This window comes from Chitinophaga sp. MM2321, from assembly GCF_964033635.1.
GTDB lineage: Bacteria > Bacteroidota > Bacteroidia > Chitinophagales > Chitinophagaceae > Chitinophaga.
In genome coordinates this window covers 1-57,671 of the sequence record NZ_OZ035533.1, presented here as the reverse complement: position 1 = coordinate 57,671, position 57,671 = coordinate 1, and the positions used below count along the sequence as shown (strand labels likewise).

Here is a 57,671-nt window from a genome sequence, read left to right as displayed (position 1 = left end):
CCTAAAGCATGGTAGCCAAATTGTGTTCCAAGCGCCTTACCGGTTACTCTCCTGTTTGGATTATTGTAGGTGGTAGCCGTTTCAAATACTTTCAGCAGCGTATTTTTCGCATAGGTAAAGTTTCCACTGAGTGAAACCTGCAGATCCTTGGAGACATTGTAAGAAGAGCTGAGGGAGAGATCAATACCCTGGTTCTGCATCACCCCTGCGTTTACCTGGCTGAGTCCTATTCCATACTCGGCAGGAACAATGACGTCAGGGTTAACCAGCATGTTGGATCTCTTCTCGTGAAAATAATCCGCTTCTATCGTTAACCATCCACCCCACAAAGTAGCTTCTATACCCACGTCACTTTTCTTGGCCCTTTCCCAGGTGATGTTTGGATTATTCTCATTTCTTTCCAATGTTGCCTGTACTGCCTGTCCGCCAATAACATAGGCCGGACCGTAAACGCCGAATGTACTCAGGTACTGGAAGGCAGATCCCGCAAGGGCGCCCACTTCACCATAAGATCCCCTGATCTTCAGGTTGTTGACCCAGCTGATACCCTTCATGAAATTTTCTTCTGACAAACGCCAGCCAACAGAAAATGCCGGGAAAAAGCCAAACCGGTGTCCCGGAGCGAAATAATAACTACCATCGTATCTTCCGCTGGCTTCGAATAAATATTTATTGGAATAATCATAAGTAACACGATATACCAATCCCAGCTGTCTTGCTTTGGAAGAGGTGCCGGAAGTAGTCATATCAGCCGCACTTGAACTACCCATACTGATTTCGTCAATACTCAGGTTATAATTCCTTCTGGACGCAGCGAGACTAAGCGCAGAATTATCTTTCGCTTCAAACAGCGCCAGGGCGCTTACATTGCTTTTCCCAAATACCCTGGCATAGCTCAAAGACCCTTGATAGGTAAGTTGATGCGCCAGCGAAGTACTCTCATTCAGGGATGCTTTGGTTTGTTCAAAGATGCCATCTGTAATCACATAAGGATGCTTCGTGGTATCTACGCTTCCTTTATGAATAGGAATCCGCCAGAGTTTATTCAGCACAATCGTAGGATCATAAGCTACTGTTACCCTCGCTTTTAATCCGGGGATAAAAGATAAATCCTGGTCGATAGATAATTGTGAATACAGTGCGGTTGTATTTATTTTATTATATCCACTGTTTAAAAGACTGGAAGTGATGTAGGTACCTGGTACGCCATTACTGAAATACAAAGGCCCGTTCGATGTATGGGTATATCCTATTAATTCAAAAAGACGCCCGGTGGTTATTGACGGGTAATTGGCATTCTGTACCCTACCATTTACGCCAAAGGTTATTTTCGTTGTATTGGTTACCTGGGCGCTTAAATTAAGGTTGAGATTATATTTTTTGTTATTCGTTGCCGGCCACATTCCTTGCTGTATCTGATGGCTGAAACTACCATAATACTTCACCTTGTCGGTACCGCCGGAAACTTCGATATTATGATTGGTTAAGATGGCATTTTTCTTAATGATATCCTTGTACACATCCGGGTTGGGATAAGCGTCAGGATCAGATCCATCCTTCAGCTTCTGCAGGGCAAAATCAGAATATGGCAGCGGCAGACCGGCATTCTTGGCCGCAGCATTTTGTAATACACCATATTGGTAACCGCTGACATAATCAGGAAATACCGTTGGGTTCTGAAAGCCTACATAACCATTATAGGTTACAGAAGGTGCGCCTGATTTTCCGCTTTTAGTGGTTACCAGGATTACGCCGTTAGCAGCAGCCACGCCATAGGGCGCTACCGCAGCAGCATCCTTTAAAACCGTAAATGACTCAATGGTATTGGGGTCCAGTTGCTTAAAATCTCTTGGTATACCATCCACAATGAGCAATGGCTGATTGGCACCGGTAGAAGAGATCCCTCTTATATAAATGTCCGATCCGTCATTTCCCGGCTCACCGTTGTTTTGTCTGAGGATGACGCCCGGTACCCGGCCTCCCAGGCTATTACCCAGGTTAGAAACCGGGGTGGAAGCGATGTCTTTTCCTTTTAAGGTAGAAACAGCAGCAGTTACCGAGGACTTTTTCTGTGTGCCATAGGCCACTACCACCACATCATTTAACTTGGAAACAAGTTCCACCATCGTAATATTAAACTCTGTCTGGTTGGCTGTTTTAACTGTTTTTAACTGATACCCGATAATAGAAAATTCCAGTTCGGCATCGCGGTCACTATCAATGGACAGTTGAAATTTTCCTTCCCCATCGGTGGTAGTGCCCCGGTTCGTTCCTTTAACGGCTACGGTTACACCTACCAGGGGTTCTCCTTTTTCATTCGTTACCTTCCCTTTGATCTTAATATTAATGAACGCCAGGTTGGGTACCGGTATCAACGGGCTTGCCTCCACGGAAGATTCTCCTTCCTTTCTTTTGATAAAAATCGTATTTACCTCAATAGTAAATTCGAGTGCCTGATCCTTGAGTACCCGTTGCAGGAAGATTTCGAGGGGTACTTCTTTTGCATTAATTGTTACCGGCTTTGTCCCCCGTATCTGGTTGACCTTATAGCTGACGAGGTAGCCGGTTTGCTGTTTAACGGCAGTAAACACTTTCTCCAGTGGCACGTCTTTGCCGGAAAAAGTCATGGTTTGTGCCAGGCCATTTGCGGCCACATTTAAACAAAGCCCTAGTAAAAAAACAGGGGTGAGTTGCATAACCTGCAAAATTTTGGTTAAGAGCCCGCTTGCCCTAAAGCATCTGCGGATAGAAGCAGTTAATTGCATACTTTTGTATGGTTTTTGGTTGATGAATGAAGAGACTCCTTTATGCCTGAGTTTTTATTAAGTCGACCGGGAACTTTTCACCGGATTCCGTCGCAAGCGGAATCCGGTTCTTATTCCAGATAACTTGAAAAAGACCGATTTATTTATTTAGATATTTGGTTAATTATTGAATTACAGTAAGTGTTCTTCCTTTTAAGTTAAAATGTACGTCTTTGTCTTGCAGGCCCGATAGTACCTGGTTAAGCGTCAGCTTCCTGCTGATTTCCCCGCCAAATTCAACATCCGTATGTTTTCCTTCATACCGGACATCCACATCATACCAGCGTGAAAGCTGCCGCATGGCATCCGTTAATTTGACATGATGGAAATTGAATACGCCATTTTTCCATGCCAGGTCCTGATCCAGATCGGTTGTCGTTATTTTCCCGCTCCTACAGGCTTCTCCTGGTTTAAGTACTATATTATTAACATGTACGGACCCTTCCAGTAGGGATGTTTTTACATCTGGTTCATCGGTATAGCTATTCACATTGAAGGAAGTCCCCAATACAACAATTTCGTCCTTATAGGTTTTAACTGTAAAAGGTTTCGAAGGGTCCCTCGTTACTTCAAAGTAGGCTTCCCCGGTAATACTTACCGCCCGGGCATTGCCCTGAAACGACGTAGGATAGGTGATACTGCTGGCCGCATTGAGCAGCACGTTGGTACCATCAGGAAGTGTGAGTTTATATTGACCGCCTTTGGGCGTACTCAGGGTGTTATAGGAAACAACAGCCGATTTGCCATAGGTCAGCGTACCATTCTTATTGTTGATACCCAGATCTCCATCATTAATCGTTTCGCTGGTACTTGAGTCCAACGCGATTTTTTTACCACTGCTGAGTGTAAGCATAGCTTTCTCCGAGCCGGGAAGCACATCATTTGGCAACTGTACCGGATGTATGATACTGGCTATTTCCTGTTTGGGTGTATGGTTGTAATAAAGATAACCGCCTGCAAAAACAAGCATTAATACGGCGGCGGCATAACGGAACCAGGTGGTTTTCAACAAATGGATGCGGCGCGTAGCGGGTGGTGCTACTGCAGTGTGGCTATCGGCAGGTATTTCGCCAGCTGCAGCCAGGAGATCATCGGGAGCAACGGCGTTTTCGTTATCCTGATGAGAATGATGTAAGATAAAGTGTATCAGTTTTACCACCTCTTCCGCCTGGAAACCGGCTTCATCACCAGCATTTTTCTGATATAATTCACCTATCAGTTCATTCCAGATCTTTAGTTGCCCGGGGTCATCCAGCAATTGCATCAGCTGCAATTTTTCCTGATCGGAAAGATTAGCTGCAATGTGCTTTTGTAAAAAGTAATCTAGTCGGACGTTGTTCTCCATACATCATTGACACCACAGCTTCATTGGATGTACTACCGGGAGGAAAAAATTTATTGTAGCCAGCTTTGCAGGATAATCACAGGTGGGATAAGAAACACACCCTTTCGTTTCAGGTGTTCCTGGATAAATTGCAGGGCATCGGTCAGCTGGTTGCGTACTGTATTCTCTGAAATGTTCAACCGGGAGGCAATTTCTTTGCGGGAAAGCCCTTCCCGCCGGCTCAACAGAAACACCGTTTTTCTTTTAGTGGGAAGTTCAGCAATCGCGTCATCAATGAGGGATTTGGTAAACCTTGCATCCAGATCTGTCCATATTTCTTCTGCTTCAGGTGTTTGAGCTGCCGAGTGTTTTACCCTTAACTCATACCGGAGTTGCGCCCGCATATAATTGGAGGTAGTATTAGATACCACCACATTCAACCATGCAGCGGGGTTCTCAATCGTTGTCATTAAAGCCCTGTTTAACCATAGCTTCAAAAACACATCCTGCATAATATCCCGTGCTACCGTTTCTGATTTAACCAGAGAAATAGCAATGGGGAGCATCTTCTTATAGAAAAAATGAACGATCTGTGTAAAGGCCTCTTCATCGTCTTGCGCGAGACGAGCAAATAGATCACTGTCAATATGTTGAATATCCTTCATCAAGTGGAATCCTTGAATAATATGAAGTGTAATATAACAAAAACTATCAGTTCATTTTATAAAGGTTGGCAGCCTTTTTATATGATTGTGGTATACTGACAGGCATAATACAAGAATAGCGAAAAAAAAAGGACAAGATGGAAATAATTCCAGCTTGTCCTGTTCAGTCGTCTTCTCTATACAATTTCTGACCTTTTCCTAATAGATTTAAGAAAGGATCAGGCATCTGGTATCTCCGGTTCTACCAGCTTAGCCAATTTCTCCAGCGATTCCTGCCAGCCTAAATAGCACATTTCTGCTGGTATAACAGCGGGAATTCCTTCCTGCGTAATTTTTATTTCTGTCCCCACTAAAGTTTTCCGAAGCCAAACAGAAGTGATCATCTCACCCGGAAGATTAGGATCATCAAATTTATCGGTATACTTCAGAAACTCATTGGGTTTGAGTTCAATGTATTTTCCACCGAATGAATGGCCATTACCGGTGGAAAAATTATGAAACGACATTTTAAAGGAACCTCCTATCTCTACTGTCATTTCATGGACGGTACAAAGAAAGCCATATGGAGGAAGCCATGAAGCAATTGCCAGGGCTTCCGTGAATGCGCGGTATACCTTTTCCGGAGACGCTTTAAGAACTCTGTGTAATGAAATGCTATTATCTGACATAAAATCATTTTTTTGTTTCCTACTCATCTGGCTTTTCGGTTCCGCCCGTTTTTACAGTGGTAGCTGCTCCACTTACGTTGTTATTTATTTTGTCTGTTAACTTCAGCATTACAAAGATGGTAGGAAAATTTGATTCTGACGGGGGCTAAACAAGACAATCTAACGGGGTATTTGCGACCAAGCCTGCAAAATATTCTGGAGGTCATGAAAAAACAAGCCCGCTACCAGAGGGGGTTTTAAATTATTATCGTCTTGCCCATACAAAATCCGAGCTTATGCTATGCCTATTTGCTTTCTTCACTTTCCAATGCTTTGTCCAACGCATTTACGCCATCGGCTGCCAGTTGGTATAGTCCCGGCGCGTTATTGTTAACGATTTTGCCATTTTTGTCGATTAACACATAATGTGGAATACCATTGATGCCATAGTCTTTACAAACTTGATTATTGACCCAACCCTTCGCAACAAGATTTACTCCTTCAAGTTTTAATTCCTTTATCTTATTGGTCCAGATACTACCCTCTTCATCCACGCAAATATTTAAAAATGCGACATCTTTGTCTTTATATTTCTCATGCACTTTTCCTCCGCTGTCCCTGATATCGCCAATGCAAGGACCACAATACACGCCCCAGAAGTCGATGTAAACTAATTTACCTTTGAAATCACTTAATAAAACGGATTTGCCTTCCGGATCTTTCAGTGTAAATGCAGGTGCAGGTTGCCCCGGCGCTAACTTACTGATTTTGCTATAAAATGCCTTTATCGTATCAAGATAAGCTGGCGTACTACCTTGCACCAAATAATCGTCGTAGACTGCCTTGACATCTTTAAAATCATAGTGTTCAAAACCGGACATTATTGTTTTGGCTGAAAACCAGTCTCTGATAGGAATGACCGTTAAAAATGCCTGTCCGGAAAGGTAATCGCTTTTTGTAGGATTAAATGGAACACTATTACCTTTTAATGCCCTGCTGGATTTAAAAGGTTTGTAAAATCGTATATAGTCAAAAAGAAATCTGCGATAGCTGTCCGATTGCATAAAAATATCTTCCGCTAGAAAGGTATGGTCAAATTTAGCATACTCAGGAATGGAGTAGCGGTCGTCTGATTTTAGTTTATAAACACTCAGCAGATTTTTATGTGACCTTAATAGTTCAGCATGTTTAAAATAAGCATCGTAAAAAATCTTAGTGGAACTATAAGGGGTATGTGGAACACTAAATATGATGTTCAATTCCGCATTATAAGAATCGTTGATTAACCTGTATTTAGATGAATCTGCCAGCTCTTTTGATTCATTAAGCTTCTTGTAAAGATCAAGAAAAGGTTGCCTCCTGTTGTTGTAGATCGCCATCACGATGGCCAGGTCCTGGGCCCGTTCCGCTGAAGGACTATTGATTTTGAAGGTATTCTTAAAATGCTGTTGATCCCAACTAACTTCTATAGTATCGCCAGGGACCGCAAAAAAGGGGATAGCATCATTATTCAAATACAAATAAATATCCTGAATACCGTCTATATAGATGTTGCTGGAAAAATTACCTTTTTTATCCACCGATACCGGGTTCACGGTATGGTTAAAATAGCCGGTAGTGGTCAGTTCAAAAAAAGTGTTTCCAAAATTCTTCACATTGCCTTTAAGCAGAAAGCTACTGTTTTTCTGAGCAAAGCAACTAACCGTGATCAGGATAGCACACAGGAAGGGTATTAGTTTCATAAAGAGCGACAATTAATAGTTAAAGCTTTGTGCTTAGTTATTGAGGAATGCATTGATCTTGCAGCGTTTTAGAGAGGCTGGTGCTGTCTTCTAAAAAAGCAATAGCAATTAGAAAGTTCAATTAGCCCTTTATAGTTACTTAGTGTCTTCGATAAGTTCCTCGATGATTTTAGTAAAGAAGTTGGTTTTGTCATCAATATCTATTAGGATTGAATTCTCTCTTATGGGATAATTCCCCTGTATATATTTTAGCACTCCATCCTTATCAAGGAAAAGGTTTTTTGGCAATGCTCCAATTTTAAGCTCTCTTTTATATGCTTCCCCGTTTTCCAGCACCTGGAAATTAAAATTTTTATCCTTTAAGAAGTCTTTTAAATTATCGTCTGTTGCACTATTTTCTGTAATAGAAATAAAGTTCATTCTATCCTTATATTTCTCTTTGAGCTTACTCAATTGGGGCATTTCCGCAATACACGGCCCACAATAGATAGCCCAGAAGTTTATGAGTGTAGGCTTTCCTAAAAGTTGAACAGATGAAACTTCATTTCCAGCCAATTCCTTTAATTTGAAATCAGGGAGCTTCTTATTTAAGAGTAAAAAAGTGGAATCCTGTTTGTATACAAAATTGAAACCGGGTGTTTCCTGCCCTGCAATTTTCTGATTTATTGCAAAGGTAACATAATTGATAATCGTATCATTTTTAACCGCTTTATGATAGATTACGGGTGTCAATACATAGGATAATGGCAAGTTTTTTTTTGTTGATTCGAAGCCCAGCTTTATTTCAGATTCACTTAAAAGGTTATCATTATTGAAAGTGTATACATTCTGTTGAGAGAAGCTTTTCTGAGATAAAAGCACCAAAAGTACAAGGACTATTGTTTTCATTTTATTGGGTTAGATTTGACAGCTAAGTACAATTATTTCATAATATAACAAACTTTTCGTCCAGGTCAAAAACAAAAAACCCTTTGAATTTATGATTCAAAGGTTTTTTGTCGGGGCAACTGGATACATTTCGAACCAGTTTATGGAGGATTTGACGGCTATTGAAAAATTTCAGTTGTAAACGAAAATAGCGGTACTTCGTTGTCAAATGGTTTTATATTTATATTAACTATCATGATAGATTTATCTCATGCTGAGAAACATATTCACTGTGTCACGAATTTTCAAGACCTTGTTTCTACGCCATTTAATGGAGAAATTAATGCGATTTGCTGGACTCGTAAACTAACAGGTGATTTTTCTGAGATTGTTAAAAAGGTAGAGCTAAGCGGAAATATAACGGTAATTGAACAGGAGGACCTTTGTGAACTTCAGTTGAGTGAACAAGGGCAACTTGCCCGTGAAATTCTGTTAAATGACCTGAAGATATTGAAAGCCCATGGCGCATCGCCAGTCCTTAATGTGATCAAATACTATGATCGGGATGATACCTACCCGTTTTTTCCAACCGATGTTTATTCTTTTCATGTAGATCGCTCTCCCATACCAACCGATACCTTTTTATGTACCTACGATGGCGAGTCGAGTGAAATACTACCAAATTCACAAGGCAAAAAGAAAGTACTTATTCCAGAAATACGTGATGCACTCAAAAAAATATATCATGGAGCAGATGAAGGTTTTGAATCATTCTTAAGTGACCATTTCTTTGATCTACATTATCAGGCTAAACCTGATGCACGTCCGATAAGCTTAGGTCTTGGTAACCTATGGAGGTTGGCGGTTGATCATCCTGAAAGTCAAGTTCCTCCTTGCCTTCATCGTGCACCAAAGGAAAAATCCGGACAGAATAGATTGTTGTTGATCTGTTGAAGACAAATCCTTCATACCAAGACGATAAACCTAAACGCAAAATGTCTGTACCGTACTCATGAAGATACGTGGCATAGCTATGGCGCAAAGCATGCATACCGATAGCCTTGTTAATCTTTGCTTTCCCAATATTTTCAAAAAAACGCTAAATATTTATTGTTTATCAATAAATATTTATTATTTTTACGGCACAATCCAAAATTCATAAAATCATTATGAAAAGAATTTCAATAATATTTCTTCAGGCAGTCATCGTGCTTATAGGCATTGTGGCGCTTACCATTTTGATTCGATTTCCCTTAACTGAAGGAAGAGCCGCAAATTTAGACTTGTTTAGCATTTACTTTGACCCGTTCATTTTGTATGGATATGCAACATCAATCGCTTTTTTTGTTGCGCTATACAAGGCGTTCAAATTACTTGGATATATCGGACAAAACAAAGTATTCTCATCAAATGCTGTTAAGACCTTAAGGAGCATAAAGTATTGTGCAATCGTACTAGGTGTTTTAATTGTGGCAGCAGGACTATACATAAGGATAGCCCATAATAAAGATGACGACCCTGCAGGTTTTCTTGCCATTTGTATCGTGACTACTTTTGTTTCTATCGTAATTGCAACTGCAGCGGCAATATTTGAAAAAATATTGCAAAATGCCATAGATATGAAATCTGAAAATGACTTAACAATTTAAGCTATGCCAATTATTGTAAACTTAGACGTGATGATGGCAAAGCGAAAAATCTCTCTAAATGAACTTTCGGAAAGAGTTGATTTGACATTATCTAACCTTTCAATTTTAAAGACAGGGAAGGCGAAAGCAATTCGTTTTAGCACATTAGACGCAATTTGTAAAGCATTAGGTTGCCAACCGGGCGACATTTTGGAATATGTAAATGACGAAACGAATCGCTAACAAACGGTTTGGCAGCAGTCGACTGATAACGTAGCATAGAAGTGTGCAAGTAGTTAAGATAAGGCTCCTTTTTGTTATATTTAACATGCAATCAGGTGAGTGCTGTTGAAGCACACATGGTGACAATCAAGAAAGCAAAAAATGAAAGTAACTTATCCAACGCCACCGGAAAGGGTTTCAGAATTTGTACAGGGCATTCTTGTCATTGAAAATCATCAAAGTACAAATTTATTTGAACTGCCGTTATTTGCCAACGGGACACCCACACTTCTCTTTCAAACTAAAAAGGGACAATTGAGTACAGGCTCAAACTATTTGACGCTCTTTGGGCAGACTGTATGCCCAGATAAGCTGTTTATCAAAAACGAATTTACACTTATTGCATACTTCCTGAAACCCTACTTATTGCCTTCACTATTTGCTACGGCAGCAAATGAACTAACAGATAATCCTATTGATTTTAATTTACTTTCAATGGGCGCTGGCTTACAAGACCGATTACTCAATGCAGGAACAATAAATGAAATGCTCTCTTTAATTGATGATTTCTTATCGGGTTTGATAGCAAAGGTCAGGGTGGACCAATCCATAATCAAATACGCTGTAGATAAAATTGGTTACAACACTGATAAAAATATTTTAGTTCATATTCAGAACGAACTATGTTTGACGGAAAGGACTTTTCAGCGGATGTTTGAGAGATATATTGGTGTTTCGCCAAATCAGTTCCGGAGAATTATTCAGTTCAATAAATCATTTCAACAACTCAACAACCGGAGCTTTAAAAAATTGTCAGATATTTCATTGGATAATGGTTATGCAGATCAAAATCACTATATCAGGTCATTTAAAGAATTCACCAACATTACACCAACGAATTATTTAAATTCTATCCAGACAGTATCGTAGTATTCATTTTGTCGGGTTTGTTCTATTTTGATATTATTATTATAGAGAACTTAGTCTCAAAAAAGACATGCGAAAACTAATAGTTACACAATGGGTTTCGTTGGACGGTATTTTCGATGGAAATTCCATGAATAAATGGTGGATGCCATTTGACAGCCCGAGTCGTCAACACTACATTCAGGACACGATCAATAATTGCGAAATTATGCTCTATGGAAGAAAGACCTATGAAATGCTTTATCCTTACTGGTCTTCTTTCAAACATGACGAGCAGGGCGTTGCAGACAAATTGAACAGGGGGAAAAAATATGTCGTGTCGTCAAATCTTAAGAAGGCGCCTTGGGAAAATACAACTATTCTCAACAACGATTTTATCCGGGAAGTTGAAAAACTAAAAAGAGAGGATGGGGGATATATCCTGGTGCAGGGAAGCTCTTCTCTTTTAAAACCTTTGCTGGAAGGCGGTCTGGTTGATGAGTTGCGATTATTGGTCAATCCGGCCATTATAGGAACTGGTGAGCGGCTTTTTTTAGAATATATAAATATCAATTTAGCATTTATCAGGTTTCAACAGTTAGACAAGAATGTAGTTCTCCTGATCTATCATCCAACAAAAAATGCCGGAACATGAGATCTCAGGATCCGAACCTCAATCTCCTTGGTAAACAATGGAGTAACGAATCATTTAATACTTGTTGGACAATTCCTGAAACGAAAAAACCTGCTACCAGAGCAGGTTTTTAAAAAAGTGTAGAATATGGTCGGGGCGGCAGGATTCGAACCTGCGACCTCCTGCTCCCAAAGCAGGCGCGATACCGGGCTACGCTACGCCCCGTCATCACATATTGCATTGTGCTGTGAATCGGGATGCAAATGTAGGGATTAAATTCACAAATCCAAATTCTGTTAGCATAAAATATAGCGTCACTTTTATATATTCTACTTCAAACCCGGACATATGGACACCCAACTTCCAACTTTTATCAAAGGATTGCAATGGGTAAGTGAAGAGAAGTAAGGAGTTTGGAATAATTCTCCGCTTTTTCGTTTTCTCCCAATCCTGCATGGCCAAGCTTTATCAAATACAAACAATGTATTTGATTCCGTTTATTCAGATCGTCATCAAAAATTTGAAAATCGGGTAATGAAACAGCAAAATAATCGAGCTTTATATCATCATTCAAATGTGCTTCTCCATATTGGATCAGCTTACTAAAACGTTGACGGGCTTCCTCTTTTTTGCCTAACTCCAGCAAAGCCAGGCCCTGAAAATAAATAGTATCCGGCTTCTGATCATTGTAGAAAAACACCTGGGCTGGCTCGCTTAATCCTTTTGTAGCTTTTTCAAACCAGGCTGTTGCTTTTTCGTTTTCCCCTAATCCTTTGTAGCCACATCCTTTGTAGTAATGGATCTCATTTTCCATTATCCCAGGCAATTTACCTTCCCCTAAATTATGCGGGTAGTTGTCTGTGCATGCCAAAAAAGAAAGTGCCTGTTTATAATCTTTAACTTTCAAAGCATCCTTCGCCAAAGCAATATGGCAAAACAAAAACTGTCCCGTTACTTTCCCTTCACCACCTTCCCAGGGATGAAACTTCCTGTCAGCAATTAATTGCCTGGCCTGTTCATATCCGCCTAAAGAATTATAGAGGGTTATTCTTTCCAGATACAGATCATCCCTGCTCATCACCAGATCAAGGTACTGTTCCAGCAATGCCAATCTTTTTGCAAACGGACGGTTTATTTTTTTGTACAATTGGTCGAGCTCCATCAATACACGTGCATCAGTAGTATCTAATTGAAACGCTTTTTCCAATGCGTGCAATGCTTTATCCGGTTGCAGCGATTTATTGTAATAGGCCAATGCCAGATTACGGTGTGCGGTAGGAAACTCACCATCCAGTTCAACAGAACGTTCCCAGCTGGCAATGGCATCGGTATACTCTTTCCGGGCATACAGAAAATTGCCCAGGTAATAATGGGCTTTAGCATCGCCCGCATTATATTCAATAGCTGTTTGTAAAGCCAGCAGCGCATCTACCTGGTTGGGGAAACAGCCGGCAGGATTAGCCCTGGCTGCCCTGTCAAAGTATGCTTTCGCTTCAGTGCAGTTACCCATCTTTACATTAAACCATCCTAAAAAATAAACGGCCATCGGGTATACTTGTTCCGCCTGCGCTGTTTCATCCACCCCTATCTGTAAAAAGGAAACAGCTTCACTGTATAGTCCACACCAAAAATAATCCAGTGAGTATTCAATATAGTTGTGTATGTTTTTTCGTTGAATAGTTTTTATTTCCTGTAACCATCTTTCCGCTTCACCAGGATTAATATCTTTATTCAATAAATATTTTTCATAGTAGCACCCGATGTTGAAGCCGTCTATTTGCAAAGAAGCTTCAGCAACAGCCATCGCTTCCTTGCCGCGATTCAATTTACGGAGAAGTGCAACTTTTAAATGTCTTGCCTTATGGTGATGCCAATTACGGATAAGTGAGCGATCCACCAATTCCAATGCTTCTTCAAAATTATTTTTAGCACAAGCTATCTGGGCCAATGCAAAATATCCATTATCCTGCCATGCCGCATTCCATACCGCTTTATACAACACATCAAATGACTCATCCAATCTGCCCTGGAATTGCAGGCACCTGCCTAAATTGTACAAGGCTTCACCATCATAAGGATTAGGATTTCTTTGTGTAATGGTATCAATCGCCTTTCTAAAATAATTTTCAGCTGCTTCAAACTTACCACGACGAAGCAGTAATAATCCCATGGCATTGTTGCACCGCACATCACCGGGTTCTCTCTTCAGTGCTTCTCTATAATAATCATCGGCACAATAGGTGGCATGACGGTATTGCTCTATGTGCAATCCGGTTAAATACAATTGCTCAATACTTGTAGTATCCTGGGGGGAAGTAGCTGCTACGGCTGCATCCGGAATGGCTTTCTCTTTATATAACTCCGGCTGATAGGTGACCAGTATTTTACCATGCTCCGTTTTTAATATAACACTCAATTCATGTTCCGGAATACTATGTATGTCTATACTTGTTGAAAAGGTGCATTCCGGCGAAATGATGATCCGTGCTTCAAACAAGGTAACTTCTCCATGTTTTAATTGCACCAATGCATGCTCATACAAAGCAGTGGTATAACAGATGATAGTGGCCATTCCATCTTTCACCGTTAAATTCACCAATGCATCTTTAGTCGCATTTTTCACCATACCTACTTCACTATAGGGCATAAAATATTGCACAAAAGATTTCTCCTCATGGGGCATCAGCCAGGAGAAGTCGGGCTGGTTATCGCAATACATCCCCGTCATTAATTCAATATACGGGCCGTCTTCGTCGGTTAAATTCCTGTCCCAGGCCTTTCCGAAATCGCCATTTCCCCAGGTCCATTGTTTTTTTCCGGTTGATACATGATGATTAGCCACATGCAATAATCCACCTTTGCTATCATGTTCATAACCTCCTACAAAGTCGTACTTGCTTTTAACCGCCATGTAAGAAGTGGGTACAGGAATATTTTTATAGAAAGAAATATCGGTACCGGGTGAATAATCAACTTTATAATAAGTACCCGTTGCGATGGGGAAATCTGAAACATCCCGCTTGCCATGATCGAACACTGCATTTACATCCGGTGGAAAAACAGACTGATAGTCATCGTTTACATTTACAGCAGGATTAGCCCACCATAAAAACGTTTGAGGAAAAGGTGTACGGTTATAGAGTTGCGCCTTTACTTCGAGATAGGCTTTATCAGGATAAAGCGTAAACCCCGCCATTCCCTTGGTGCCGAACATACGTTCCACTTCGTTTACCCAAACCGTACAACTACCATCTTCATTTTTTTTCAAACGGAAATCAACAGGCTCATAAGTACTGGGGCGATGATGTTGCGGCCAGTTAAACTCAATACCACCACTGATCCACGGACCCGTTAAACCCACCAGCGCCGGTTTTATTACCTGGTTGTAATAAACAAAGTGGCGTTGTTTTACTTTATCAAAAGCCATTTGCACACGACCTCCCAGTTCGGGCAAAATCATGATCTTTAAATACTTGTTCTCTAAAAAAACAGCCCTGTATTTTTGCTCAATTTTCTCATCATATATCTTTTCAATAACCGGGTTCGGATATACGGTACCACTACTTCCCTGATACACCCTCTTTTCCAGGAACAAAGGGTTCTTTTCCGGCTTACCAACAGGGTAGGTTGGTATAATCACTTCCTCTTCCCAGATTTCTACAATTGACACTTCCTTCATTTTTTCTTTTAAAACACCAATAAAAAATTCGCCTTCATCATTTCTTAACTATTTCGTTCATCAAATCCGCTTCAATTTCCTCCAATGACTTACCCTTTGTTTCGTGTACTTTAAAATAAATAAGGATAAATCCGGCTAAGCAAATTGCGGCATACACATAAAATGTATTTTGGACTCCGCCCACCAATTTGGTAAGGATGGGGAAAGTGAAGGTGAGTACGAAATAAGCCGCCCATAAGCTCATGATGGCGATTGATGAGGCAGCATCACGGACTTTGTTTGGAAATATTTCGGAAATAAGCACCCATGTTATAGGTGCAAGTGTTGTGGCATACAAACCAATAGCTGCGAGCAGAAAAATCGCAGCAGCAGTAGCTGACCTGGCACCAAGTACGATTGCAATAATGATATATAAAACACAAAGCCCGCCTGCCCCCAAAAGCATCAGTGGCTTCCGGCCCAGTTTATCAACTAATAGTATCGCCAATAAAGTGAACACCAAATTCACGCCACCGATAAAAACAGTTTGCAGCAATTGATCATCCTGACTGGCACCAATGCTCGCAAAAATATTTGAGGTATAATTAAACACCACATTTATTCCGCAAAATTGTTGAAATACGGCCAGGCCAATCCCTAACAATACTGCGGTGACAAACGGTTTTTTTAATGCTGCAGCATAGTTCATTTTGACAACTCCTGTTAAAGATTGCTTAATAGAAACTGTGCAGGCATCAACGTAATTTTGATCGCCGATCGCAGATAAAATTTTTCTGGCCTTATCATCTTTGTTATTCTTAAATAACCATTGTGGACTTTCGGGTAAAAAACATACGCCGATAAAGAATATAACAGAGGGCAATACACCTGAGCCAAACATCCAGCGCCATGCATCTACGCCATGGTTACGTAAAGAATAATTTACAAGGGAGGTAAACAGAATACCTAATACAATGGTGAGTTGATAAATGGAAACCATACGGCCCCGGACCTGTGGTGGCGATACTTCGGCTATAAACATAGGCGCCAGCATAGATGCCATACCCACGCCAAGCCCTGCACAAAAACGGAAAAATATAAATGAGGAAAGTCCCGGTGCTAATGCCATGCCCGCAGAGGACCATGCAAAAATAAAGGCAGACAGCAGCAAAGCAGGTCTTCGCCCGTATTTCTCCGAGGTTCTGGCAGCAATAAAACAACCGGAGATACACCCTAATGCCAGGCAGCCAGTGGTAAACCCTTCCCAATATTCATTTAATCCAAACTGATCTCTTAAAAAAGGTAAGGCGCCGGAAATGACGGCAAAATCAAACCCAAATAAATAACCACCCATAGCAGCTATCAGCGAAAGCCTGAACAGATAAAAATTATTTATTTTACCAGAAGGCGTATTGTCAGAAACATTTTCGTTGAAAGTGGAAGCTGCCATACTAAAATTTCAATTTGTAATTAACCTGGGATAAAATTAGCGCAACTACCAACAGTATGAAATAGACAAAAATCGGAAAACATAGACTATATTACGATTCCTGTTATTTTTGAATATCTTCTGTGAACAAGATAAATTTAAAAACACCTGCTTTATTAATTCGCATATGGCAGGGCATATACCTTCCTGTGCTACGTCAAAAGATATCCAGTCTCCTGGTGAAAGTATGCCAGTGAATGATAACAGATTGTCTGTTTCTAAACCAATAGTGCTTTTGTATGATGAAGGAAATACATAAAAAAAGAGATGGGTTCGTAGGGCAAAAAGCCATCGTACTACCTGCACTCATAAATAAAAATGAAACTGATCCCATCCTTCAAAATTTGATGATCACAGATATTGGCTATTACCCGAATGCACATGACCATTACAGAAGCAGGGCCAAAGGAATTGATGAGCATATTTTCATTTATTGTGTTAATGGCAATGGCAGGTGTAAAATGGGAGGTAAGGAATATCAAATCAAGAATGACGAATATTTAATTATACCTGCTAACAAACAACATGTATATGCCGCTGACAAAAACAACCCATGGACTATATACTGGCTACATTTTAAAGGCAGTTTTTCCGGGGCAATTGCTCAGGAACTATTTGACAGATTAGAAAAGAAAAGTAACAATATTCATTATAGCGAAAAGAGGATTAAAGTTTTTGATGAGCTATTCGACAATCTGGAAAGAGGTACAGCAAAACAAAATCTCGCTTTCATAAGCCTGAGCCTTAGCTATTTTCTATCTTCATTCTTATACCAGGAATGTTTCAATCTTAACGAAACTACGCAAGTTAAAGACAACCCTATCGAGCTATCCATTTCGCATATGAAACAAAAGATAGAGATACTTTTAAGTTTAAATGCTTTAGCCGAAATCGCCAACCTTTCCCCATCACACTACTCCTATCTTTTCAAACAACACACCGGTTATTCCCCCATAGAGTATTTTAATCGCCTCAAGATCCAGAAGGCCTGTCAATGGCTTCAATTTACAGAACTACATATCAATGAGGTCAGCTATAAGCTGGGTATAAATGATGTCTTTTATTTTTCCAGGCTGTTTAAGAAAATAATGGGCACTTCTCCTAAACATTACCGGCTGAAATGGAAGCCACAAGGGGCATAAGTTCTCTTTACTGTAAAGCATATTGCAAAATCTGATCTGGTCATAATAAACAAAACTGCATCTGTTTTAATCCAGGATATTATCTGAATTTTACCCTTTCTAAATTCATCCTTATCATGAAGATTATAAACGGCACAGCAGCAGACATCGACATTATATTCAGTCTGTATGATGCAGGAACCAGTTATCAGAAGCAGATAGCCCAAAAGCATTGGCTGGGTTTCGACCGGGCATTGATAGAAAATGAAATCAGTGAAAACCGGTTATGGAAAATTATGGTAGATAACCAGGTAACAGGTGTTTTCTCTATCGCCTTTACGGATCCGTGTATCTGGAAAGAAAAGGATAAAGATCCCGCGATATATATTCATCGCATTGCTACGCATCCCGATTTCCGCGGAAACAGTTATGTGAAACATATTATAAACTGGGTAAAAGAATATGCTGCCAGTCACGACAAATATTTTATCAGAATGGATACCGGTAGTGGCAACGAAAAATTGAATAATTACTATGTCAGTTGCGGCTTTACTTACCTGGGAATTATCGAAACGGATGATTCGGATGAATTGCCGGCACATTACCGGGGAGGTACTTCCAGCTTGTTTGAAATACAGCTATAGGGGATCACTTACATTCCCACGCACAAAAAAACCGCATCATTGCTGATGCGGTCTTTTTATTACTAAGTCGGGGCGGCAGGATTCGAACCTGCGACCTCCTGCTCCCAAAGCAGGCGCGATACCGGGCTACGCTACGCCCCGAAAACCCTTCTTAGTCCACGTTTTCCGTTTTTTGGGAAGCTCTTGTAGCCATCCCTTTCTTCAATTGTGGAGTGCAAATGTAGGGATAAGTTTGAGATAAAAACAAATTTTCAGTGTTTTTTTTCTGCCAAATATTATAAATAACAATAAAACACAATACCATACTGCATTTCATGGGGTTTGGCTATTATAATAAAAATATCCGTGGAGCTGAATCCACGGACATTTTTATGCTTTTCACCTTAACAGCGGCCAGCAAAAGATACTTGCTAACGAAGGATATGTTTAGTCCAGCCATTATAACGATTCTATAGAATATCTGGTAGACCGCTCCTTTCTATCGTATTCAGACACCATTACATGTCCATCTTTTGCAGGGTAAGTGCTTTTAGCGTCAGAAGAAACAACTGCATAAAAACCGTTGTTATCATACATCGAAAATGGCGCCCTTACATAAAAAAGGGACAAACCATACCGATGATGATCTGTCCCTCTTTGGCAGGGGTGATGAATCAAATGCAAACCCTATTGTACTATAATCTTCCCCTTCATTACCGGATGAATAGAACAGAAGTAGTCAGCACTTTGTGTTACAATCAACGACCATGATTCGTTAACAGGTAATGGCGCTGATGTCCAGGCTTTATTTACTTCTTCTGTAATATCATGCGTTACCATATCATGATTTATAAATACCACCTTATCTCCTTTATGAACTGTTAGCTCAGCCGGGGTAAATTTCATTCCTGCTATTTCAACAGTATCTGTTTTTGGTGTAGTTGCTTCCGTCGCTGTACTTGTTTTATTATGGTCGCCGGATCCGCAGCTATACAGGAAGAACAGGGCGCAGCCTGCAAAAAGGCCGGTCTTAAATACCAGGCAAAACGATTTCATTTACTTGAAGTTTTTTTGCACCATTTCAGCATGCTCCAGATGCGCTTTCAGTGCAGGTACCACATCCTGTAATAATTTTTTCAGTTCTGCATTCTCCGCTTCCGGTATTAACAGGCCTTCTACAGCACCGATGACCGCTTTATGATAAGCCACTTCGTTGTCTATATAGGCTTTGTTGAATGCTTCACCGGATTTTCCATTCAGCGTTTTCTTTGTCTTCGCTGCATCAGAAAGCAACTGCCTGCTTACGCTATTATCTTTAGGTGTAACGCCCAGTTTCGTAACAAGTGCAACAGCTTTAGCAATAATAGCTTTATGATCCCTGGCCATTGTTTCAGCAAACTTCAACACTTCTGCATTCTTTGATTTCTTCGCGGCAATTTCAGCATAGCTGATATCAATCTGGTTTGCTACCACAGCCACAGAAGCCACTTCAGGATCGGTTAACTTCGGATTTCCCTGTGCAAAAACCTGCGCTGAAAGCAACAGGGAACAAATAATAGTGCTAGGCGCCCATAGGGCAAATGTCTTGTTCATTTTCATCATTTTAATTGATTATAATGATTAGAGTAATTAAAAGGAAAATGGTTACAAAAAAAGACAGCTATTTTATTTCTCAAAAATCACGGCATCGGGTTTTGCGCCCCGGCTTGTTAACACCTCGCTGATACTGGTGATCATTTTATCCGGTCCGCAGATATAAAAGTGCCGGGTATAATCATCAATATGTATTCCCAGAAAAGTTTCGTCTATGAAATCGTGTAGATAGGTCCCTCCGTTTTCTGATGTCAGTACATAGACGGCATTATCTCCCAGCATCGCAGATAATTCCTTTTCATAAATAATATCAGCGGGTGTTTTATTGGAGAAGAACAATTTATTATTACCTAATTTATTGTCTTTATAAAGTTGTCTGAGTATAGCGATAAAAGGCGTAATACCGGCGCCCCCTGCAATAAAAAATCCTTCACCGGTATATTCAATCGCTCCCCATGCTTCATCGATAATTAATTCATCACCAATTTTCAAGTGCCTGATTTCTCCGGTCACACCCGGATGATCAGTATAGCATTTAATGGTAAATTCCAGGTAAGGATCATCATTGAGAGAGGTAAATGTAAAAGAACGCTTTTCCGCTTCCCAGCCAGGTTTATTAATCGCTACTTCTGTAGCTTGTCCGGGTATAAAACTGTAGCCGGCCGGTTTTTCAATCCTGATGCATCTTACATCGTGTGTAACTTCTGTTATTGACAAAACTTTTAAAACAAATTCCATAGCAATTATTGATCTAAAGATTTAATAAACTCATAAACTCTTTTCGTTTTTCCGGTTGCAGAAACTGACCATGAAAACTGGATGTAACTGTTGTACTGCCTGTATCCCTGATACCTCTTGACGCCACACACAGATGTTCCGCATTGATGATAACGGCAACGTCTTCAATACCCATTTCCTTTTTCATGTATGCTGCTATCTGAATAGTTAAACGCTCCTGTACCTGCGGACGTTTGGAAAAATAGTGTACGATCCTGTTCAGTTTTGACAACCCAATCACTTCATGATGTGAGATATAGCCTACATGGGCCTTTCCGATGATAGGAACAAAATGATGTTCGCAATAGGAATACACAGGGATATTTCTCTCAATTAAAATTTCGTTGTAATTAAAATCGTTCTTAAAACGCGTAATTTCCGGTGCATTGGCAGGATCAAGTCCGCTGAATATTTCCTTCACATACATTTTAGCTACCCGTTGTGGTGTATCCTTCAAACTATCATCTTCCATATCCAGGCCCAGGATCAGCATAATGTCCCTGAATTTTTCTTCGATCAGTTTTATTTTCTGCCCCTCTGTCAGATGCTGGTATTTTTTGGTTAGTATGCTATCTGCCATGAGTTTATCTATGACAGCACTCCCGTTGCCATTCTCTTTTTCTTTTAATAATTCCACCTGCTTAAGATTTAATGAGATTAAGGATTAAACCAGTTTTGTAGTGACCAGCGGGGATTCATTTGTCCGACGCTTATAATTAGAGTAAAAAAGAGGGATTTGGTTACAAAAAAGAGCGCATTTTTTGTAACCGCCGGGAAAAGGCTCATATCTATCAACAAAAAAGCCTTCAAACGTACTGTTTAAAGGCTTTCTATTCTCTATGGGAAGAGAGATCTTACAAGATAATTAAAGCTTCGACTGAAATTTATATTCTCCTGACTGCACCTGCAATACCGCATATTGCCCATCCATTTTCAGGAAAGTGATTCCCGCTGCAGACCGTACAGCCATGCCGCCTTCCGTAATATTATTTACATCATTGGTGGGTACATACACATTCGCCATCGTATTTACGGGAATAGTGATATTCATTTCTACAACATCGTTCTTCTTTTCCCACTGGCTTACAATGGTACCATACAACGACGCTGTTGTTGCATTTACAAATTTCAAATCTCCTACTACAGCAGGTTTAATAATGAAAGACTGATAGCCTGGATGTGCCGGATCAGGACGAATACCACCTAACCCCTTCATAAACCAGGATGCGATACCTGTGTAACAGGTATGAATTTTACTCGCAACATCTACATCCCAGTACTCAGGCCATGTAGTTTCGCCTCTTTTTATAAAATAGCCATAGCCAGGTTCTGTTGTTTTGGATAGATGCTCAAAAAGAATATCATTTCGTCCGGCATCTTCAATCAGGTATTTTAATAAGACCGGTAACCCCGAACTGCCCATATCAAGATAGGGTTTGTTCAACCTGATCTCCTGCTCGAAATTGGCATACACCATAGGCACCAGATGCGCGGGCGTAATATTGGTGTGCATTGGAAATGCCTGCTGTACCTGTTGCCCGCTCATGTAAGTATTGGTAGCCGGATTAAAAAACTGCGAATGGATTTCTTTTTTTAGTTCCAGGGATCGTTGCGCGTACAATTCAGCATCCGCCGTTTCGCCCAAAAGGCGGGCGATTTGCACGAAAGTGTCCAGGTTCATGACGTATACACAATTGTTGAAAAAAAGCGCCTCTGGTGTACCTCCTTTCTCCTGCCGGTGGCCGGGAGCAGCCCAGTCACCAAGGAATGTACCCCATTCACTGCTATACGACCTTAAAAGCCCGTCTGACTCCTTGGATTTCAGGAACTCCAGCCATCTTTTACCCGTTGGGTAAACATTGCGCAACAGTTGTTTATCTCCATAAGTCTGATAAAATTCCCAGCTGATATTAAGTGGAGCACTGCTCCACATAGGTCCTCCATAGTGTTCATTGATCTGTGGTGCGGTATGATGAATCCAACCGTTTTCTTCCTGCACATCACACCAGTCACGTACAAGCTTGGTATAAAAAGCGCCCGTCTGATAATTTGGCAACCCACATCCCCAGGCAGTGGCAAAGTTTTCTTCACCATATCCCAACCTTTCACGATGCGGACAATCGCTGGTAAATCCTTCTATCGTATTTGCCCGGTAAGTCCACAGGTCCATTTCATATATCTTGTTAAACAAATCGTTGGAGGAAGAAAATTGTCCAACACGTTTAAGATCATTCCCAATGGCAAAGCAAGTGATATCCGATAGTTCCGGTTTTTGTTTCAGCCCTTCAATGGTAATATACCTGCCGGCTATATAGTTAAACCGGTTTTTAAATACTTCTTCCGGATTTCCGTTACTTACAAATTCGCTCTGCTGCCCGAAATCCTGTACTGCGTCAAGACCATCGGCCACTTTTATGATGACCCTATCTCCGGCAGACAGTTGCTTCATTTTTATTTCTGCCCAACCTGTAAAATTGATACCCATATCTATCCTGTAAGGACCGGTTCCGGTGATTTCTTTTGCGGGAATAGTTTCTATAACACGGGTAGGCGCTATTATCTGGGAAGATAACACGGCTTCAATAACAGTACTGGCTGCGGGCTTCCATTGTGTATCATCAAAATCAACCTTATTCCAACCGGGAATATAGGCAGCGGCATCAATTTTTTCACCGCCGTTATTATCATACTTTGTACTGCCGGTGTTTTCACTGAAACTTGTTTTACATCTCCAGCTTTCATCTGTCGCTATGGTACTGGTTTTACCATCCATTGTTTTAATGGCCAGTTGCACTTTCAGCGCCTGATGTGTTTTAAAATAACCATATCTCGACCAACCAGGCCCGTACCATATTGCAATGGTATTAGCACCGGGCTGCAATAATTTTCTGATATCGTATGTTACATATAAAACACGCTTGTCGAGCCTTGTTAAGGAGGGTGCAAGAATAGTGGTATCAACTTTATGGCCGTTTATATATAGTTCATGATACCCTACAGATGCGAGATACAGGAAGGCAGTATCTACTTTCTCCGCCAGGTCTATATTTTTACGGAACCAGATATGTTTCTCTGCGGCCGCATCCGGATGCTTAATCCATTTCCCGGACCAGTCGCCCGGAAGGAGCAGGCCCATTGAAAAACGGGCAACAGTACTCCAGTCAGAACGCTTCTTATCTTTATCCAGCACCCTTACTTTCCAAAAACATTCCTGTCCGGATGCCAGTTTTTTACCCACCGCCACCAATGCCGATTGCGCCGAAGAAACAAGTCCGCTATCCCATATATCCGCCTGCTCTTTATCCAACAGTGATTTACTGCTGGCCACCAGTACCTGGTACCCTGTTTGCCGCTGCCCCCTGGTCTTGTCTGATAATTTCCATGAAAGCCTTGGTATGGGCGTATCAATTCCCAACGGATCTGTCATGTACTCACATTGCAAATCATATATCTGCATACCTTTCCTTGCGGAACACATGATGTTCGTAATGGCCATCGGCGCCATTACACTGAGCATGGCAGTTGCGCCTGTTTGTTTGATAAAATCTCTTCTTTTCATAGCTATTAATGCTAATGGATAAATTGGACTTTTGTAATAAAAGTTCTGCCAAAAACTAACAAACCTGCACTACTTCCATGTTTAGTAACTTACCTAGTTTTTTAATTTTTGACGCAATATGTGTGACGCCTATAGCGCAATGATGCGCCGGTCCATGGCTGTTCCATTCATTTACAAAGCGGCGTGCACCAATAGAAAATTGATAACGGCTATTGGTATTACCAATTTCTAAAATCGGCCCGGGAACACTTTCCGCTTCTGCACAAAGCAGCATCAATCCATCTCCTGATTTTTTCTCCACTACCGAAAGCAGGGTAACCGGACCATGCTTCACGCTCATCTCCACCGATAAGCCCTTGCCAACTTTTCCATGGTATACCTGTAAGGGTTTCACTTTTGTTTTACCTTCGGAAATAGCAATATGACCGGGGCCATCATGTCCCATGAGTACAACATCAGCCGCAAAATCCATGGCGTAATATTCCGTAAAAGAGCCGCCCACACCAAAACTGTCGAGGATCTTCATGGCCTGGGCATTTTTGATTTCATATTCTCCGGCCACCGGTATTCCATTTGCTGTGAGCAGGGAATTACCTAAAATGATAGAACTGATTGCATCTTCATTTCCTGCATTTCCTGTTCCCATATAATAATACGCCATTGAACCCAGTTTGTAGCCGGTTACTAAACTATCCATGGCAACAGAAGTCCGGGCAGCCCGCCGGAGTTCATACGCTGAACAATCATTCATCACATCAAAAACATCATGGAAGTGTTTTACACGTTCAATAATGGCCGCTTCGCTCACTTCATTTCTCCGGGCGCTCAGTTCATCTACTTCTATTAATTCAAAATGTCCTCCAAAATATTTTGTCTGCATGGTAAGGTCCGTGTAAATATCCAGCATACCACTGTAATAATGCCCCATGCAGCCCATGCGGTTGTAGAACATGGTGTGGGCAACACGGGCAGCCTCAATCCATTCCTGTATTTCCTGCCAGCATTCCGGATCGTTATGCAGCATACCGGTTACCTGGTGAAATGCTATGCCTGTGCGGTTAAACACATTGGCAATCTCCGGTACAGGGCAAGCCGAACAATAGGCCAGCCATTCGCCTGTCATGCTGGTACGGTTGCCCAGCGCATTAAAGTGCTTATAGTCAATGGCAGCTTCCGGCGACAGGTTCAGTATAATAACCGGTACCTTTGCTCTCTGCACAACAGGTAAAACCGTAGCAGACAAAGCATAGGTAGACACGTACAGGAAAATAACATCTACATCTTCGCTACTGAATAATTTTCCGGCAACAAAAGCTTTATCAACATTATCTACCAGGCCGGCATTTATCACGTGCGGGTGAATGATGCTGATACGGTCTTCAATTGTCTGAAGATACCCTTCCAGCCGCTCCTTCAGACCCTCAAACTGCGGCCAGTAGGTATCAAGTCCTATTCCGAAAAGACCAATTTTCATTTCGTTTCTCACCATGATTAAATTTTGATAGCTTACCCTTAAATGTATCTCCTATAAATCGCTGTTTGTGAGCGAATCTGAGATTTTAGTTGTATTTTTTGATATTTGTATCTCCTTCAACATGGAAAAAAATTATCAGAAATATTTACCAACAAGTCCTCATGATGCCAGGTGGGGGCTGCATGTTTTAAATGTAGGATATAGCCATATAAAAAAAGAACAACCCTATCCTTCCAAAGAACATCCGCTGCATCATTATTTTAACTGGTCAAAAGGACGGGTGCTGGATGAGTACCAGATTATCTACATCTCCAGGGGAAAAGGATATTTTGAATCGGCTTCGTGTGAAAGTAAAACAGTAAATGAAGGAGATATTATTTTACTCTTCCCTGGCGAGTGGCATCGGTTTAAGCCTGAGTCCAAAACCGGTTGGGATGAGTTTTGGGTGGGGTGTAAAGGGAATATTATCAGGAATTTAGAAAGCAGGAAATTTATTCATCGAGATACGCCTGTATTACAAGTGGGTATGAGCGAAAGGATCGTATATCTTTTCTCTGAAATAATAGAAAAAACAAAAACGGAGAAGATAGGCTACCAGTTTTATATATCTGGTATCGTTATGCATTTGCTGGGTTTAATACAGTATGAAGTAAAACAATTAAGCTTTAAGCCAAGTGATAATACCGAAAACATTATTACCAAAGCACAGATCCTTTTACGCAACATTATTAGCGATAACACTAAAATGGAAAATGTGGCGGGCGAACTAAACGTAAGTTACGCCTGGTTTAGAAAAGCCTTCAAGCATTACACCGGTATTTCTCCTAAACAATACCTGCTGCAGCTCCGGATTGAAAAAGCAAAAATTATGTTGCCCGATCATTCAAAACCTATAAAGGAAATCGCTTTCGAACTTAACTTCGAAACAGCCAGTTATTTTTCCAAACAGTTTAAGCAAAAAACAGGGATCACACCTGAAGCCTTCAGATCAGACAGGGTTCAAGCCGAAAATGTTAAAGAAAAAAAGAAAAGGCAATAACAGATTTATTGCCTTTTCTTTTTAGTGATTAATAACCATGATTCTGAATAAGCCGACCTTTACTCAGATTGATTTCTGATTGTGGTATGGGGAAAATTTCATTCACACCATCCTGGAAGCCGGAGCCCTTTGGCGTATTATATTTTGTTGCATAAGCCCGTAGCACTGTTCCAGCCCTTCCCTGGCGAACCAATTCGAAGAATCGTTCAAACTCCTGCCCAAATTCTACGCGCTGCTCTTTCCATATTAATTGTCTTAGCTTCACTTTATCTCTTTCCGTCACGTCCGGTAAAACATTGTCACCCTGACGGGCGCGCTTACGCACATCATTCAATGCAGTTAAAGCTTCATCCGTATTACCGTTCTCGTTAGCCGCCTCGGCATACCACAATAAAACTTTACCCAACCGCATGTAAATATCATCCCTGCCTGCGTTGATAGAACCTGATAATTTTTCATATTCCGGTACGTAAGCTTTCTTTGTCAGGTATCCGGTGGTGCTGTTTCCAACATTTCCCACCAACCCATCGGGCATTACATCTCCGTTTTTAAAAACAGTTTGCCATAAGCGGGGATCACCAGGTTCAAATGCATCCACAAAATCCTGTGTAGGTAAATTGAAACCCCAACCATTCCTGGCCCTGCTTGAGAAAACAGTGGTGATGATGTTATTTAACGGAGCTGCGCCCTGATCGTTCAGGAATTTGCCCTGGAAGATATTTTCGGGGCTATTTTCTCCGGCCCGGAGGAACGTAGAAAAGTAGTCGTCGTTTAATGAATACTCATTAGAGGTGATCACTTTACCAAACCATTCTTCCGCCTTCGGATTATCTTTCAGGTAGAGATACACCTTGCCAAGATAAGCCTGGGCAGCGCCTTTGGTGGCACGTCCTCTATCTGCATTTGCATAGTCCTTCGCCAATGGCAGGCCGTCTGCAGCTTCCTGCAGATCTTTTATGATCTGTTCGTATACTTTATCCTTGGGAATACGCTCCAGATCATATTGGGGTAAAGTTGTAGAAAGGATCAATGGAATGTCGCCAAAGGTTTTTACCAGGTTAAAGTAATACCATCCTCTTAAAAATTTGGCTTCCGCCAGGTAACGGCTTTGCAGTGCTGCATCCATTGTGATATTGGGAATATTTTCCAATACCAGGTTAGCACGGCGTATGCCGATATATTGAGAAGACCATGCAAACCTTATCGCATCATTATCCGTAGGGATATTGAATAAAGAAATCTGCTGGGCATATAATTGATCTGACCCCGATTCTCCACCTTTCTCTGTATCATCAGAGGCAACATTTCCTAATACCCAATGCATATACCCCTGGTTGGTCCAGTTATTAAGCGTAATAGGTGCATAGGCCGCATACACTGCCTTTGCGGCATCATCCACCGTTTTGTAAGCCTGCGACACCTCAATCCTGGCCAGCGGTTCTTTATTAAGCGTCTTTTCGCAACCAACTGCCATCCAGCAAAGGGAAATAATTAAATAGAATATACGTTTCATGACTAATTATTTAAGTGATGAAGAACTAATTAAAGCAAATCAGTTCCATTTATTATAATCCCACATTTATACCTACAGTATATACACGTGGCACCGGGTACACAAATTCATCTATACCAACATACAGCGGATCATTATTACGGTTGCTTCCCAATTCAGGATCAAATCCAGGATACTTTGTAATAGTGAATGCATTCTGAACAGATGCATACACCCGCAAACTGCGCAGCTTTGCGAACGTTTTTGGAAACCGGTATGCCAACTGAATATTCTTCACCCTTAAATAAGATCCATCTTCTACATAATAATCAGAAGACCGCATATTATTGTTCCGGTCGTTCGTAGTTAAACGCGGTACATCGTTGCTTGTGCCCGGGCCTGTCCAGCGGTTATCCCATACATTTTTGGAGTAGTTGAAAAAGTTGGCTCCTTCCAGGCGGAATTTGGAAGCCATGAAAATATCATTTCCATAGGTACCCTGTACCTGCACCCTCAGCTCCCAGTTATTGTAAGAAAAGTTGGTATTAAAGCCGTAAATAAATTTAGGCCATGGATTACCGATGATAGTCTGGTCTTTCGCATTAATGGTGTCATTTTTGTCCAGGTCAATAAACCTGAAATCCCCGGGAGCAGTACCACTACCCTGAAAAGCATGCGCTTTTATCTCATCTTCTGTCTGGAATATACCATCTGTTTGCCAACCATAGAAAGAAGCAATCGGACTTCCTACCTGTGTTACGTTAGCAAGACCTACAAAGCTCAACTGTGTATAAATAGAAGAACCGGTATTACTTAACGCTGTCACCCTATTCTTATTGAAGGAGATATTTCCGGATATATCATAGTTAAAGCCGGTAGCCTTTCTACTCTGATAGCCTAACATAATTTCTATACCCTTATTAAGTACAGATCCACCGTTTACATACGGCGCCTGTTCTATACCAGAATACTGAACAATGGGAACCTGTAATAATATATCACTGGTTTTCTTATTATACCAATCGAATGAAGCCGTAAACCTTTCATTAAAGCCGGTGAAATCAAAGCCCAGATTGGTTTCCTGGGTAGACTCCCATTTCAGATCAGGGTTGCCTTTTCCGGTGGGAGCCTGTCCTCTTAATACCGCATCTCCAAAATTGTAATTGATATTGGGGGTAACCAGGTCAGCAAACGCATAATTCGGTAATGAATTCTGGTTTCCTAAAGAACCCCAACCACCGCGAATCATTAAATTGTTGACCCAGCTCACGCTTTTCAGAAAATTCTCCTCAGATACTTTCCATCCTAAAGAGAACGAAGGGAAATAGCCGAATTTGTTATTTGCACCAAACCTGGAAGATCCATCTGCGCGGAAGTTGACAGTAGAAAAATACTTACCGCCATAGTTATAGTTAACACGGCCCAGATAAGACAGGATTCCCCATTCACCGGCTCCACCGCCAACCCTGAAACCCTGGATAGCCAGGTCCAGGTAACGCAGACCGGGGTTATCTGTTGCTGCCGGCGGGATTCCCTGACCAACTGCGGAAACATTTTTCGTATATGCTTCCTGGTTAGTAATACCTGCTAGCAGATCAAAACTATGTTTGCCGATTGCTTTTTGATAGGTTAATGTATTTGCCCAGCTGTAATCCCTGAATGTGGTATTATTTTCAGTTAAAGTAGCGATATCATTACGACTGCTGGCAGAAATGAAATATACAGGAGAGAACTGTTTGTTTTCCATCGTACCCATGTTGAAGTTAAACTGGCTACGGAAAGTAAATCCTTCAAAAGGAACTATTTCTGCATATACATTTCCGTTAAATACGGGGCGTCTTGTTTTATTGTTATTAAAACTGAGGCTGGCCCTGGGATTGCTGGAGTTTAATGAAGTAGGAGAAAAGCCCCAGCTTCCATCAGGGTTTTTAACAGGTACTTCAGGATTAGCGGTTAATACGCTGCCCAATATTGTACCTACTCCAAATTCTGATACCTGGTTATAAGTAGCCATGCTACCGGAAAAATTCTGTCCAACTTTAATAGCAGGGGTAATTGTATGGGAAGAGTTAATCCGTAGATTCAACCGGTCAAAACTTGATCCTATTACAATACCATCCTGTTTGATATAACCGGTAGAAAAATAAAACCGGCTGTTTTCATTACCGCCGCTGGCAGATACAGAAACATCTGTCATCGGTGCTATCTGAAAAATTTCTTTTTGCCAGTCTGTACCTTCTCCTAATGCATCCGGATTAGGATACAGTGGAGCTGCACCGGCATTCGTCAATCCTTCATTATATAAGGTAGCATACTGCCGTGCATTTGTTACGGGGTAATATCGTTGGATCTGTTGATACCCCTGTGAGAAATTAACATCCAGTTGAGACTTTCCTGCTCTTCCCTGTTTGGTGGTGATCAAAATTACCCCGTTGGCGCCTTGCGCACCATAGATGGCGGCAGCACTCGCACTTTTTAAAACCTGGATACTTTCAATCTGATCAGGCGCCAGATCCAGGGTATTCCCATTAGGATTACCATCAATCACATATAAAGGTTCAGAGTTGTTAACGGTACCTGTACCCCTTACCCGGATTAATAAGCCAGAACCAGGCGCGCCGGAGTTTTGCTGGATCTGTACACCTGCAACCTTGCCCTGTAATGCCTGCCCTACCTGCGTAACAGGCAGATCCTGCAATTCTTTACCGGTTACAGAGCCTATTGCACCTGTTACATCACTACGTTTTTGCGTACCGTATCCTACCACCACTACCTGGTCCAGGGAGGCGCTTTTTGTTTTCAATGTAACAGTAATTGTTTGCTGGTTACCAACATTAACAATTTCAGTTTCATAACCAATATAACTGAGGGTTAAAGTAGTACGGTCCTTCGGAACGATGATAGAAAACTTGCCACCTGCATCCGTCTGGGTTCCGGTTTGCGTCCCTGTAACGCTTACGGTGGCTCCTGAAAGTGGTTGGTTATCTTCCAATTTAACCGTCCCGTTAACACTCCTTTGTGCATAGGTAATGCAACAAGTCAGAATTAGCATCAGCACTAATCCACACTTTTTGTAAATAGAATTAGGACACATAATTACAGATTTTTTTTGTTGAAAATTTAAATCCATCAATTTAGAAAATTAACGATGTAAGAAATGGTATATAGCAGTTAAATGGCCCTTTCGGGCGGAGGTATTTTACGAGGAATTTATACGTAAATCAGTTTAAAGGTTCATGATCCCATTACTTCAAACACCGCTAATTCATAAGAAATTAACGACTTCTTCATAACGCGCTTTCATTTGATGCTTTCTTTGCCAGATGTGGAATTCACCCTTATCGGGTTCAATGATTACTATTAGAATTCTGGTGATAAATTATTGACAGTACAATACGTTGCCGCTATTTTAAATGTTATCGGTATTCAAAAGTTAATAAGGGAATAAACAGGAAAACGATACCGGTTTTTCAAACATTATTTTTCAGTGCAATTAAAAAGTTCTTCAACTTATACTTGTTCACTTAAAAATGAGTGCCCGTTTTTTGTTTTTAAATTTCAGGGAAGGTGATATCTTCAAATGTTTTGTAATTATCAACATTTGTTGCAGGTGCAAAAAAGCAAATAACTTTCATTTCAACATCACCCGTATTTTTCAACATATGTATTTTACCCTGCTCGAAAAGTATAGCAGAACCACTCCTCACATCGCCCACTTCCTGCTCAATCATTACTTTTCCTGATCCATTGATGATATAGATCAACTCTTCGCTGTTTGGATGCGAATGCGCGGGCCGGACACACTCTCCGGGTAACACGCGTATAACGCAAACGGATAATTGTTTTGCAGGAAGTGAATCCTCATTAGCAATCCAGCGCATAAATCTGCCGGGATGTTCCACCTCCGGAACATCCATTTCATGTATGATTCTCATATTATACCAGCTTCGGGGAGTTTATCTTTAATGTTTTCAAAATCGTTTCACTCAGTTGTGCTTCCGCCAATCCATAGTGAGCAGCCAATTCATGGTAAGTACCGGAATGAATATAGTGTAGCCCATCGCGACCGGTTGTGTTGATGGGTATGAGCTTTTGTGTATTGATATTTGCTTCCTGTGCAAACAGTACTTTTCTGAAATTGGTCCAGATGAAACCGTTATTCTGTTCAACGATGAACACGGGTTTTCCGGATCGATACAACGCAACTATCGCTTTTTCATCCACCGATGGCATATCTACCACATTCACCAAAACCCCGGCTGCTTCCAACTTATGGGCCGCATCGAGTGCTTCATATACGCCACGGCCAGACGTAACGATGGTGGCTTGTGCCCCCTCCGAATGCTTAACGTTATAGGCTTTACCAAATTCAAAAGCAACATCCCCATCATAAATAACTTTTGATGCCGCTCTTAAAACACGCAGGTAAATAATGCCTTTGTTTCCCTCCATGATCCATTTCATCACCCCCAGTAATTGCTGTGGACAGGAAACATTGATGATCCTGACATGCGCCACTTCATTAAATAATAAAGCATCGTCATTGCCCATATGTGTGGCACCATTTGATTGTGTCTCCAGATCAGCCGCGGTAGCAACCAGGCATAAGTCAATGCCATGTCCTTCCGAGAGCCAGCCCTTTTTGTCTGCCATCACTTCCAGGCGTTCCTGGTGACCTACCGCAATTCTCCTGAGTACTTTCCAGTCATAGAACGGGCAAAAAGTACTGATCCATGCATTAGCACCTAAAATAGAGAATGCCTCTCCAATCAACATCATATTCGATTCGGCCACCCCTACATTCAGTGCGCGGTGTTTATCCACAAAGCCAACGCCGGATTGCAGACCGCTCGTAGAGGCTAAATCAGCATCTATGGAAACAATCCTTTCATCCTGTGCAAAGACCTTCATAGCCGCTTCAATAACCTTATGGGCAGCATAAGGTTTGCCCATCTCCAGTTTGGGTAATGAAGCCGGTAAATAATCAATCTTTTTATTTCGGGCAGGCGCTTTTTGTGTTTTCACCCGCGGGGCCACACTGGTTACTTTTGCAACACGGCCCTTCTCCATTTCAAGGATGAAACCCATCGTACCAGCGTGTCTTTGTATTTTGCTGACTACATCTGCATATTCTTCATTCGCCGCCAATTCATTAAAAAATTGGCCGAATGACATTTCTTCTTTAGCACGCCGGTCCTTTTGCAGTTTACATTCCTGGTCCAGCAGCTCATTGGAAATGGTTGATTTATGATTATTCATATAATCAGAAAATCCGCCATGGCCTTTTGTGGATTTACAGATGATCACAGTGGGCCTTCCATCTCTTTCACCATATTTGAAGGTTGACAGGGCGCCATAAACCGTATGATACCTGGTGGCATCCACTTCCAGTACGCGCCAGCCAAAACTGGCAAAGCTCTGGCTGAGATTATTGTGCGGAAAATGCAGGGTGTTCACCATATCCAGTTGCCCACCATTACTATCCACCATCACGCATAAATTTTCCAGGCGCTTATAGCCGGCATACATCACAGATTCCCAGATAGGACCTTCCTGTAATTCACCATCGCCGGTTACAGCATACACATCGAACTCCGGAGAGCGTTGACCGGCAATAGCAAACCCTTGTGCCACACCCATCCCCTGTCCCATAGGACCTGTAGCTACATGCACACCAGGTAACAGCGGACCAGGATGTCCGTTCAGGATGCTTGATATGGAACGTGAATTATCCAGCACAGATCTCTCAAAATATCCAAGATCAGCGTAGATAGAAGCTAATGTTGCTACAGCATGCCCCTTACTTAAAACGAACAAATCCTGATCAGTAGCAGTTGGTTGTTCCACATTAATATTGATGATGCCACCATAAAAAAGGCTCACCATAGGAATGGTGGAAGAGGAGGCTCCTCCTATATGAATTGAATTATCAATTGCATAACGGCACTGATGAAGATTCAACAACCTGATATCAGCATCTTTGATCTGTAGCAATTGAGTAATGCCTCTATTTATCAAGGACTTTTTATCTTCTAAATACAACACCTTTATCTATCTTTAAAAAAGTTTGAAATTTCATCTCCCTTGCAATACGCATTATTTGTAAGGCCCTTATAAAATAGACCACCCACCATCTACAAAATAAGCAGCACCTGTTACAAATGACGCTTCATCAGAAGCCAGGAAATACATCACATTGGCTACTTCTTCCGCAGTTCCCATGCGGTTTAAAACGCTTTTTGCACCTAAGAACCGTTCTGTTTCAGCAGGGTCCGGAGAATCATTGATAGAACCTCTTAACAACGGCGTATCTATTGCACCAGGCACCACACTATTCACCCTGATATTATCTTTCGCCAGGTCATATGCCATGCTGCGTGTAAGCGTGTCAATAGCACCTTTGGAAGAAGAATAAGCAGCACGTTCCCCTACCGTTCTGTGGCCAAGTATAGAACCTGTATTGACGATAGCGCCGGCGCCATGTTCTATCATCATCGGCACAAAAGCGTTCGCCATGTAATAGATCCCTTTAAGATTGATATCGTATAATCGATCCCAATCCTCTTCTGTACATTGAAGAATACTACCGCGAACTTCCAGTCCTGCATTATTAATAAGCACGTCAGCCCTGCCGAAACGCTCCCTGGTTACCTGGGCTGCGCGTTGCACCTGTGCCTTATCCGATATATCACAATTGCAGAAAACAGCATCCTGTCCCAGACTTTTGATCAATAGTTCCGCCTTCTTACCTTTTTCTTCATCAATATCTATCAGCACAATGTTGTATCCGTTTTTGGCGAACTTAATACCGGCAGCTAACCCTAATCCTGAGGCCCCGCCACTTACGATCATTACTTTATTACGCATTGTATCTCCGTTTTATGTTAATAAATCCCCTATCATTAATTTAAACCATTCGGCTTGGTAGCCACTTTTATTGCCCCGTCTTTTCTTTTTTCATAAACATCCAGTGCTTTATCAAAATCTTTTAAAGCAAACCGGTGGGTCATTAAAGGCGTCAGATCAATCCGGTTATTCACCAGTAATCCTATTGCTTCCTTCGCTGTATTTGGATTTGCCCTGTTGCCAATAATCTCTATCTCATCCAGCACAATCCGTTTAAGCGGAAGGGAAGGATCTGAATGAGGAATACCGATAACAGATACCACACCTCCCTTTGAAGCAGCCAGACAAGCTTGTGCGATTGAGTCAGCCGTTCCTGCGCATTCCAGTACGGCAGGAGCGCCCAGGCCATTGGTAAGCGATTTTACTTCTTCCACTACCTGACCAGCTTTATAATCAATAGGAATAGCTCCCAATGCCGCCGCTTTCTTCAGCCGGTCGCCGCTGCCTACTGCCAGTATTCTGCCCGCTCCAAGCGCCTTTGCCACTAATATCGCCATCAAACCCTGGGGACCTGTTCCCATGATAAGAATATCATCTCCCGGCTGCATACGGGAACGCTTCACGGTATACAGCGCAATGCTCAATGGATCTACACAGGCTGCGTACTCCAATGACATCGTGTCTGGTACCTTAAAAATACTTTTGACAGATGTACACATATACTGCGCATAGGCGCCGGGTGTATAATGTCCGTATTGTCTGTGTCCGCGTTCTTCATGTCCATAGTTTAAACAGTTATTATACCGCCCTTTCAGACACATGTCGCAGTAACCACATCCGCAATGCGAAATACCACAAACACGGTCCCCTTCCTTCCATCCCAGCAATGCCGCCTTCTTTCCTGTTTGCACTACAGTGCCGGACCATTCATGTCCGGGAATAAACTCAAACGCCTTTGGCCAAAAGCCCGGGAAATCACCTGCAATGATATGAGGATCTGTACCACAGATATAGGTTGTATCCACTTTACAGATAACTTCATCGGATTCCGGTACAGGCACAGGTACGGTTTGAATAACAAAATCACGTACCCCTTTTAATACAAGTGCATCCATTTCTTTAGGTAAACTCATAACTTTATTGCTGTTTATTTTCTGGAATAATTGCTACACATCTGAAAGGAGAACCGGAACCACCTTTAATTTTAAGCGGCAGACCTAAAAACCAAAACTCATGCCCCGGTATCATATCCACCTGCGCTAAGTTTTCCATGTTAAGGATTTCCCGCTCTCTGCATACAATATGGGCAGGCTGTTCTTTTACCACGGCTACTTCATGATAACTATCTATACTGGGCGCATCCGCACCAATACTAATAGCACCCAAATCATTGAGATATTCAATAGCACTTCTGTCTACGCCCGGGTAATCGCGGATATAGTCAAATGGTTTATCCCATTTTTTATACCACCCGGTATAGTATAATACTACGGATTGTGGTTTTATCGTCACCCCCGTCAAAGCAATGGCTTCCTCAATGTCTGATTTTGTAATGTAGCTATTGGGCGCTTTATGAGAGAAATCAAACCACACAGCAGGCGCAATAAACCATTCCATCGGCAGTTCATTAATAGCACGGGCGTCCGGATCGTTTACGATATGATTGATCGCATCTACATGTGTGCCGGAATGATCGCACATGGTAAAACCAACCACCTTGTAGGAATAAGGCGGTTTGGTTAGTCCCATCTTTTGTGTTTCATCATGAGACAGATGTTCCCATATAAGCGTGCGCTGATGACCGATAAAAGTTGGGTCCTCTTTACTAATCGTATGACTAAGGTCTGTAACAATACAATCGATACCTAAGAAATTTAACTTTGTCTGCAACTTAAAAGGTGGGCAATAAGCTTTAGTCGATGTAACCATCAATATCAAATTATGGATAAAAAATTATTTTCGAGATATATAAATACGGCTAAATTCTAATTGAAATATTTCATTAAAATTTACGGGACCATTCTTTCGGCCACCTTTCTATCACTACTTTTGTTTGCGTAAAAAACTCAATAGCATGACGTCCTTGTCCGTGGAGATCACCAAAGAAGCTTTCTTTCCACCCGCTAAAAGGGAATTGTGCCATGGGCGCTGCCACGCCTATATTGATACCAATATTTCCTGCATTAGCCAGGCTTCTGAATTTCCTGGCATTGGCGCCACTGTTTGTAAATAAACAAGCCATATTACCATAACGGCCATTGTTTATAAAGTGCAATGCTTCATCCACCGTTTTTAATGCCAGCAGGCTCATTACCGGACCAAATATTTCAGTGCCGATAAGTGCGCCATTTATAGGCAACGCTTCCAGGATGGTGGGCGCAATAAAATTTCCTTTTTCAAAACCAGGGATGTTCGTATTTCTACCATCAAGTAAAACCCTGGCTCCTTCACTGACACCTTTTTCAATCAGGCTTTCTACCCTTAAACGGCTTTCGCGGCTGATAACCGGACCCATTTCCACACTTTCATCCAGGCCGGAACCGGTTGTCCTGGCCTTAGCAGATTCATAGAGTGCTTCTTTTATTTTTCCATCATCTCCTACAGTGATGATATTGGAAGCTGCCAGGCATCGCTGACCTGCACATCCGTATACACTGTCTGTTATTATTTTTACAGACATTTCAATATCGGCATCAGGTAATATCACTACAGGATTTTTTGCGCCACCCTGCGCCTGTACTCTTTTCCCGCTTGCGGCACCCCGGGAATAAACATATTTGGCAATGTTCGAAGAGCCCACAAAACTAATGGCCTTCACTTCAGAATGATCTAAAAGCGTATCCACTGTTTCCTTTCCGCCATGTACTAAATTGACGACTCCTTTTGGTAAGTCAATCTGATCCAAAAGCTGAAAAACTTTCATCATCGTTAAAGGCACTTTTTCAGAAGGCTTCATGACAAAAGTATTTCCGCAGGCAATGGCATAGGGCAAAAACCAGAAAGGAATCATGCCCGGAAAATTGAAAGGAGATATACAAGCGCAGACCCCTAGCGGCTGACGGATCATAAACTCATCCACACCGCTGGCAATGTTTTCAGAGAACTCGCTCTGAATTAACATGGGCGTACCGCAGGCTACTTCTACATTTTCAATGGCCCGTTGTAGTTCTCCACGCGACTCCACCAACGTTTTACCACATTCTATGGTAATGGTTCTTGCGATATCCTCTGCATGTTCTTCCAGTAGTTGTTTTAGTTTATATAAGGGCTGTACCCTTTTCATAACCGGCACCTGGCTCCATGATATATATGCCTTCGCCGCCGCTTCTACAGCAAGAGCTACATCGGTTGCCGTATTTTTACCGGATGGAACTTTTCCAACTATTTCCTGGGTGGCCGGATTTATAATATCCGTGGTACCAGTTTCTTTACTTTTTACCCAACTGCCATCAATATAATTATTTACTGTTTCCATCATGGATCGTTCGTATTTTTTCTATTATGAAATCTTCCTGCTCCATATGCTGATCCGCATATAGCAAGTAGGCTTACCCTATCTTTTCCCTTTCCTGAATCTGTAGCCTAATTTCTTTAAATAGTCCGCAGAAACCCTGGCTGCATCATATTCAGACCGTACCGGCTTTATTTTTTTATCGGAGTCCAGCTCAAACATGATCATACCGGCCATCTTGTTTCTTCTTGTTTCCAGCATTTTCATGGTTGTTTTTAAATCCACCTTCCCTTCTCCCAAAGGGCAGTAACCGAGATAGCCATTGTCGCCCCCGATATAGTCTTTCAGGTGAACGTGTTCTATCAGTGGCATGAAATCTTTAAGCACTTTTATCACATCTACGCCACCTTTTTCCAACTGGCCTACATCGGGACCAAACTTCATATAATTGGTATCGAGATGCTCCATGATAAAATACACTTCCTCTTCTGTTTCAATAGGAGTGCCTGTATGTGGATGCAGTGCACATACCAGTCCCTGATCAGTCACTACTTTCGCATATTCGTTCATCGATTCCACCAGGTTCTTTTTATGATCTTTATAATCATATCCCTTTCTGCTACCGGTAGCACAGTATTCGATCACCTTCCCTCCATTTTGCTTCAGGAGCTGACACCACTTGGTCAGTTTCCTGATTTCCTCTTTTCTTTTTGAAGGATCTAATACATCTCCGTTACAAAACGCGGAAATAATCGGTACACCGTATTTATCAACGAGCTTTTTGAAACCACCACGCTTCTCTTCCCATTCTTCAATCACTTCCCCAAACGTTTCAAAAGCATGATAACCCAGTCTGGATATATCTTTCAGGGCAGGCTCCAATGCATCTGCGCCATAACCCCAAAGAATAAACGTAGCGCCAATGTCTGATCTTCTTGCCGCCGCTTCCATGGCAAAAGATGGAACTACCAAAGCAGAAGCACACCCGGCTCCTGTGAGCTTAATAAATTCCCTGCGACTGAAATTCTTCATATTCATACGAGTAGTTAATTGTTATTTCAAAAAAGTGATAATGCTTGCCCCACCGATAAGCAGTAGCACACCAATGATTTTCATAAAAGAGATGGGCTCAATTGGAGAACCCAACAGGCCAAAATGGGAGAACAACAATCCTGTTATTATCTGACCCGTAACCATCAATACAAAGGCTGGTCCTGCGCCTATCTGTGGAATAATCCATGCAATACCAAATACCAGGGCGGCTCCCATTCCACCGGCTGTCAATAACCATAGTGGCACTTCTTTTATACGTGTAAATGCACTTGCATCCCATGCAGTAGCGCCAATAATCAGCGCAGTGATGCCACCAATAGTCCAGAAAAGCGCATTACCCATTTTGGAGTTTTTGATAATGACGCCCACCTGCGCATTCATCGTTAAATGCAGGGTTAATACAAACCCGATAAAAAGCATTAAAAAGAAGAGAGAAATTTTCATAACCAAACATCAATTTAGTAGTCCGTTAATAAACTTTTATACCGTTCAGAAAATATAATAATGACTCAGTCTATTGCGCTTTCATTTCTTTTTATAAGGATGAAATGGATAAAATGATACCGCCTTTCCATCACATTTTTATTTATCCTTTTCTTACTTTTTTGTCTGTTTATTCCAGAAAATAAAAGTGCCCCTGTTTGTGGAAGAAATAATGTCTATTAACCCATCATTATTCAGATCAGCAGCATGTAAGTCTGAACCAGCACCAGAACGGTTATGTATCAGTTCGGGAATAAATTCCGCACCGCCGGGGGCAGCAGGATTCCGTACTGTCCGGTACCAATACAATAAAGGGGGTCCAAAAGGATCAGGGTCCAGGTAAGTATCTAAATGTGAGAAGTATCGTTTACCAACAATAAAATCGGTAATTCCATCTCCATCCACATCGGCAAGCGTTGATCCATGCAATTCTGAAAAAGTTACATCTCCTGCATTCTTTGTTGAATAATCATCCATGATCATGTGCCTTATAAAAGATATTTTTCCTTGCGCATCTCTTTTCTGCTCATACCAGGCTAATCCAAAACCGTGTGCATTCAAACTGGTTACCACATCATTCAGTTTGTCGCCGTTAACATCATAAACAGCCATCACACTACCGCCAATCCCACCTACACGATGACCGTATCTGCCAAAGGGCGCCGGATGATAGGTCCAGCCTGCATCACTCAGGTGTTCGGGCTGTTCCCACCATCCATTAGGGTTTAAGATGTCTATACGCCCGTCGCCATTAATATCGCCTGCTCCAATACCATGTGCCATAAAATAGCCGGATTCCGATACGGTGTAAGTATTCCAGGGTTTTGTCGGGTCCGCAGGATTAAACTTTGCATATTTAAGTACGCCGGTCCCGGCGGAGTTGGTCCCGTAAACCAGCTCTGGTTTATTATCTCCATCAATATCAGTAAACAGGGTTACTTCAGAATTGATGTTACCGGGAATTACATCGTATACATCCCAGCGCCGGGATTCACCTTTGGGATTCATGTAAAGCCTGCCAAACGGCGGACCGATGAATACGTCCGTCCAACCATCGCCATTGAAATCAAAAGCATACTGGCAATTCACTTCCGTAAAATCTTTAGTGGGGCTTAAAGCAATACCCGGATAAATTTCGCGGTATTTCGTATAGTCGGGTCCGTAGTAAATATAAGGGCCCGCTACAATATCCTGTATCCCATCGTTGTTAAAGTCGGCAGATGCAGCACTCCAGGAATAATACATATCGCTGATCTGTTGCACCCTGAAACGGGCGGATGTTTGCTCTTCCGGCAGATACCTGACTGCAAGATCTTTATACTTAAAATCTTTGAAACGCACTTCACCACTACCTTTTACATAAAGTCCGACAGGACCGAATGTTACATCATCTGCTCCTCCACCCGGACCGCTCCCATCATTAATATAGCCTCTGAGTAGATTCATATCGAAAATGAATTCGAGCTGATTCCATTCACCCGGAACAAAAGCTGTCTGAGGACGAACATTGGGTAACGCAGGCTGGTTACCTCTTGCGGCGGGATACCCACCGGTTCTTACCGGATTAGCAGGATCAAGCGGTGGCGCTATACGGATCATACCACCCGCCGGGCGCAATTTTTCGCGGCTCAATACTTTCCCCTGTGCATTGATGGTTACGCTATATGCAGCAGATGAATCACGGCTTATTGATACTAATACCGCTTTCATGCCATCCCCATTTTTTTCTGCACGGAACAAAATACCCGCTTCGCAGTCACCCGTAATTTTGATGAAGGTGTTGATACCAATGTCCTGGAAAGACTGATCAAACATCAGCAAACCTTCGGATGTTTTTTGTTTTGCCGTACCGGTCAGTTCACCATTTTTAACATGCCAGTCAGCATTGCCCAGCTGTTTCCAACCGGTCAGCGCAGATCCTTTAAACGTGTAATCAGGAATAAAACTGAGCCCCTTTCCATTCATATCACCGTTTGCCGATTGCCCCGAAGCAAGAAGGGAAGCACCAAGTAATAGCGTACAAAATATAAATATCTTCATTCGTTAAACATTTATGATCGCTAAAAGAAAATGTATGATTCGCTGATGATCACTATTTCATATTATCAAATTGATCTGGTCTTGATGCTACCAATTGAAGTCCTTTAGCCGAAGATTTTACACCGTCTGCCGGCACCTCAATTCCCGCAGCCCATACAATAGCATTGAGCAGAAAGCGTCTGTAATTATCTTGCAGCAACGCAGCATGATAATCCATTCCGCCATAAATAAGTGCACGCGAAAGACCATCCTCGAAAGCCCAGGTAATACACCTGCTGGCTACCGGACCCATATTTGTTTTAGGCGCTTCGCCCATGAGCAGATCCGTACGGCGCTGATCCTGCGGAATAACCATGAACCTGGAAAATATTTCGTCCTTGTATGTCCAGGCACCCACACCGCGCATCACCGGGTGTTTTTGCGCTTGCTTGATGGGTGTGACTGTCCACATGCCCAAGGGATTCTGGGAATAGCCAGGTATATACCCGCCGCCAAACCAGTTCCAGTAAAGATTGGCAGCTTTCTGATTTTCTGCGGCAACTGCCCAGTGCAATACAATGATTCCCATACCTGCTTTATGCAGACTATCTACCTGGTCGAGATAATTTACCACCTCCTTCTCATACGTTTTTGTATTACCTGCGCTGGGAGGAAACAAAGGATGCGTGCGGTCGGCGCTGCTGTATTCGGCACTGCTTTCAATAACAATCGCAGCTGCATCTTTCATATCATTGATATCAAGCGCAGTTCTGTTATAAATAAACCGGGTAACGATCTTCACGCCTTTGATATTGGTGACGCTATCCAGGCAACGTTGCAGCACAAGCAAATCTTTTTCCGTTTCATGTCTTGATGGCCATGCATGATCCTTTTTACCAGCCATGAAATAGATCACTTTTGTTGTTTGTGCAGATACAGGATGAATGCTGCTGCATACAATCAGCAACAGCATGGATATTACACACCGATACGGTATTTGACCGATGCAGTGGTTGTCTGCTTTATTGGTAGCCATCATTGTTTGTATCAGATCTTTCATACAGGAAATCATTATTTTGTTTTAGGAAGCGCGTAGACCATATATCCTCTCGGTACTTCTTTATCTGATTTCGATTTATCAAGCACCGCACCGGTAGCGCAAATCACCAGGTACTGACGGCCACCAATTTCGTACATGGCCGGTATTCCTTCGGGCACCCTGGGTAATTTAGTGGACCATAACATGTCGCCATTATCTTCGTCGTAAGCGTAAATTCTGCCATCGAGGCAAGTAGCAAATAATAATCCCGTAGCCGTAACCACCATTCCTTTCCCTTGCTGACCGCTTGGAATACCTGTTTCTTTAGTAGCGCCTAATGAATCAACATTTCCCAGTGGCCTTTTCCATTTAATTTTGCCTGTGTTCAGGTCATAGGCCACTATTGTTGACCAGGGTGGACCCAGCAGGTTTGCATGTCCTAATCCGTAAGCAGTAGTTGAACCATCCACATAACGCACTTCAGGAGGAGTAACACCGGCAGGATAGGTACGTTTTGCTCCGTGGCCAGGACCACCGGACTTTGGCTGAAGTGCCGCAGGCAAAGGCACACCACCCGATGCTACTACGGGGCCTTCCGGCATGGTTGTTCCAACAGCTGGCTGATTAAATCCCGGTCCTCTTCCACCTTTTACGTTTGAAAGATATTTGTAGATATCTGTTATGGCCTGATCACCTATATGAAGAAAGGAAGGCATCTGTGCGCGGCCTACAGTAACCACTGTTTTGAAATCATCAAAACCGAGTCTGTTATTGATATTAACCAGTGATGGCCCCAATCCACCGGCTTTGTTTGCCCCATGACACGCCTGGCAGTTTTGCACATACATAGCATGCACACGAACCGTATCTTCAGCAGACATCGGTATTTTAAGTTCGGGTGGTTCCTCTTTTTTTAGTTTATAAACGGAGGGCTTATCCATATTGGCAACATACACGATCCCTTTGGCAGGATTAGCAGCGGTGTTACCATAAATAGCACCACCGTTGGCACCAGGCATCGTGATGGTTTCATATTTATCAGAAAGGGGATAAAAAAGGCCACTCTTTGCTGCTGCTATTCTTTTTTTCCATTCTTCTCTTTCCTTATCAGGGAAATAAGGATTCACATCTGCTACCGTAATAGATTGACGGCTGAAAGGCGGTAGCACCGTTGGAAAAGGTTGGGTGGGCCAGGATTTTTCTCCGGGAACTTCACTTACCGGAACGGGTCGTTCTTCAATTGGCCAGAGCGGTTCTCCGCTAACGCGATCAAAGGCAAACAAAAATCCTTGTTTGGTAGCCAGTGCTACCGCATCTGTTTTTTTACCATTATGCGTTACCGTTACTAATTGTGGTGCCGCTGCCAGATCAAAATCCCACAAGTCATGATGTACTGTTTGAAAATGCCATAATCTTTTACCGGTACGGGCATCAAGTGCTACGAGGGAGTTGCCGAATAAACCGCTGCCTTCCCTGTCGCCACCCCAGTAATCATAAGTAGGTGATCCAAGTGGAAAGTAAGCAATACCGCGTTGTTCATCCACGGTTATTTCACCCCAGGTGTTTACGCCGCCAACGTATTTATAGGCATCTTTAGGCCAGGTTTCATAACCATACTCCCCTGGATGGGGGATGGTATGGAATATCCAGGCCAATTTACCTGTCAGCACATTATATGCCCGGAGATGCCCCGGAGCAGAAAACCAGGCTTCCCCCGGTGAAGAGCCTAGCAGGATCAGGTCTTCAAAAATCTGACCCGGAGAGGTGGAATTGACACGGCTGATAGTGGCAGGATCTTGCCCCAGTCCCTCTTTCAGGTTGACCAGGCCCTTATCTCCAAATGTCAATATTGATTTCCCGGTATTTGCATCAATAGCCTGTAAGGTATTATTGACGCAAAATAACAGCCGGCGATCTTTTCTATCTTTACTTTCCCAATAATTAATGCCCCGCTTGGAAGCAGGATTCAGATTTGCATGGATCCATATTTCTTTTCCTGTAGTTACATCCAGTGCTACCAGCGAATTATTTTTTGCAAGCACATACATCACACTATCAACTATAATCGGGTTGAATCTATACGATGAAACATTATCATTTGTCGGATAAACCCAGTCCACTTGTAGTTGATGAACATTACTTTTTGAAATTTGCTGCAGATCAACAAATTTCGACTGATCTGCACCGCCCCCGTATTGTGTCCAGGTTTTGTGAGCAATACTTCCACTGCTGCCTTGCGCTGTATCTGAAGCTGCGCTGTCACCTTTACCGGCATTATTGCATCCGGTAAAGATCAAAAGCATGGTGGCTATACCTGCAGCTGACCTGAATTTATAAATATTTTTCTTGGTCATTATTTGCAATTGATTAAAATATTTGTGTGTCAATATTTGTGTACATGGAATCTACTGGTATCAACTTTTCACTTTCCGGAAGTGCATTAATTTAATAAGTTATAATATAACAGGGCATTAAGTAACTGCATGCTGATGTCCCCCTCATCCTATTGATCATTCTTTTTTGTAAAGAATGATCAAGGAATGCAGTCATCATCAAAATATATAGTTTCAGGAATACTTTTTACGTCTTTATTAAAGATTTAAGGGAATAGGAATTAAAGTAGTTGTTATGATTAGTTGAAAAAGCGGCGCAGCTGTCTCAAACTCCGGTACATCACTCTTCTGGCAGAGGATACATGTGAAAAATTAAATATTTCAGCAATCTGTTCATAGCTCAATCCTTTAAAATAAAAATAATAAATGGCGTCCTGTTCAATCCGATCCAAGGTCATTAAGGCTTTATTCAATTTTTCCAGTTGTTCCGCTTTTACCTGTTTGTTGATATAAACAGCCTCGATAGATGATTCTACACCAAATAGCGCATATTCATCCGGTTCTTTTACATTAAACTGGTGGCGGTTTTTTTTGAGATATTCAATAACCCTTCTTCTAAAAGATTTTAATAAATAAAACTTGATAGAATTGGTATCTCCAAAACCCAGTCTGTTTTTTCTCAGATAAAGGAAAAAATCCTGTAAACAATCCCGTACTAATTCCTTATCTGAAGCGTATTTGCAACCATAATCATAGAGCATCCGGAAATAGTTGTTATAGATGCTGATAAAGGCCAGTTCATCCCCTTTTTTGAATTCATTCCATAATAATGAATCGGACAATTTACCAGGATCTCCAAAGTCTGTCGTTCTTGCACCCGTGGAAGCTGAAAAAGGTATACGCGGGACATTTCCCTTGGTTAATCTTATTTCATCAAAAGCCATAGCAACTTAATTAATAACGCATAAGCGCCAGTTTTTCATTATTTTTATTCAGTGGAAGGTGCCCGTAAGCAACAGATCAAAGCTCTTTTATTTTTTATCAATAATTTCCTACATATTCACTACTATTAGTATTAAAGTATCATAAGTTTGCACAAACGGGTATGAATGAAGTAACCTTTATAAAATTGTCTCGATGAAACCTCATCTTCTAAAAGTTTCTTTGGAACCTGAGTCTTCTTTCAACATTTATAAAAACAAAGGCTCCAATTTTTATGATCAATGGCATTTCCATCCTGAAATAGAGCTTATCTATATTCATAAAGGACGGGGAACACGGTTTATTGGTAATGATATCAGCCGGTTTGAACCAAATGAATTTTTCCTGATTGGTTCCAATCTTCCACATATGTGGCGTTGTGATCCTGATCAGCTGGAGGAGGCTGCATACACAGCAGAAGTAACCGTTATTTATTTTCACGAGGATTTTTTAGGGAACAAGTTTTTTGATGTCCCTGAACTGAATGGAATCAAATCATTACTGGAAAAGGCAAAACAGGGAATAAAAATAACCCCGCGGAATCCGTTAAAAGAGCTGATCACCAAATTATACTCTGAAAGAGCGATAGAGAGAATTATTGCATTACTGACGATCCTGGATAGGATAGCAGTCACAAAAGAAAAGGAATATATTAATACATCGTACTACCCCCTTAACTATGATAAGTTTGAAGCGGATAGATTAAATAGAATTTTCCAGTACACCTTAACCAATTTTCAGACAAAGATTTCCTTACCGGAAATAGCTTCCATCGCTAACCTTACTTCAAAAGCATTTTGCCGGTATTTTAAATCCAAAACAAGAAAAACATATTATCATTTTTTACTAGAAGTAAGAGTCGCGCATGCCTGTAAATTGCTTTTAGAAAAAGACATTACTGTTTATGAAGTTTGCCTGGAAAGCGGGTTTAACAACATCTCTAATTTTAACAGGTACTTCAAAAAAATAATAAATAAAAGCCCGTTGGAATACAAAAAAGAACGCTTCGGGCAGTAGGGCGACTCTTTAGCAACAATAGCTCATTTTACTGTTTTTTGACTAATATTTGCCACATATTTGTTATATTCGAGTTATGCAAGTATCCGAATCTCCCAAAAAACGTGTAGTTGTGGTTTATTGGAAAGGCAACCACGACAATCCTTTTGAAGTTTTTTCAAGCCTCAAAAATTTTTGTCTTAGCTACAAAGAATATAACTATAATACACTTTGCAATTATCTAAGCAAAGAAAAGATTGCCTATGATAATGAAAAGGTTCGTATAGAACGTAAAAATGTTTTTTTGAAGCCTAAAACAACCCAGAGTTATGAAAGAAAAATAATGCCAGTAGTACGAAGGGTGTCCTTAAAAGCAGCTGATGACTACATGCACGATTTATCTTACTGGTTAACCAAAACACCGTTGGAACGTTTGTCAGCAGTTACTTTCCTTATCAGGCAATCATTAAAAAAAGGGCAAAGACTGGATAAAACAAAAATGGCCAGGACAAAATTAAAAATATGATACTGGAAAAGGATTTTGAGGACTTTGTAAAGCTGCTGAACAAACATGAAGTAAAGTACATGGTTGTAGGAGGCTATGCGCTTGCACTTCACGGGAAACCACGCCACACAGGAGACCTGGATATCTGGATCAATATCTCTGATGATAATGCAAATAGGCTGCTGAAAGTAGTAAATGAATTTGGACTGTCTTCGCTCGGCTTACAAAAGGCGGATTTTCTTGAGCCAGGCTACATTACCCAAATCGGTTATCCTCCATTACGCATTGATATTCTGAACACAATTGATGGTGTGGTGTTCGAAGAAGCTGTCAGCGGAATGCAAAAGATACAAATAGACAATGATTTTGCTATATACTATATAGGCTTAACTGATTTTTTAAAAAACAAGCAGGCTTCCGGCAGGAAACAAGATTTATCAGACATAAAAGAAATCAAAAAATTACAAGCGATCAAACAAGCTCAAAGGAAAAGCAAACACTAATCATGTTTTATCTCAATCATCAGTGGAACAATAGATCCTTTATCTTTCAGCGGATCAATACTTACCTGAAATCCTACCTGCTTATCTGTATACCTGATTTTATCTTTCGCAATCAGTTTATTACCCAGTGCGGAAATTATTTTTGAAGATAATCCTCCATTAGAAGCATTCATTTTATTCACGATCTCATCTATATTCATTTTTTCCTTAGAATAAAGAATAAGCAGATAATCGATCCCTTTATTTTCATCCATCTTGATCACTTTAGTATCAGAAGGGAAAGCCACAACAGTATTCGCACCCACACGGGTACTCGTTAAATGATCGAAAGGAAGGATTTTATTGATTTTACCACTCAAGTCCGTAGCAAACGCATAGATATATGCTTCCTGATCTATATTCATAAAAAACCGGAACTTAGTTCCACTCGTATAGCTATTCATCATGGTATAGGCCACCAGCTCTTCTTTTGCGGCAGCTTTTTCTTCTACAACAAGGTTCCTGCTGCTAATCCGGTTAACAGCCATATTACTACCTGTATTCAGTTTAAATTCAATATTGCCACCTAAATTAACCAATGCAGGTGAAGGCAGCGGTTTCGGGTTGGGTGTCTCTTTTACATCAGGCGCCTTGGTATGCGGGTTGGCATATGGTTGCACCGCCATGAGGCACCAACGGGTATAGTCATCATACTTTATCCAAACCATTCCATTATCTCCCCATTTGGTTCCCCAGCTGTTTAAAACCCTGAATGCACCACCAGCTATTTTATCATCAAAACCAATGACTGCCATGGCGTGCCGGTTATGTTTCCAGTCACCAAATGATTCTTTGGCAGCAGGCTTCCACACAGCAGTTTTTATGGAGAAAAAGCTTTCCGGCAGCATAAAGGCAATAGCAACCGGACTTCCTTCCATGATGGCTTTTTTGGTCAACTCAATCATCTCCTGTGACTTTTTAGCATAAGCATCATCTTTGCTGATACCCCTTTGTGTAAATAAAATAGCAGCATCACTTATTTTATAGTTGGCGGCTTCTGATTTTGCCCGCTCTGTAGGGACAACACCACATTTATATGGTACGGTACTCAATGTAGCATCTCCCACTTTTATTAAAGTATTAAGGGCTTTTACTGTACTGGCTCCATCCTGACAATCATGATCGTCGCTATCTTTAATATGCTCGTATAAAAAAGTAGGAGAAAAGGCATACCTGTTAATTAATTCCTTATCCGTAAGGCCATGCGTTTTAGCATACAATATGGTAGCGATACCATAGCCAACTGCCCAGGCAGTGCAAGTCCCATATGGACCCTGATCACCGGCAACCGGCGCATACTTTTCAAGTGAGTACTGACTTGGCATGTCTCTGAAGCTTCGTTCAGAAACGGCTATTTTCTGTGGTGTTCGTGCTATTAAATCAAGATCAAGCACTTCGCCCATACCAAACCGTTGTTGGGCCTGTGTTAAACAAACAGTAAAGAAACAGAGTAGTATAAGGATAGATCGTCTAAAAATCATTACGGCTTTTTGCCGAAGATATCCAATACATATAAGTTTAAAAATACTCAGAAGTAGGTATACTTCTCCATGCGGATACTACATCTGTGAATTATATTTTTTTAATGCGATAAGCTGCGGATTTTATTACTTTTTAATATTGGGATTTGGCATATAATAAAAATGACCATCTTCTGCGCCCACCAATAAATCCGGAATGCCGTCCTTGTTCCAGTCTACGGTGGTAGGGCTTGTATCATGACCGGCTAACACCTTTGTTGACATCGGTGCAGGATTACTATTTATCTGCACCATACCATTTACGGTTCCTGTATTCTTCAGCATACTTACATTCAGACTATTGACCAGGATATCCGGTTTCCCATCTCCATCCCAATCGGCAATGGTGAATTTTCTTCTGCCACCTGCGCCAAATTGTCTTGTATTTAATATTAATGGACCAGGTGTTTCAACGGTGAGTTTATGATTTGCATTAAAGCCGCCACCTTCGGTACCATAAAATATTCTTTTGCCCGGCTTTAATATTTTTTCACCGGCTTTTTTAAAGCCTTCAAAATAGGAAAGGTACCCTTCATGGTCCAGCATAATGAGGTCTGTGATGCCGTCTTTGTTCCAATCAATAACATACGGCGTGGTTCTCCATTCCGGTACCAGCATGCCCGGCTTCGTTTTCCACCAGATCCAGGAAGGTTTCAGTACAATGGCATGATCCCAATCTACTTTTACGTATGCTTGTTTGGCCAGTTTGGGTGCACGTTTGCTGCCTGTATTTTTATACCAGATAACTTGTCCCCAGATAGAGTTTACGATAATATCTTTAAGTCCGTCACCATCCCAATCCGCCACTGAAAGGGTAGTATATCCCCACTTAGCTTCACTTGGTCCTTGTATGGAGCCATTCTCGCCGGCCTGGATCCTGATTACTTTACCGGCACTTTCCAACAGCTTTGGTGCGGCCCATTTAGGTGTTGCGCCGTTTACTCCCAGGTTTTCAAAAAAGGAAATATATCCGGCAGAACTTCCGGAGATAATGTCTTCATCTCCATCACCATCCCAGTCTACACTTACAGGCGTAGCTAAAGCGCCACACTTCACATTATCTGCCTGCTGTTTAAAATACACAGGAGATTCAAATACGGGCATTCCCTTCTTCACTTTGCCTGTATGCCTGATCAGGGCTACTCTTCCATCTTCATCTCCCACTACCAGGTCTGTAAAGCCATCTTTATCCCAGTCTACCGCTACAGGAACGATCATTTCCAGGTCCATTTTAATAATCCCCGATGGATTTTCCAGTAACCGGCCTTTTGCATACACCGGTTTGCTTCTCGTTCCTATATTTTCAAACCAGGTGAGCTTATCCAGAAACTCACCACAAATCAGATCCAGGTCTCCATCGCCATCAAAATCTGCAAAGTTGGGAGAGGGTGCACCGTAAACATCAATATCCACACCTGCTGCCTGTATTTTCTTTTTAGGGAGATACTTTCCATCTTTATTTTCAATCAGGAAAACATACCCATGTAATGGTCCGCTATTCCATTTACCCTCACTACTAAATCCATCATCCCAGCCATATTCAGACCAATCATCTATCCCCATAATAATATCCTCATCACCATCATTATCATAATCTACCAATTTCCATTGATTAAAGCGCGGTTTTTTACTGAATTCATGCAGCACAGCGTCCACTGCCAGCAACTCCTTTTTTTCTTCGCCAAAAGTTTGGGTAAAGTGTAAGATCTCTGCTCCGGGCACTAATATTCTTGCTTGTCCGTTTACATAAGAAATCTGTATATCCTTAATTGATGGACTCAACTTTACCGGAACCGCAAATACAGGATTTTTATCTCCGCTTGTATTTTCAAAATAATAAAGGCCATTGAATGGTTTATCAGGACAAGAAACCAGCATGTCCATATCACCGTCATTATCAAAGTCGATAGGGATTGGCCATGCCCAAAGTCCCACTCCTAAATCTACGATAAGACCCGGGTTATTATATTTAAGGATCTGAAACGCCGTGTTTGTATCCTGTGCAAGAACAGGTGCGCTGTGGCAGACAGCAATTGAGATGATCATACAACAAACCGCCAGTGTTTTACTAAAGATATTGGTCATCATCAGATAGATTTAGTTTTTGATTGTATTCTTCTTTAACTACGATGAAGTTACTGGTTAACCGGCGGGTTTTTCATAGCATGTTGGCTACTTAGTATACAATGTTATCAGCGGATGCTTAGGACAGCAAAATCCTAATAAACAAAATCCCCTTTACTGTCAGATGAAGTAGTGGTTATTACAAGATAAAATGCCTGATAAATTTATGAAGCATTGATAGCTTTTTTTTGAAGGAATGATGATTGAATTTTCAAGTCTTAAAGGCAATTTTTTTCTTCATTTCCATTCTAAATTCTTCGGGGCTAAGTTTGGTCATTTTCTTAAAAAAGCGGCTAAAATAAGATGGGTCCTCAAAACCAAGACTAAAAGACATTTCTTTAATATTCTCATTACCAATAAATAATAAATGCTTTGCCTCGATAAGTAGTCGTTCTTGCAAAATCTGATTAACTGTTTTACCCATTTTTTGCTTTAAAATCTGGTTTAGCCGCTTAGTAGAGAGGTGTAGTTTTTCGGAATAAAAATCAACTTTTTTTTCAGAAGTATAATGATTCTCCAGCAGCAATAAGAAATGATAGATCCGCTTTTCATTAAGATCCGGACTGATAAGTTGCTGTCTTGATCCGGTCATCAGCTTTAAAAGAAAAGCCTTTATCAATGTTCTAAGCAACAAAAGATTATCAGTATTTTGTTCATACTCGTCTTCAATAACTTTTACAATAGCAGTTAGCGTTTTGATATTTTCTTCATCAATAAAGAGCGTACTAAATTCCCCATTGCTGCTGAACAGATTAAATACATTCAATGAAAATTCTTTTGCCTCATATATTAACAGATCTTTATTAAAGGCAATAAGAATTCCATTTTTTTTATCCTTTTTAAATTGATAATTTCTGAAAGGTGGGATTAGGTACATCCAATCACCCTTAATTTTCATTTTTTTATTATCGATGAAATGCGAAGGTCTTTCATTCTTTACCCAATAAATCTCGAAATATAAGTTTCGGTCGGGGTTACCAAGGAAAGTACTATCCAGTTGCTGAAAAGTACTGATATAAAAATGGCGATTTTTCAAATTCAATCTGGCTATCATTTCTGTAATGCTCCCATTTTGTCTTTAAATATACAAAAAAACAAGGATCTGCGCGGTCTTCACCCGCTCCTTTTACTTTCAACTGATACGTGAAGGCTGAAAGGTTCCATTTAATCCTATCAATGGTCACTATAGTCCTGCAAATTAAAATAGACGTTGTCTATCTTCGTTTCAGCATGTAAGAGGTACATTATCAAGTTGAATAACCCTCCCTGCTTCTTCGATGAATTTAAGACCGATATTTTATTTAACGCACCAAATAGAAGATTATGAAACAAAAAACATTTAACGACGGATTATTTAAGAATGCCACAGCAGTTGTAACCGGTGGAACCTCTGGCCTTGGCGCTTCAACAGCCATTTATCTCGCAGAATTGGGAGCAAAGGTGTATGCAGTTGGATTGAAGGCAAACCATTTGCAAATCCCCGAAGGATTGAACATTAAAGCAGTTGAATTAGATGTAACAGATGAAAGCGGGGTTACGCAATTCATACAAAGCCTGGAATCTTTGGATATATTATTCAATGGTGCAGGGGTTAACCTTCCCAATCAGCACGATATCCATTCATTTAAAAAGTCTATTGATATCAACCTCAACTCCGTTTTCCATATCAGTACTTTAGCCCGGCCACTGCTGGCAAAATCTAAAATAGCCAGTATAGTCAACGTGTCTTCCATGCTTGCCATTTTTGGTAATGCCGGTGGACCTGCTTACAGTGCCAGTAAAGGAGGAGTAGATCAGGTGACAAAGTCATTGGCAATAGCCTATGCTGAAGAAGGAATTCGTGTAAATGCCGTAGCACCCGGTTGGATTAACACGCCTTTATTGGAACCATTAAAGGATACGCTGGGTAAATCTATTTTAGACAGAACACCGTTTAACCGTTTCGGTGATCCTGAGGAAATTGCCCAGGTGGTGGCATTTCTATCATCTCCTGCAGCATCCTTTATCACAGGTACTATTTTACCCATAGATGGCGGATATTCAATTATGTAATCCTATGCTTGTTTGATTATCGTGTGGTACATAAAAGCCCAGGAATAAAAAGAGGTCGTCATTGAATGACCTCTTTTTTTACTCCTCCATTTACCAACATCAGCAATTCATAACTGCGCACCCTTGCCTTCAAATCGTAAATATTGCTGGTAAACATGATTTCGTCCAGTTGGAATTGCTGCTGAAACCGGGTAATTTCAGCCTTTATTTTTTCAACATCTCCAATAAATGAATACCGCGTCATTTGTTTCACCGACGCTTCTTCATAATCACTCCAGCGCCCTTCCATAGTATCTACAGGTGGCTGAAGCTTTCTACGATTACCGGATATCATGTCTACTACCAACTGGTAATAAGAGGTGACTAACCTTTCTGCTTCTGCATTGGTATCTGCCACAACCGCATTTGTACAAGCCATCAAATAGGGTTTCTCCAGATACACCGATGGACGAAAATCCCTTCGATAAATATGAACCGCCTCTTCTAAATGCGTGGGGGCAAAATGGCTGGCGAAAGCATAAGGCAATCCAAAATTTGCAGCTAACCTTGCGCTATCGGTACTTGAACCAAGTATCCATATCGGTATATCCAATCCTTCTCCGGGTATAGCCCGAACTGAAGCTTTTTTGTTATCTGCCGAAAAATAAGTTTGTAAAGCAATAACGTCATCAGGAAAAGTGAGGACAGTATTCAAATTGCTGCGACGCAAAGCTTTGGCGGTTAACTGGTCTGTACCCGGTGCACGGCCAAGTCCCAGGTCTATCCGGTTTGGGTACAATGATGCTAACGTTCCGAATTGTTCCGCTACTACCAGTGGAGCATGATTTGGTAACATAATACCTCCACTCCCCACACGCATTGTCTTTGTGCCTCCTGCTATATAACCTATCAGCACTGCCGTTGCGGAACTGGCTACTGTTTCCATATTATGATGTTCCGCCAACCAATATCTGTTATAGCCAAACTTCTCTGCCTGTTGTGCTAATATCAGACTGTTTTTCAAAACGGTTTCAATCGTGCCTCCCTCAATAATCGGTACCAAATCAAGTATAGATAATGGGATGTCTATTAATTTTTCACTTGTCATAGCTGTCTTTAGAAACATGGTCACTAATAATGCTTGAGCAATCCCAAGCAAAATGTTAGGATTTTGGATGTTTTTGTTGAGCTCCCATCCTGTTATGAATTTATTTGCTTAGTAACCCAAAGGTAGCTCTTGTCGCTTACAACAAGTAAGTAGTTACCTAAAAGTAAGCGCATCTATTGAGTAGTACCTTAAAGAGTAAGATGGAACATATGGAATGCAATGGGGATATACTTCCAATAAAAAGATGCCTTAGATGTGATTAATGGTAAATGGAAAATACTCATCCTATCTGATGATCCGGTTGACGTGAACTTTTGTGATTTTTTGAGCGTAACCCAAAAACAAAAAGCCTGTAGATGGAGTATCTACAGGCTTTAATACCTTTCAGTAATATCTTGCGGAGAGAGAGGGATTCGAACCCTCGGTACAGTTTAACCCGTACGACGGTTTAGCAAACCGTTCCTTTCGGCCACTCAGGCATCTCTCCGTATTTCCCTGAAGGGGCTGCAAAAATAGGAAAAGTTTTATATTCTCCAAAAGCATTTTCGTTTTTTCAGGAAAAAGATAAAAACGTTCCCTTCGGGAGGGCGTGATTATTTAGCCTTCAACGTTATAAAGGTTCTTCCATATCGCAAGCGGATATTTCTTTTCTTCCTGCCGGTGACAGCTGATGCGATTGCGCATGGCTCCCGGCGCGTCCTGGCGCTTTACAGCCAACTGTACGCCCTCTTGGCCCTGAATGGCAAGCTTGCTGTTTTTGGCACCTGTATATGCTATTGACATGACAGCTTCATATAATAAAAAGAACCGGCTTTGTGCCGGGCTGCAAGAATCTATGATATATACAATAATTACACAATATAAGACAGTAGCTTTATAAAACAGTAATGCCGTTCTGTAAAAGAACGGCATTACCAAAATAGGTTAGGGGGGAAGAATGAGTTACATGGCAGCTAATTGTACTTTCTGCTGCAATTCAATGACACTGTCCCGGAAATTATTATCCGTATCCATCAGATCTTTCACTGTCTGACAGCTATGAATCACTGTTGTATGATCACGGCCACCGAAGTGTTCTCCAATAGTTTTTAAAGAATTTTTAGTAAAGGATTTTGCCAGATACATGGTAATCTGACGGGCTTGCACAATTTCACGCTTCCGCGTTTTTTGCAGCAACTTATCATATGGCACATCAAAATATTCACACACCATCTTCTGTATACTCTCAATCGTAATTTCTTTGGAAGATGTTTTTACAAATGATTTCAACACGCGCTTGGCCAACTCCAGATCGATCTCTTTGCGGTTCAGCGATGACTGCGCCAATAATGATATCAAAGCGCCTTCCAGCTCACGTACGTTTGTCTGAATATTATAGGCCACGTACTTCACTACTTCCTTTGGCATCTCCAGTCCATCGTTCTTCATCTTCAACTCCAGGATTTCCATCCGGGTTTCAAAATCAGGGATCTGAATATCCGCACTGAGGCCCCAACGGAAGCGGCTCAGCAAACGTTCCTGTACACCATCCAGATCTTTGGGCGCCTTATCTGATGTCAGGATAAGTTGCTTGCCCGACTGATGCAGGTGATTGAAGATCGCAAAGAAAGCGTCCTGTGTTTTTTCTGCGCGTGCAAAGAATTGTATATCATCTACAATTAATACATCTATCAATTGATAAAAATGAATAAAGTCATTAATGATATTATTCTTCGAATGATCAATGAATTGATTGATGAATTTCTCAGCACTCACATATAACACTGCCTTGTTGGGATGGATGCGCTTTACATCATTTCCCACCGCCTGTGCTAAGTGTGTTTTACCAAGACCTACACCACCATAAATGACCAGCGGGTTAAAAGAAGTACCACCGGGCTTTTCAGCCACTGTCTTCCCCGCCCGCCGTGCTACACGGTTGCAGTCACCCTCTATATACGCATCAAACGTATAATTCGGATTTAGTTGTGAATCAATCTGTACCCGTTTGATACCTGGGATAACAAATGGGTTCTTCACCGGATTGTGGATCGTCAATGGGAAGTTCACTTCATTGTCTTTCTGGGGTTTAGTAAACTGCGTGGGCATGTTTACAGTTCTGGGATGCTGATGTGGCGTACCGTTCTCTACTACAATGCGGTATTCCAACCGGGCTTCTTTACCTAATTCTCTTTTAATAGTTTTCCCTAACAATCCCACATAATGCTCCTCAAGGTATTCGTAAAAGAATTGGCTGGGGACCTGGATGGTTAAAACATTGTTTTCAAGTTTAATGGGTTTAATTGGTTCAAACCAAGTCTTAAACGGCTGCCATTCCACTATATCCCTAATTATATTAAGACACCTTTCCCAAACTTGTTCGCAAGTTTTATTCAT

The 57,671-nt window shown here is 41.4% G+C and carries 46 protein-coding genes and 3 tRNA genes (1 of these 49 running past the window's edge); 12 read left to right on the top strand and 37 right to left on the bottom strand.

Translation table 11 applies throughout. The features are described from left to right. The 6 genes from ABQ275_RS00245 to ABQ275_RS00220 all read right to left on the bottom strand — a co-directional run. Positions 1-2,696, bottom strand: partial view of a TonB-dependent receptor gene (locus tag ABQ275_RS00245; protein ID WP_349316249.1) — the 5' portion only. The gene continues 634 nt to the left of window position 1, outside the view; only the first 2,696 of its 3,330 coding nucleotides appear in the window; its start codon is at positions 2,694-2,696; its stop codon lies off the left edge, out of view. Between the two features lie 232 nt (positions 2,697-2,928). Then, positions 2,929-4,068, bottom strand: a complete 1,140-nt coding sequence (locus tag ABQ275_RS00240) for a FecR family protein (RefSeq protein WP_349316248.1) — start codon at positions 4,066-4,068, stop codon at positions 2,929-2,931. 131 nt (positions 4,069-4,199) lie between these two features. Continuing rightward, positions 4,200-4,793 (bottom strand): RNA polymerase sigma-70 factor, encoded by a 594-nt coding sequence (locus tag ABQ275_RS00235; protein WP_349316247.1) that lies wholly within the window; start codon positions 4,791-4,793, stop codon positions 4,200-4,202. Between the two features lie 218 nt (positions 4,794-5,011). Further along, positions 5,012-5,461, bottom strand: coding sequence for an SRPBCC family protein (locus ABQ275_RS00230; protein ID WP_349316246.1), 450 nt, complete (start codon positions 5,459-5,461; stop codon positions 5,012-5,014). A gap of 284 nt (positions 5,462-5,745) precedes the next feature. Continuing rightward, a complete protein-coding gene (locus tag ABQ275_RS00225; protein ID WP_349316245.1) occupies positions 5,746-7,095 on the bottom strand; it encodes a redoxin family protein in 1,350 nt (449 codons plus the stop codon). 222 nt (positions 7,096-7,317) lie between these two features. Beyond that, complete coding sequence (locus ABQ275_RS00220) at positions 7,318-8,070, bottom strand: TlpA disulfide reductase family protein (RefSeq protein WP_349316244.1); 753 nt, start codon at positions 8,068-8,070, stop codon at positions 7,318-7,320. A 234-nt stretch (positions 8,071-8,304) separates the two neighbouring features. On the opposite strand from ABQ275_RS00220, the gene ABQ275_RS00215 reads away from it, so the two are divergent. From ABQ275_RS00215 to ABQ275_RS00195, 5 genes are all read left to right on the top strand, one after another. Further along, complete coding sequence (locus tag ABQ275_RS00215) at positions 8,305-9,003, top strand: hypothetical protein (protein ID WP_349316243.1); 699 nt, start codon at positions 8,305-8,307, stop codon at positions 9,001-9,003. A 215-nt stretch (positions 9,004-9,218) separates the two neighbouring features. Continuing rightward, a complete protein-coding gene (locus tag ABQ275_RS00210; RefSeq protein ID WP_349316242.1) occupies positions 9,219-9,698 on the top strand; it encodes a DUF2975 domain-containing protein in 480 nt (159 codons plus the stop codon). Positions 9,699-9,701: 3 nt separating this feature from the next. Further along, positions 9,702-9,920, top strand: a complete 219-nt coding sequence (locus tag ABQ275_RS00205; RefSeq protein ID WP_349316241.1) for a helix-turn-helix transcriptional regulator — start codon at positions 9,702-9,704, stop codon at positions 9,918-9,920. Between the two features lie 141 nt (positions 9,921-10,061). Then, the gene (locus ABQ275_RS00200) at positions 10,062-10,829 is read left to right on the top strand and encodes a helix-turn-helix domain-containing protein (RefSeq protein ID WP_349316240.1); all 768 of its coding nucleotides are present in this window, start codon (positions 10,062-10,064) and stop codon (positions 10,827-10,829) included. 67 nt (positions 10,830-10,896) lie between these two features. Further along, positions 10,897-11,460: a dihydrofolate reductase family protein gene (locus ABQ275_RS00195; RefSeq protein ID WP_349316239.1), complete on the top strand. Its 564-nt coding sequence runs from the start codon at positions 10,897-10,899 to the stop codon at positions 11,458-11,460. Positions 11,461-11,587: 127 nt separating this feature from the next. On the opposite strand, the gene ABQ275_RS00190 is transcribed toward ABQ275_RS00195, so the two are convergent. From ABQ275_RS00190 to ABQ275_RS00180, 3 genes are all read right to left on the bottom strand, one after another. Then, positions 11,588-11,664: transfer RNA gene (locus tag ABQ275_RS00190), tRNA-Pro, on the bottom strand. A 148-nt stretch (positions 11,665-11,812) separates the two neighbouring features. Continuing rightward, positions 11,813-15,118: a DUF5107 domain-containing protein gene (locus tag ABQ275_RS00185; RefSeq protein WP_349316238.1), complete on the bottom strand. Its 3,306-nt coding sequence runs from the start codon at positions 15,116-15,118 to the stop codon at positions 11,813-11,815. Positions 15,119-15,155: 37 nt separating this feature from the next. After that, complete coding sequence (locus tag ABQ275_RS00180) at positions 15,156-16,547, bottom strand: sugar porter family MFS transporter (RefSeq protein ID WP_349316237.1); 1,392 nt, start codon at positions 16,545-16,547, stop codon at positions 15,156-15,158. Positions 16,548-16,825: 278 nt separating this feature from the next. Between ABQ275_RS00180 and ABQ275_RS00175 the strand changes: the two genes are divergently transcribed. Further along, entirely contained in the window at positions 16,826-17,728 is a 903-nt protein-coding gene (locus ABQ275_RS00175; RefSeq protein ID WP_349316236.1) for a helix-turn-helix domain-containing protein, read from the top strand. A 116-nt stretch (positions 17,729-17,844) separates the two neighbouring features. After that, a complete protein-coding gene (locus tag ABQ275_RS00170) occupies positions 17,845-18,351 on the top strand; it encodes a GNAT family N-acetyltransferase (protein WP_349316235.1) in 507 nt (168 codons plus the stop codon). 67 nt (positions 18,352-18,418) lie between these two features. Here ABQ275_RS00170 and ABQ275_RS00165 read toward each other — a convergent pair. The 7 genes from ABQ275_RS00165 to ABQ275_RS00135 all read right to left on the bottom strand — a co-directional run bounded on the left by ABQ275_RS00165 (position 18,419) and on the right by ABQ275_RS00135 (position 25,748). After that, positions 18,419-18,492: transfer RNA gene (locus ABQ275_RS00165), tRNA-Pro, on the bottom strand. A gap of 525 nt (positions 18,493-19,017) precedes the next feature. Further along, positions 19,018-19,386: a plastocyanin/azurin family copper-binding protein gene (locus tag ABQ275_RS00160; protein ID WP_349316234.1), complete on the bottom strand. Its 369-nt coding sequence runs from the start codon at positions 19,384-19,386 to the stop codon at positions 19,018-19,020. Further along, complete coding sequence (locus tag ABQ275_RS00155) at positions 19,387-19,923, bottom strand: DUF4142 domain-containing protein (RefSeq protein WP_349316233.1); 537 nt, start codon at positions 19,921-19,923, stop codon at positions 19,387-19,389. Between the two features lie 72 nt (positions 19,924-19,995). Next, positions 19,996-20,661: an FAD-binding oxidoreductase gene (locus tag ABQ275_RS00150; RefSeq protein ID WP_349316232.1), complete on the bottom strand. Its 666-nt coding sequence runs from the start codon at positions 20,659-20,661 to the stop codon at positions 19,996-19,998. A gap of 13 nt (positions 20,662-20,674) precedes the next feature. Further along, positions 20,675-21,337 (bottom strand): GTP cyclohydrolase I FolE, encoded by a 663-nt coding sequence (folE, locus tag ABQ275_RS00145; RefSeq protein ID WP_349316231.1) that lies wholly within the window; start codon positions 21,335-21,337, stop codon positions 20,675-20,677. Positions 21,338-21,565: 228 nt separating this feature from the next. Then, the gene (locus ABQ275_RS00140; protein WP_349316230.1) at positions 21,566-24,259 is read right to left on the bottom strand and encodes a family 78 glycoside hydrolase catalytic domain; all 2,694 of its coding nucleotides are present in this window, start codon (positions 24,257-24,259) and stop codon (positions 21,566-21,568) included. A gap of 55 nt (positions 24,260-24,314) precedes the next feature. Further along, positions 24,315-25,748 carry an arabinose isomerase gene (locus ABQ275_RS00135; RefSeq protein WP_349316229.1) on the bottom strand — a complete coding sequence of 478 codons (1,434 nt, stop codon included), beginning with the start codon at positions 25,746-25,748 and terminating at the stop codon, positions 24,315-24,317. A 106-nt stretch (positions 25,749-25,854) separates the two neighbouring features. Here ABQ275_RS00135 and ABQ275_RS00130 point away from each other — a divergent pair, with 106 nt between their 5' ends. After that, on the top strand, positions 25,855-26,772 hold the full coding sequence (locus ABQ275_RS00130; RefSeq protein ID WP_349316228.1) for an AraC family transcriptional regulator: 918 nt from the start codon (positions 25,855-25,857) through the stop codon (positions 26,770-26,772). A gap of 28 nt (positions 26,773-26,800) precedes the next feature. On the opposite strand, the gene ABQ275_RS00125 is transcribed toward ABQ275_RS00130, so the two are convergent. From ABQ275_RS00125 to ABQ275_RS00060, 14 genes are all read right to left on the bottom strand, one after another. Continuing rightward, positions 26,801-28,285 (bottom strand): RagB/SusD family nutrient uptake outer membrane protein, encoded by a 1,485-nt coding sequence (locus tag ABQ275_RS00125; protein ID WP_349316227.1) that lies wholly within the window; start codon positions 28,283-28,285, stop codon positions 26,801-26,803. Between the two features lie 52 nt (positions 28,286-28,337). After that, a complete protein-coding gene (locus ABQ275_RS00120) occupies positions 28,338-31,316 on the bottom strand; it encodes a TonB-dependent receptor (RefSeq protein ID WP_349316226.1) in 2,979 nt (992 codons plus the stop codon). Between the two features lie 499 nt (positions 31,317-31,815). Beyond that, positions 31,816-32,199 (bottom strand): cupin domain-containing protein, encoded by a 384-nt coding sequence (locus tag ABQ275_RS00115; RefSeq protein WP_349316225.1) that lies wholly within the window; start codon positions 32,197-32,199, stop codon positions 31,816-31,818. Position 32,200: 1 nt separating this feature from the next. After that, a complete protein-coding gene (locus ABQ275_RS00110; RefSeq protein WP_349316224.1) occupies positions 32,201-34,258 on the bottom strand; it encodes a transketolase C-terminal domain-containing protein in 2,058 nt (685 codons plus the stop codon). 117 nt (positions 34,259-34,375) lie between these two features. Next, positions 34,376-35,131, bottom strand: coding sequence for an SDR family oxidoreductase (locus tag ABQ275_RS00105; protein ID WP_349316223.1), 756 nt, complete (start codon positions 35,129-35,131; stop codon positions 34,376-34,378). A gap of 35 nt (positions 35,132-35,166) precedes the next feature. Continuing rightward, positions 35,167-36,243 carry an alcohol dehydrogenase catalytic domain-containing protein gene (locus tag ABQ275_RS00100; RefSeq protein ID WP_349316222.1) on the bottom strand — a complete coding sequence of 359 codons (1,077 nt, stop codon included), beginning with the start codon at positions 36,241-36,243 and terminating at the stop codon, positions 35,167-35,169. A 4-nt stretch (positions 36,244-36,247) separates the two neighbouring features. Then, positions 36,248-37,000 carry a cyclase family protein gene (locus ABQ275_RS00095; protein WP_349316221.1) on the bottom strand — a complete coding sequence of 251 codons (753 nt, stop codon included), beginning with the start codon at positions 36,998-37,000 and terminating at the stop codon, positions 36,248-36,250. A 112-nt stretch (positions 37,001-37,112) separates the two neighbouring features. Continuing rightward, positions 37,113-38,588, bottom strand: coding sequence for a CoA-acylating methylmalonate-semialdehyde dehydrogenase (locus tag ABQ275_RS00090; RefSeq protein ID WP_349316220.1), 1,476 nt, complete (start codon positions 38,586-38,588; stop codon positions 37,113-37,115). A 75-nt stretch (positions 38,589-38,663) separates the two neighbouring features. Further along, positions 38,664-39,593 (bottom strand): sugar phosphate isomerase/epimerase, encoded by a 930-nt coding sequence (locus ABQ275_RS00085; protein WP_349316219.1) that lies wholly within the window; start codon positions 39,591-39,593, stop codon positions 38,664-38,666. A gap of 21 nt (positions 39,594-39,614) precedes the next feature. Next, positions 39,615-40,058, bottom strand: coding sequence for a DMT family transporter (locus ABQ275_RS00080; protein ID WP_349316218.1), 444 nt, complete (start codon positions 40,056-40,058; stop codon positions 39,615-39,617). 153 nt (positions 40,059-40,211) lie between these two features. Further along, a complete protein-coding gene (locus tag ABQ275_RS00075; RefSeq protein WP_349316217.1) occupies positions 40,212-42,137 on the bottom strand; it encodes an FG-GAP-like repeat-containing protein in 1,926 nt (641 codons plus the stop codon). A 52-nt stretch (positions 42,138-42,189) separates the two neighbouring features. Continuing rightward, the gene (locus tag ABQ275_RS00070) at positions 42,190-43,176 is read right to left on the bottom strand and encodes a ThuA domain-containing protein (protein ID WP_349316216.1); all 987 of its coding nucleotides are present in this window, start codon (positions 43,174-43,176) and stop codon (positions 42,190-42,192) included. Between the two features lie 11 nt (positions 43,177-43,187). Continuing rightward, positions 43,188-45,509, bottom strand: coding sequence for a PQQ-binding-like beta-propeller repeat protein (locus ABQ275_RS00065; protein WP_349316215.1), 2,322 nt, complete (start codon positions 45,507-45,509; stop codon positions 43,188-43,190). A 278-nt stretch (positions 45,510-45,787) separates the two neighbouring features. Next, positions 45,788-46,432 carry a sigma-70 family RNA polymerase sigma factor gene (locus tag ABQ275_RS00060; protein WP_349316214.1) on the bottom strand — a complete coding sequence of 215 codons (645 nt, stop codon included), beginning with the start codon at positions 46,430-46,432 and terminating at the stop codon, positions 45,788-45,790. A 193-nt stretch (positions 46,433-46,625) separates the two neighbouring features. Here ABQ275_RS00060 and ABQ275_RS00055 point away from each other — a divergent pair, with 193 nt between their 5' ends. The 3 genes from ABQ275_RS00055 to ABQ275_RS00045 all read left to right on the top strand — a co-directional run bounded on the left by ABQ275_RS00055 (position 46,626) and on the right by ABQ275_RS00045 (position 48,473). Beyond that, a complete protein-coding gene (locus tag ABQ275_RS00055) occupies positions 46,626-47,486 on the top strand; it encodes an AraC family transcriptional regulator (RefSeq protein ID WP_349316213.1) in 861 nt (286 codons plus the stop codon). A gap of 76 nt (positions 47,487-47,562) precedes the next feature. Beyond that, the gene (locus ABQ275_RS00050; protein ID WP_349316212.1) at positions 47,563-47,991 is read left to right on the top strand and encodes a hypothetical protein; all 429 of its coding nucleotides are present in this window, start codon (positions 47,563-47,565) and stop codon (positions 47,989-47,991) included. Continuing rightward, a complete protein-coding gene (locus tag ABQ275_RS00045) occupies positions 47,988-48,473 on the top strand; it encodes a nucleotidyltransferase (RefSeq protein ID WP_349316211.1) in 486 nt (161 codons plus the stop codon). The genes ABQ275_RS00050 and ABQ275_RS00045 overlap by 4 nt, the downstream gene beginning before the upstream one ends. Here ABQ275_RS00045 and ABQ275_RS00040 read toward each other — a convergent pair. The 3 genes from ABQ275_RS00040 to ABQ275_RS00030 all read right to left on the bottom strand — a co-directional run bounded on the left by ABQ275_RS00040 (position 48,470) and on the right by ABQ275_RS00030 (position 53,210). Next, positions 48,470-49,993, bottom strand: a complete 1,524-nt coding sequence (locus ABQ275_RS00040; protein ID WP_349316210.1) for a C1 family peptidase — start codon at positions 49,991-49,993, stop codon at positions 48,470-48,472. The two genes, ABQ275_RS00045 and ABQ275_RS00040, sit on opposite strands and share 4 nt — an antisense overlap. Positions 49,994-50,119: 126 nt before the next feature. Continuing rightward, on the bottom strand, positions 50,120-52,120 hold the full coding sequence (locus ABQ275_RS00035) for a VCBS repeat-containing protein (protein ID WP_349316209.1): 2,001 nt from the start codon (positions 52,118-52,120) through the stop codon (positions 50,120-50,122). A 247-nt stretch (positions 52,121-52,367) separates the two neighbouring features. Next, complete coding sequence (locus ABQ275_RS00030; RefSeq protein WP_349316208.1) at positions 52,368-53,210, bottom strand: AraC family transcriptional regulator; 843 nt, start codon at positions 53,208-53,210, stop codon at positions 52,368-52,370. A gap of 269 nt (positions 53,211-53,479) precedes the next feature. Between ABQ275_RS00030 and ABQ275_RS00025 the strand changes: the two genes are divergently transcribed. Then, positions 53,480-54,208 carry an SDR family oxidoreductase gene (locus ABQ275_RS00025; RefSeq protein WP_349316207.1) on the top strand — a complete coding sequence of 243 codons (729 nt, stop codon included), beginning with the start codon at positions 53,480-53,482 and terminating at the stop codon, positions 54,206-54,208. A 58-nt stretch (positions 54,209-54,266) separates the two neighbouring features. On the opposite strand, the gene ABQ275_RS00020 is transcribed toward ABQ275_RS00025, so the two are convergent. The 4 genes from ABQ275_RS00020 to dnaA all read right to left on the bottom strand — a co-directional run bounded on the left by ABQ275_RS00020 (position 54,267) and on the right by dnaA (position 57,671). Continuing rightward, a complete protein-coding gene (locus tag ABQ275_RS00020) occupies positions 54,267-55,346 on the bottom strand; it encodes an LLM class flavin-dependent oxidoreductase (RefSeq protein WP_349316206.1) in 1,080 nt (359 codons plus the stop codon). 347 nt (positions 55,347-55,693) lie between these two features. Continuing rightward, a tRNA-Ser gene (locus ABQ275_RS00015) sits at positions 55,694-55,782 on the bottom strand. A gap of 110 nt (positions 55,783-55,892) precedes the next feature. Further along, entirely contained in the window at positions 55,893-56,078 is a 186-nt protein-coding gene (locus tag ABQ275_RS00010) for a hypothetical protein (protein WP_349316205.1), read from the bottom strand. 159 nt (positions 56,079-56,237) lie between these two features. Continuing rightward, a complete protein-coding gene (gene dnaA, locus ABQ275_RS00005) occupies positions 56,238-57,671 on the bottom strand; it encodes a chromosomal replication initiator protein DnaA (protein ID WP_349316204.1) in 1,434 nt (477 codons plus the stop codon).

Excerpts from the sequence above, each read along its gene's own strand:
- ABQ275_RS00200 (WP_349316240.1), top strand. The coding sequence starts at position 10,062 with ATGAAAGTAACTTATCCAACGCCACCGGAAAGGGTTTCAGAATTTGTA.
- ABQ275_RS00025 (WP_349316207.1), top strand. The coding sequence starts at position 53,480 with ATGAAACAAAAAACATTTAACGACGGATTATTTAAGAATGCCACAGCA.
- ABQ275_RS00195 (WP_349316239.1), top strand. The coding sequence starts at position 10,897 with ATGCGAAAACTAATAGTTACACAATGGGTTTCGTTGGACGGTATTTTC.
- ABQ275_RS00100 (WP_349316222.1), bottom strand. The coding sequence starts at position 36,243 with ATGAGTTTACCTAAAGAAATGGATGCACTTGTATTAAAAGGGGTACGT.
- ABQ275_RS00170 (WP_349316235.1), top strand. The coding sequence starts at position 17,845 with ATGAAGATTATAAACGGCACAGCAGCAGACATCGACATTATATTCAGT.
- ABQ275_RS00205 (WP_349316241.1), top strand. The coding sequence starts at position 9,702 with ATGCCAATTATTGTAAACTTAGACGTGATGATGGCAAAGCGAAAAATC.
- ABQ275_RS00180 (WP_349316237.1), bottom strand. The coding sequence starts at position 16,547 with ATGGCAGCTTCCACTTTCAACGAAAATGTTTCTGACAATACGCCTTCT.
- ABQ275_RS00210 (WP_349316242.1), top strand. The coding sequence starts at position 9,219 with ATGAAAAGAATTTCAATAATATTTCTTCAGGCAGTCATCGTGCTTATA.
- ABQ275_RS00140 (WP_349316230.1), bottom strand. The coding sequence starts at position 24,259 with ATGAAAAGAAGAGATTTTATCAAACAAACAGGCGCAACTGCCATGCTC.
- ABQ275_RS00055 (WP_349316213.1), top strand. The coding sequence starts at position 46,626 with ATGAAACCTCATCTTCTAAAAGTTTCTTTGGAACCTGAGTCTTCTTTC.
- ABQ275_RS00105 (WP_349316223.1), bottom strand. The coding sequence starts at position 35,131 with ATGCGTAATAAAGTAATGATCGTAAGTGGCGGGGCCTCAGGATTAGGG.
- ABQ275_RS00060 (WP_349316214.1), bottom strand. The coding sequence starts at position 46,432 with ATGGCTTTTGATGAAATAAGATTAACCAAGGGAAATGTCCCGCGTATA.
- ABQ275_RS00120 (WP_349316226.1), bottom strand. The coding sequence starts at position 31,316 with ATGCTAATTCTGACTTGTTGCATTACCTATGCACAAAGGAGTGTTAAC.
- ABQ275_RS00065 (WP_349316215.1), bottom strand. The coding sequence starts at position 45,509 with ATGACCAAGAAAAATATTTATAAATTCAGGTCAGCTGCAGGTATAGCC.
- ABQ275_RS00135 (WP_349316229.1), bottom strand. The coding sequence starts at position 25,748 with ATGGTGAGAAACGAAATGAAAATTGGTCTTTTCGGAATAGGACTTGAT.
- ABQ275_RS00010 (WP_349316205.1), bottom strand. The coding sequence starts at position 56,078 with ATGTCAATAGCATATACAGGTGCCAAAAACAGCAAGCTTGCCATTCAG.
- ABQ275_RS00050 (WP_349316212.1), top strand. The coding sequence starts at position 47,563 with ATGCAAGTATCCGAATCTCCCAAAAAACGTGTAGTTGTGGTTTATTGG.
- ABQ275_RS00240 (WP_349316248.1), bottom strand. The coding sequence starts at position 4,068 with ATGCAATTGCTGGATGACCCCGGGCAACTAAAGATCTGGAATGAACTG.
- ABQ275_RS00080 (WP_349316218.1), bottom strand. The coding sequence starts at position 40,058 with ATGAAAATTTCTCTCTTCTTTTTAATGCTTTTTATCGGGTTTGTATTA.
- ABQ275_RS00185 (WP_349316238.1), bottom strand. The coding sequence starts at position 15,118 with ATGAAGGAAGTGTCAATTGTAGAAATCTGGGAAGAGGAAGTGATTATA.
- ABQ275_RS00235 (WP_349316247.1), bottom strand. The coding sequence starts at position 4,793 with ATGAAGGATATTCAACATATTGACAGTGATCTATTTGCTCGTCTCGCG.
- ABQ275_RS00090 (WP_349316220.1), bottom strand. The coding sequence starts at position 38,588 with ATGATGGAAACAGTAAATAATTATATTGATGGCAGTTGGGTAAAAAGT.
- ABQ275_RS00115 (WP_349316225.1), bottom strand. The coding sequence starts at position 32,199 with ATGAGAATCATACATGAAATGGATGTTCCGGAGGTGGAACATCCCGGC.
- ABQ275_RS00125 (WP_349316227.1), bottom strand. The coding sequence starts at position 28,285 with ATGAAACGTATATTCTATTTAATTATTTCCCTTTGCTGGATGGCAGTT.
- ABQ275_RS00215 (WP_349316243.1), top strand. The coding sequence starts at position 8,305 with ATGATAGATTTATCTCATGCTGAGAAACATATTCACTGTGTCACGAAT.
- ABQ275_RS00085 (WP_349316219.1), bottom strand. The coding sequence starts at position 39,593 with ATGAAGAATTTCAGTCGCAGGGAATTTATTAAGCTCACAGGAGCCGGG.
- dnaA (WP_349316204.1), bottom strand. The coding sequence starts at position 57,671 with ATGAATAAAACTTGCGAACAAGTTTGGGAAAGGTGTCTTAATATAATT.
- ABQ275_RS00075 (WP_349316217.1), bottom strand. The coding sequence starts at position 42,137 with ATGAAGATATTTATATTTTGTACGCTATTACTTGGTGCTTCCCTTCTT.
- ABQ275_RS00035 (WP_349316209.1), bottom strand. The coding sequence starts at position 52,120 with ATGATGACCAATATCTTTAGTAAAACACTGGCGGTTTGTTGTATGATC.
- ABQ275_RS00040 (WP_349316210.1), bottom strand. The coding sequence starts at position 49,993 with ATGATTTTTAGACGATCTATCCTTATACTACTCTGTTTCTTTACTGTT.
- ABQ275_RS00175 (WP_349316236.1), top strand. The coding sequence starts at position 16,826 with ATGATGAAGGAAATACATAAAAAAAGAGATGGGTTCGTAGGGCAAAAA.
- ABQ275_RS00045 (WP_349316211.1), top strand. The coding sequence starts at position 47,988 with ATGATACTGGAAAAGGATTTTGAGGACTTTGTAAAGCTGCTGAACAAA.
- ABQ275_RS00155 (WP_349316233.1), bottom strand. The coding sequence starts at position 19,923 with ATGAACAAGACATTTGCCCTATGGGCGCCTAGCACTATTATTTGTTCC.
- ABQ275_RS00220 (WP_349316244.1), bottom strand. The coding sequence starts at position 8,070 with ATGAAAACAATAGTCCTTGTACTTTTGGTGCTTTTATCTCAGAAAAGC.
- ABQ275_RS00030 (WP_349316208.1), bottom strand. The coding sequence starts at position 53,210 with ATGATAGCCAGATTGAATTTGAAAAATCGCCATTTTTATATCAGTACT.
- ABQ275_RS00070 (WP_349316216.1), bottom strand. The coding sequence starts at position 43,176 with ATGAAAGATCTGATACAAACAATGATGGCTACCAATAAAGCAGACAAC.
- ABQ275_RS00160 (WP_349316234.1), bottom strand. The coding sequence starts at position 19,386 with ATGAAATCGTTTTGCCTGGTATTTAAGACCGGCCTTTTTGCAGGCTGC.
- ABQ275_RS00130 (WP_349316228.1), top strand. The coding sequence starts at position 25,855 with ATGGAAAAAAATTATCAGAAATATTTACCAACAAGTCCTCATGATGCC.
- ABQ275_RS00150 (WP_349316232.1), bottom strand. The coding sequence starts at position 20,661 with ATGGAATTTGTTTTAAAAGTTTTGTCAATAACAGAAGTTACACACGAT.
- ABQ275_RS00230 (WP_349316246.1), bottom strand. The coding sequence starts at position 5,461 with ATGTCAGATAATAGCATTTCATTACACAGAGTTCTTAAAGCGTCTCCG.